This window comes from Pseudoscardovia radai (assembly GCF_002259605.1).
GTDB lineage: Bacteria > Actinomycetota > Actinomycetes > Actinomycetales > Bifidobacteriaceae > Pseudoscardovia > Pseudoscardovia radai.
On sequence record NZ_MWWR01000010.1, the window covers coordinates 1 to 57,671 of the forward strand.

General features: G+C 63.7%; 33 protein-coding genes, 2 tRNA genes and 2 rRNA genes. 18 read left to right on the top strand and 19 right to left on the bottom strand.

Annotated features, from left to right (window positions below; all coding sequences use genetic code 11):
• The 3 genes from PSRA_RS06230 to fucO all read left to right on the top strand — a co-directional run.
• Window positions 1–594 (top strand): 23S ribosomal RNA (locus tag PSRA_RS06230); the annotation flags it as partial.
• A gap of 189 nt (window positions 595–783) precedes the next feature.
• A 5S ribosomal RNA gene (gene rrf, locus PSRA_RS06235) occupies window positions 784–901 on the top strand.
• Between the two features lie 391 nt (window positions 902–1,292).
• Window positions 1,293–2,450, top strand: a complete 1,158-nt coding sequence (gene fucO, locus PSRA_RS06240; RefSeq protein ID WP_094661050.1) for a lactaldehyde reductase — start codon at window positions 1,293–1,295, stop codon at window positions 2,448–2,450.
• A 658-nt stretch (window positions 2,451–3,108) separates the two neighbouring features.
• On the opposite strand, the gene PSRA_RS06245 is transcribed toward fucO, so the two are convergent.
• The 8 genes from PSRA_RS06245 to PSRA_RS06280 form a co-directional block, all read right to left on the bottom strand.
• Window positions 3,109–4,434, bottom strand: coding sequence for a uracil-xanthine permease family protein (locus PSRA_RS06245; RefSeq protein WP_094661051.1), 1,326 nt, complete (start codon window positions 4,432–4,434; stop codon window positions 3,109–3,111).
• 173 nt (window positions 4,435–4,607) lie between these two features.
• Window positions 4,608–5,663: a tetratricopeptide repeat protein gene (locus tag PSRA_RS06250; protein ID WP_094661052.1), complete on the bottom strand. Its 1,056-nt coding sequence runs from the start codon at window positions 5,661–5,663 to the stop codon at window positions 4,608–4,610.
• Window position 5,664: 1 nt separating this feature from the next.
• Complete coding sequence (locus PSRA_RS06255; protein WP_143516365.1) at window positions 5,665–6,213, bottom strand: HIRAN domain-containing protein; 549 nt, start codon at window positions 6,211–6,213, stop codon at window positions 5,665–5,667.
• Window positions 6,206–7,132 (bottom strand): hypothetical protein, encoded by a 927-nt coding sequence (locus tag PSRA_RS06260; protein WP_094661053.1) that lies wholly within the window; start codon window positions 7,130–7,132, stop codon window positions 6,206–6,208. Before PSRA_RS06260 ends, PSRA_RS06255 begins: the two co-directional genes overlap by 8 nt.
• A 253-nt stretch (window positions 7,133–7,385) precedes the next feature.
• Complete coding sequence (locus tag PSRA_RS06265) at window positions 7,386–9,839, bottom strand: Ig-like domain-containing protein (protein ID WP_158216344.1); 2,454 nt, start codon at window positions 9,837–9,839, stop codon at window positions 7,386–7,388.
• 128 nt (window positions 9,840–9,967) lie between these two features.
• A complete protein-coding gene (locus tag PSRA_RS06270) occupies window positions 9,968–13,048 on the bottom strand; it encodes an alpha/beta fold hydrolase (RefSeq protein WP_158216345.1) in 3,081 nt (1,026 codons plus the stop codon).
• A 345-nt stretch (window positions 13,049–13,393) separates the two neighbouring features.
• Window positions 13,394–14,161 carry a metallophosphoesterase family protein gene (locus PSRA_RS06275; RefSeq protein WP_245834931.1) on the bottom strand — a complete coding sequence of 256 codons (768 nt, stop codon included), beginning with the start codon at window positions 14,159–14,161 and terminating at the stop codon, window positions 13,394–13,396.
• A 182-nt stretch (window positions 14,162–14,343) separates the two neighbouring features.
• A complete protein-coding gene (locus PSRA_RS06280) occupies window positions 14,344–14,802 on the bottom strand; it encodes a helix-turn-helix domain-containing protein (protein WP_211280500.1) in 459 nt (152 codons plus the stop codon).
• 164 nt (window positions 14,803–14,966) lie between these two features.
• Here PSRA_RS06280 and PSRA_RS06285 point away from each other — a divergent pair, with 164 nt between their 5' ends.
• From PSRA_RS06285 to PSRA_RS06300, 4 genes are all read left to right on the top strand, one after another.
• The gene (locus PSRA_RS06285) at window positions 14,967–16,244 is read left to right on the top strand and encodes an AIPR family protein (RefSeq protein WP_094661058.1); all 1,278 of its coding nucleotides are present in this window, start codon (window positions 14,967–14,969) and stop codon (window positions 16,242–16,244) included.
• A 421-nt stretch (window positions 16,245–16,665) separates the two neighbouring features.
• A complete protein-coding gene (locus PSRA_RS09675; protein ID WP_094661059.1) occupies window positions 16,666–17,925 on the top strand; it encodes a Fic family protein in 1,260 nt (419 codons plus the stop codon).
• A 238-nt stretch (window positions 17,926–18,163) separates the two neighbouring features.
• Window positions 18,164–22,720 carry an AAA domain-containing protein gene (locus tag PSRA_RS06295; RefSeq protein WP_143516366.1) on the top strand — a complete coding sequence of 1,519 codons (4,557 nt, stop codon included), beginning with the start codon at window positions 18,164–18,166 and terminating at the stop codon, window positions 22,718–22,720.
• Window positions 22,721–23,214: 494 nt separating this feature from the next.
• Window positions 23,215–24,609 (top strand): helix-turn-helix transcriptional regulator, encoded by a 1,395-nt coding sequence (locus PSRA_RS06300; protein WP_094661061.1) that lies wholly within the window; start codon window positions 23,215–23,217, stop codon window positions 24,607–24,609.
• A 142-nt stretch (window positions 24,610–24,751) separates the two neighbouring features.
• Here PSRA_RS06300 and PSRA_RS06305 read toward each other — a convergent pair whose 3' ends face one another.
• The 6 genes from PSRA_RS06305 to PSRA_RS06330 all read right to left on the bottom strand — a co-directional run bounded on the left by PSRA_RS06305 (window position 24,752) and on the right by PSRA_RS06330 (window position 30,974).
• The gene (locus PSRA_RS06305) at window positions 24,752–25,192 is read right to left on the bottom strand and encodes a hypothetical protein (RefSeq protein ID WP_094661062.1); all 441 of its coding nucleotides are present in this window, start codon (window positions 25,190–25,192) and stop codon (window positions 24,752–24,754) included.
• A gap of 145 nt (window positions 25,193–25,337) precedes the next feature.
• Window positions 25,338–26,117, bottom strand: a complete 780-nt coding sequence (locus PSRA_RS06310; RefSeq protein WP_094661063.1) for a hypothetical protein — start codon at window positions 26,115–26,117, stop codon at window positions 25,338–25,340.
• Window positions 26,118–27,323: 1,206 nt separating this feature from the next.
• Window positions 27,324–28,421: a tyrosine-type recombinase/integrase gene (locus tag PSRA_RS06315; RefSeq protein WP_158216346.1), complete on the bottom strand. Its 1,098-nt coding sequence runs from the start codon at window positions 28,419–28,421 to the stop codon at window positions 27,324–27,326.
• A 74-nt stretch (window positions 28,422–28,495) separates the two neighbouring features.
• Window positions 28,496–29,707 carry an AAA family ATPase gene (locus PSRA_RS06320; protein WP_094661065.1) on the bottom strand — a complete coding sequence of 404 codons (1,212 nt, stop codon included), beginning with the start codon at window positions 29,705–29,707 and terminating at the stop codon, window positions 28,496–28,498.
• Window positions 29,708–29,863: 156 nt separating this feature from the next.
• Complete coding sequence (locus PSRA_RS09385; RefSeq protein WP_094661066.1) at window positions 29,864–30,118, bottom strand: helix-turn-helix transcriptional regulator; 255 nt, start codon at window positions 30,116–30,118, stop codon at window positions 29,864–29,866.
• A gap of 103 nt (window positions 30,119–30,221) precedes the next feature.
• Window positions 30,222–30,974: a pentapeptide repeat-containing protein gene (locus PSRA_RS06330; RefSeq protein ID WP_094661067.1), complete on the bottom strand. Its 753-nt coding sequence runs from the start codon at window positions 30,972–30,974 to the stop codon at window positions 30,222–30,224.
• A 267-nt stretch (window positions 30,975–31,241) separates the two neighbouring features.
• On the opposite strand from PSRA_RS06330, the gene PSRA_RS06335 reads away from it, so the two are divergent.
• Window positions 31,242–31,913 carry a helix-turn-helix domain-containing protein gene (locus PSRA_RS06335; RefSeq protein ID WP_143516368.1) on the top strand — a complete coding sequence of 224 codons (672 nt, stop codon included), beginning with the start codon at window positions 31,242–31,244 and terminating at the stop codon, window positions 31,911–31,913.
• A 62-nt stretch (window positions 31,914–31,975) separates the two neighbouring features.
• Here the strand turns inward: PSRA_RS06335 and PSRA_RS06340 are convergent, their stop codons facing one another.
• The gene (locus PSRA_RS06340; protein WP_094661089.1) at window positions 31,976–34,783 is read right to left on the bottom strand and encodes a DNA methyltransferase; all 2,808 of its coding nucleotides are present in this window, start codon (window positions 34,781–34,783) and stop codon (window positions 31,976–31,978) included.
• Between the two features lie 435 nt (window positions 34,784–35,218).
• Between PSRA_RS06340 and mobF the strand changes: the two genes are divergently transcribed.
• The gene (gene mobF, locus PSRA_RS06345) at window positions 35,219–38,488 is read left to right on the top strand and encodes a MobF family relaxase (RefSeq protein WP_158216347.1); all 3,270 of its coding nucleotides are present in this window, start codon (window positions 35,219–35,221) and stop codon (window positions 38,486–38,488) included.
• A 466-nt stretch (window positions 38,489–38,954) separates the two neighbouring features.
• Here mobF and PSRA_RS06350 read toward each other — a convergent pair.
• Window positions 38,955–39,038 (bottom strand) — tRNA-Leu (locus PSRA_RS06350).
• 234 nt (window positions 39,039–39,272) lie between these two features.
• On the opposite strand from PSRA_RS06350, the gene PSRA_RS06355 reads away from it, so the two are divergent.
• Together PSRA_RS06355 and PSRA_RS09505 are read left to right on the top strand one after the other, a co-directional pair.
• The gene (locus tag PSRA_RS06355; protein ID WP_094661070.1) at window positions 39,273–40,805 is read left to right on the top strand and encodes an amidase family protein; all 1,533 of its coding nucleotides are present in this window, start codon (window positions 39,273–39,275) and stop codon (window positions 40,803–40,805) included.
• Between the two features lie 370 nt (window positions 40,806–41,175).
• The gene (locus PSRA_RS09505; RefSeq protein WP_245834933.1) at window positions 41,176–44,058 is read left to right on the top strand and encodes an Ig-like domain-containing protein; all 2,883 of its coding nucleotides are present in this window, start codon (window positions 41,176–41,178) and stop codon (window positions 44,056–44,058) included.
• A 205-nt stretch (window positions 44,059–44,263) separates the two neighbouring features.
• Here the strand turns inward: PSRA_RS09505 and tgt are convergent, their stop codons facing one another.
• The gene (tgt, locus tag PSRA_RS06365) at window positions 44,264–45,667 is read right to left on the bottom strand and encodes a tRNA guanosine(34) transglycosylase Tgt (protein WP_094661071.1); all 1,404 of its coding nucleotides are present in this window, start codon (window positions 45,665–45,667) and stop codon (window positions 44,264–44,266) included.
• A gap of 341 nt (window positions 45,668–46,008) precedes the next feature.
• On the opposite strand from tgt, the gene PSRA_RS06370 reads away from it, so the two are divergent.
• The 7 genes from PSRA_RS06370 to PSRA_RS06400 all read left to right on the top strand — a co-directional run bounded on the left by PSRA_RS06370 (window position 46,009) and on the right by PSRA_RS06400 (window position 55,684).
• Window positions 46,009–47,967, top strand: a complete 1,959-nt coding sequence (locus PSRA_RS06370; protein WP_245834934.1) for a S1C family serine protease — start codon at window positions 46,009–46,011, stop codon at window positions 47,965–47,967.
• 264 nt (window positions 47,968–48,231) lie between these two features.
• Window positions 48,232–49,443: an acyltransferase gene (locus PSRA_RS06375; protein WP_158216348.1), complete on the top strand. Its 1,212-nt coding sequence runs from the start codon at window positions 48,232–48,234 to the stop codon at window positions 49,441–49,443.
• A gap of 503 nt (window positions 49,444–49,946) precedes the next feature.
• Window positions 49,947–51,926: a heavy metal translocating P-type ATPase gene (locus PSRA_RS06380; RefSeq protein ID WP_094661074.1), complete on the top strand. Its 1,980-nt coding sequence runs from the start codon at window positions 49,947–49,949 to the stop codon at window positions 51,924–51,926.
• A gap of 119 nt (window positions 51,927–52,045) precedes the next feature.
• A complete protein-coding gene (locus PSRA_RS06385) occupies window positions 52,046–53,572 on the top strand; it encodes an FAD-dependent oxidoreductase (RefSeq protein ID WP_094661075.1) in 1,527 nt (508 codons plus the stop codon).
• A gap of 224 nt (window positions 53,573–53,796) precedes the next feature.
• The gene (gene htpX, locus PSRA_RS06390) at window positions 53,797–54,774 is read left to right on the top strand and encodes a zinc metalloprotease HtpX (RefSeq protein WP_094661076.1); all 978 of its coding nucleotides are present in this window, start codon (window positions 53,797–53,799) and stop codon (window positions 54,772–54,774) included.
• A gap of 136 nt (window positions 54,775–54,910) precedes the next feature.
• Window positions 54,911–55,480 carry a hypothetical protein gene (locus PSRA_RS06395; RefSeq protein WP_094661077.1) on the top strand — a complete coding sequence of 190 codons (570 nt, stop codon included), beginning with the start codon at window positions 54,911–54,913 and terminating at the stop codon, window positions 55,478–55,480.
• A 133-nt stretch (window positions 55,481–55,613) separates the two neighbouring features.
• Window positions 55,614–55,684 (top strand) — tRNA-Gly (locus tag PSRA_RS06400).
• Between the two features lie 64 nt (window positions 55,685–55,748).
• Here the strand turns inward: PSRA_RS06400 and PSRA_RS06405 are convergent.
• Both PSRA_RS06405 and PSRA_RS06410 read right to left on the bottom strand, forming a co-directional pair.
• Window positions 55,749–56,954, bottom strand: coding sequence for a tyrosine-type recombinase/integrase (locus PSRA_RS06405; protein WP_094661078.1), 1,206 nt, complete (start codon window positions 56,952–56,954; stop codon window positions 55,749–55,751).
• Window positions 56,951–57,451, bottom strand: a complete 501-nt coding sequence (locus PSRA_RS06410) for a hypothetical protein (RefSeq protein ID WP_143516369.1) — start codon at window positions 57,449–57,451, stop codon at window positions 56,951–56,953. Before PSRA_RS06410 ends, PSRA_RS06405 begins: the two co-directional genes overlap by 4 nt.
• Window positions 57,452–57,671 lie beyond the last annotated feature (220 nt).

Below are 57,671 nucleotides of genomic sequence, written 5' to 3' on the forward strand. Positions count from 1 at the left end.
ACCGGGTGTTGAGTGCAATCGCACAAGGGGGCCTGACTGCGAGGACGGCGGTCCGAGCAGGGACGAAAGTCGGTGATAGTGATCCGGTGCCGGCGCACGGGCGCGGCATCGCTCAACGGATAAAAGGTACCCCGGGGATAACAGGCTGATCATTCCCAAGAGTCCATATCGACGGGATGGTTTGGCACCTCGATGTCGGCTCGTCGCATCCTGGGGCTGGAGCAGGTCCCAAGGGTTCGGCCGTTCGCCGATCAAAGCGGCACGCGAGCTGGGTTCAGAACGTCGTGAGACAGTTTGGTCTCTATCCTCTGCGCTCGTTGGAATCCTGGGGAGCCCTGCCCATAGTACGAGGGGACCTGGGTGGACGAACCTCTGGTATGCCGGTTGTCGCGCCAGCGGCACGGCCGGTTGGCTACGTTCGGTTGGGATAACCGCTGAAAGCATCTAAGCGGGAAGCCCCCTCCGAGATTAGGATTCCTTGACGCCCCTGGGGCGTCGTGAGACCCCTTGAAGAACACGAGGTCGATAGGCCGGTGGTGGACACCCCGCGAGGGGCGGAGCCGACCGGTACTAACGGTCGAACGCATACACACATCAACATCTTCATACTCGCACGTTGGCGGACGACCCCCACCGGGGGCTACGGACGGCAAGCAGCATACTGCGCGACACACGACGAGAACGAAGAATCACCTACGCGTCCCTGTCCGGTCCCCAAACCACGGGAACCCCCGGCCGACACCACCCCACGCGGGGCGGGACGGACGGGATAACAGAAGGATTTGCGGCGGCCATGGCCCGGGGGAAACGCCCAGTCTCCATTCCGAACCTGGAAGCTAAGGCCCGGCACGGCGATGGTACTGCACTCGGCAGGGTGTGGGAGAGTAGCACGCCGCCGCTCTATTACTCACAAAAGGGGTGAGCAAGCACAGCTTGCTCACCCCTTTTTCCATATCTGCGCCAATATCGTGTACCCATACCCGGACACGCGCATCCCAGGCACTATAGCCAGACACACAGGCCGTGAAAGCCAGGCTCCCACGGCCTTTTCGTATTCGCTAGGGAAATCGGAACCAACCACGAAAATCGTAGACCGGCGTGTTGCATGGCTACAATGGAAGAGGTTGCGGCAATGTTGCCGCACTGCCTAGACCGATCTGGGTCGATACGGATCTGGACGGATACAGAGCTAGGCGCATGACAGATAGATGGAATGAATGGATTCGCGCTGCGGCGATTCTGCTCGACAGGAATGGCTGCGGACACGAGCCACGTGTTCGAAGGAGAACAACATGGTGTACCGGATGATCCTCAACCAGACTGCGTATTTCGGCCGCGGGGCCATCAAGGAGATTCCCGGCGCGGCGAAGTCGCGCGGCTTCAAGAAGGCCTTCGTCGTCACCGATCCCACGCTTGCCGACCCGGCCGTCGGCACGGCGCAGAAGGTGCTTGACGTGCTCGACGCCGCCGGCCTGCCCTATGAGGTGTTCACGAATGTGAAGCCGAATCCGCCGGTCGAGTGCATCCAGGACGGCGTTGAGAAGTTCAAGGCCTCTGGCGCGGACTTCCTTATCGGCCTCGGCGGCGGTTCGCCGCAGGATACGTGCAAGGGCATCGGAATCGTGGTGGCGAACCCTGAATTCGCTGATGTTCTGAGCCTCGAGGGCGTTGCGGACACCAAGAACCCGTCCGTCCCGATCTTCGGTGTGCCGACCACGGCCGGCACTGCGTCGGAGACCACCATCAACTATGTCATCACCGATACGCCGCGCAAGCGCAAGTTCGTGGCCGTGGATCCGCATGACATCCCCGTCGTCGCCTTCGTCGACCCCGACCTGACCGACGGCATGCCGCGCGGCCTCAAGGTGGCGACCGGCCTCGACGCGCTGACGCACGCCATCGAGGGCTTTGTGACGCCGGGCGCGTGGAGTCTGTCGGATTGCCTGAGCCTGCAGTCCATCCGCATGACGGCGCACAACCTCGCGAAGTCCGTTGCGGGCGATGTGGCGGCCGGTGAGCAGATGGCGTATTCGAGCTACATCACGGGCATGGCGTATTCGAACGTCGGCCTCGGCCTTGTGCACGGCATGGCGCATCCGCTGGGCGGCCGCCTGGGCGCGGCGCATGGCGTGGCGAACGGCATTCTGCTGGCGCCGGTGATGGAGTACAACAAGGATTACACGGGCGAGAAGTACCGCGATATCGCGGATGCGTTCGGCGTGGCCGACGCGTATTCCGGCGATATCGAAACCGTGCGCGAGGAGGCCGTCCAGGCCGTTCATAAGCTCACGGTGGATCTGGGCAATCCGACGAAGATTTCCGAGGTGGGCGCAACCGAGGCCGACCTCAAGCCGCTTGCGCATGACGCCTTCCATGACGTGTGCACGCCCGGCAACCCGCGCCCGGCCACCGAGGAGGATATCCTGCAGATCTACACGTCGCTGATGTAATGCGGCTGTGTAAAGCAGCTGCGTAGGGCAGCCGTGTAAAGCAGCGGGCGGTCCATACTCCCTAAATAACTGAAGATAACAAAAGGGCCTCGCGGAAACGCGAGGCCCTTTTGTTGTTGCGGAGGTTGGAAGAGTTGGGGAGGTGGCGGGGTGGTTGGATGAGCCGGTTGGAAGTGATGGCCCAACGCTATCCACTGACTTTTGCGGCCAGATGGCCGCAAAAGTCTGGGGTTGCGGTGGGTGGTTTGGGTTGAGGTGCGGGGAGTGGGCTACTTTTGCGGCCTTTTGGCCGCAAAAGTAGGGTGATGCGGGGGTGAGGGGAGTGGGGTGTGGTTGGAAGGGTCGGGGGTCTGGTGTGATCGGTTGGCTGTTGGGGTCTGGGGTGGTGCCTTGGTTTGGTGAGACGACGGTGTGGTTGTGGCGGGTGGGTTGGGATGGGATGTCGGTATTGGGTTAGTTTTGCGGTGGTTTGGCCGCAAAAGTGGGGTGATGCGGTGGTTGAGAGAGGACGGGGAGCGGAGGGATTGGGGCGCCGTGTTGGTATTGGGCTACTTTTGCGGCCAGGTGGCCGCAAAAGTAGTGGGTTGCGGGGAGTGAGAAGGAGCGATGGGTGAGGGGAGCGATGGGCTACGGAGAGTGGAGGGCGGCCGGCTTTGTCTTAGGAGGCGTCGGTGTGGTCTGCGGGCGGATGGGGGAGCAGAAGCTGCAGAAGGATCGCGGCGGCGCCTCCCACGGCCACTCCGGACGCGAGGAAGTACTGAAGGAACTGCGGCGCGGCAGCCATCGCATCGGCCGGAAACACCATCGTAGCGACGCCGCACAGCACCGAAATCCCCACAATAAGCGAATCGCGGTCATCGAACGCCGACGACCGGATGATGCGCATGCCCGCGGAGATAAGCGTCACGCACACCATGGCAAACACGCCGTCCACCACCGCCACCGGCAGCGAAATCACCACCGCCATGAGTTTGGGGCAGAATCCCAGCGCCACCAGGATCGCGCCGGCACAGACGAACACGCGGCGCGAGGCGATTTTGGTCAGTGGAATAAGCCCGGCGTTCGAGGAGTATCCGGTCACCGGCGTGGAGCCGAACAGCGCGCTGATGAGGTTGCCCAGGCCGAAGCCAAGGGTGCCGCGGTTGACGCGCTGGTCGGTGAGTTCCTCGCCCGTCACATCCTGGATCACGAACCACGTGCCGGTCGATTCGATGAGCACAAACAGGTAGATTACGGCCATAAGCACGCAGGTGCCGAGGTCGAAGCGCGGAACGCCGAAATGGAACGGCATCGGCAGCGAGAACCACGATGCCTGCGCCACGGCGCTGAAATCCGCGTCGCCCATCGTCCACGCCACCGCGGTGCCCGCTGCCAGCGAGATAATCACCGAAAACAGATGCAGCACGCCCGCCCGCCGCAGCGCGTACTGCAGCACCGTGCACACGAGCATCACGCCGAACGCCACGCATCCGCTGACGGCGTTGATGGTCAGACCGTAGCCGCCGGAGTCGAAGATGCCCGAGATAGCGGTCGGCACCAGCGTGAGGCCCACGATGAGAATGATGATGCCGCCGATCATCGGCGTGATGACGCGCCGTATGAACTTCGAATACAGCTTGCTCGCGCCCAGCGCCACCATAAGGATCGCGCCGGGAATCAGGCTTCCCAGCAGCGTGGCGATGCCCATCGTGGAGCCGATCATGCGCATCGCGCCGAGCGGTACGTACGACGGCCCCTGTACGATCGGCAGCTTCATGAGTGCGCACTGCAGGAGCGTGGCCACGCCGCACGCGAAGAAGCTCATCTGCACGAAATACGTGAGATCCGCGTTGCCCAGGCCGATGGAGGCGCCCAGCACAAGCGGAAGGATATACGAATCCATCGCGAGCACATGCTGGAGGCCCAGCGCTATGGATTGCGGCCACGGCGTCTTGGCGTCGGGTCCGGCGGCGAGTTTCGGCCTTGTGGTTTCTTGCTGCGACATTTCGGTCCTCGGGTTCGTGGGTGTGTGGGTTCGTGGGGTTGTGGTGCGTGCGCGGTCGTGGTGTGCGGGTTGCGTAGGGACGGGTTGTGCCACGGCGGGTCTGCGCGCGGCGACGACGGCGATCGCTTCCCGCGCTTCTCACTGCACATTTTACGGTGGGCGGGAAAATCGTGTTACAGCCCGAGCTCCTGCTCCATGTCGGCGATGCTCGCGCGCGCATGGAACAAAGGCCGCTCGTACCAGGTGTCGCCGGCGTCCACGGCGAGGGTCAGGCCGGTGTCGGCGAGACGGTACCAGCGCAGCGCCTCGGCGAAGTCCACGTCGCAGCCGCGGCCGTCGGCGTAGGCGTCGCCCAGGCGGAGGGCGGCGCTGCCCCAGACGCGCGGTGAATCGTGGCGCGACGATTCGAACGCCTGCCGATACAGGCTGAGTGCCCGCGCGAGGTCGCGCTCGCAGCCGCGGCCGTGCTTGACGAGGTCGCCGAGCTTGTACAGCGCCTCGCCGTTGTGCCGGCGGTGCGTGGCGCGTTCGAGGCACTGGTAGGCGAGGGCGTCCCGGGATTCCTGCGTTTCGCCGCGGTGCAGGTCGAAGGCGCTGTGGCAGTAGGATCCATCGCAGCGGTCGTAGCCGTAGACGTAGCCGAGGTTCATGAAGGCGTCGAGGTTGCCGCGCCCGGCGGCGTGGCGGTACATGATCTCGGCCACGCGGAAGCAGTCGATGCGGTTCTGGTACAGGGCCTGCAGCGACGTTTCGAAGCCCTCGGTGTAGAAATCCGCGCCGATGCGCAGCGCTATGCTGCCGTCGGGGTCCTGCATGTCCTGCGTGTAGGAATCGGTGCTGCTGTTGTATTGACGATATCCCCTGCGCGGCGTCGCGCTGGGCATTGTGGCGTCGTCTGCGCCGTCGTCCGTGTCTCCGAATTCCTCGGGGAACAGGAGGGCCGCGGTGCTCGGGTAGGTGTCGAAGCGGTCGCGCGGCGCGGGTTCGTCCGGGTTCGGCGCGGCGCCGACGGGGTAGGTGAGGAAGAGGCAGGGTACGATTCCGGCGATCGGGTCATCGTATTCGATCCAGTCGCCGGTGAGTTCGAGAATCGGGATATCCGGCGGCGGAACATAGCGATACGATTCGCACGAGCCTCGGGCGTCGCGTGTACCGCTTTCGTCGCGTGCGTCGCCTTCGCCGCCCGGCTCCTCCGGGGCGTTCGATGCGTTCGAGGTCGAGTCGCTCATGCTAGTCCTCCATGCTCACCGACATCGTGACGATCGGCACGTGGCCGGACGTGCGCACGCCCGTGACCGTGCCGTAGACGTTTTTGCCGCCGTCCATCAGTCGCGCCAGGATCTCGTTGATGTCGGCGCGCACGTAGCCGAGCAACGCCCCGTCCGGCGTGTAGACGCGAATGGCCCAGTGGTCCTGGAGATTCGACGATTCGTGTTCGAAACGCAGACGCATGCCGGGCTCCAGCGTGCCCAGTGCGTTCTCGTACCCGGGAATCGACGTGATGCGGGCCACCCGCGTTTTTGTGACGAGTTCGATGACGGTTTCGAAAGGCTTGGGTGTGCTCGGCGTCGCCCGGCTGCCCAGGTCCCGGCCGGTGCCAGTGCCGGTGAGCAGCTGCAGCAGCTCGTGCGCCGATCCCCTGCCGCGCCCCGCGGAGACGAGGGCGTTGTTGTTACCGGAACCATCGCCGGAACCATCGCCGGAGCCGCCATCGGGGACAGCGCCGTGGCCATCATTGGAACCATCGTCGGGCATCGCGTCCGTATCGTCGTCACTCATCGTCGGCCTCGCCATCTCCGGCCTCGCGCTCACCGCGGAGCAGCGCGACCCATTGCGCCTCATAGCGCTCCTCCAGCCGCTTGTCATGCTCGATCCGCTCGCGCAGCGGGGTCACCTGCTCATCCACCCACAGGGCATCGTGCAGATTGCGGCCGAGAATGTAGTCCTCCGACTCCTTGAGCTGCTCCACGCGCTCGCGGGCGGATTGCAGCTGCGATTCGAGCAGTTCGCATTCGTGCAGGAGCTCATCGGTGCTGAGGTTTGCATACGATTCGTCCGCCGCGTCATCCGGCGAGCTCGATCTGCGTGTCGCGGCCTCGAGCGCGGCGAGGCCGCCCAGGTCGAAATCGCGGAAATAATGCTGCGCGAGCAGGTACGTGTCCATGGCGGAGGTGTCGCCGGGGTGAAGGTCGGGATGGAAGCGCCTCGCAAGGATGCGGAAGATCCTGTGCATTTTCGCTGTCTGCGTGGCGGTCGGGCGGTCGGCCCGCACTTGCGCCAGAAGCGTGTCATGCACGATGCCGCGCCTGGCCTCGAGGACGTCCGTCCAGTCGGCGAATTCACGGTCGAGGGCCTGCTCGCAGGCGAGCCTGTCGATGGGCAGGCCCTGGTTGATTTGCGCGCGGCCGAGCGCGAGGCGCCTTTTGGCGCGGCGCATGGCTAGGTTCGCGTCCAGCGCGCGTACCTCCCAGCAGCCGATGGTGGTGGCGTAGAGCGAGTCGACGTTCGGCAGCTTGTGGAAGCGGATGTCATCGTATGTGGTCAGCGCGGTGAGAATGTCGCGCCGGATCCGGTGGATGCGCAGGATGGTGCTTCGCCGCTCGGCGTAATCGGACGTGGGATAGGTGCCCGGGTTTTCGCCATCCGGGTCGGTGTTACCGGTGTTGTTGGTGTTGTCAGTGTTGCCGTTGGTGCTCATATGCCCCTCCTTCCGCCGATGCCGCTCCCGATTGCCGTGCGGTGGCCGTGCCCTCCCTTGGGTCTCCGGCGGCATGCTTTGTGCGATCTGGTGTTGTGACTCCAGTATACGAAAACCCGCGCATATGCGTCTCCGCTGGATGCGGGCGCGTATGCGCGGGTTCGGTTATGCGTTGGCGCGGTGGTGCGGTTGCTTCACGATATGCCCTCGTGGCACGACCGCATTACGATGACGCCGCCTCGGACCGATGGCGTTACTTCGCCGAGCCGTCGGTGGCCGTCGACGAAGCGTCTTTCACGCCGTACCACGCGATGCCTTCGTCGTGCCAGCCCTGGGAGACCAGCTGGTCGCGCTCGGCGGCATCCGTGGTGTAATGGTGGCCGTTCGACGCGGCGTTCGGGTTGTACAGACGGTACACCGGCACGCCGGAGTTGGCGGGGGCGGAGCGCCAGCCGACGCCTTCGAAGCTCCAGCCGATGCCCATCAGCGTGTTCACCTCGTTGGCGTCCATGGTGTAGTGGTGCTCGCTGCCCGAGGGGTTGTAGAGGCGGTAGACCACGTCGCCCGCGGCGGGAGCCGTCCATGCGGTGGACTCGTTGCGCCAGCCCTGAGCCACAAGCTGGCCGAGCTCCTCTGCGTTGCCGGTGAAGAAATGCTCGCCCGTGTTCGGGTTATACAGGCGCTGCATCGTTATCGGCGATTCGTCGGAGGTCTGCTTCTTCTCGGTCACCGTCACCGTGGCGGTGACGGGAATCGTGGCATCGTTCAGCGTGTGGGCGCCGGTCACGACGCCGGACACCGTGAAGGTGCCGACGGTGGCATACGATGCGGGGTTGAGCGGTTTCGCGTTGTTCCAGTACACATGCTGGCTCGTCACGTCGCCGTTGCTCCAGCGCACGTCCACGTTCTGGGGGAGCGCGGGGATGACGCCCGCCTCGGTGGTGACGCGCACATTCGTGGCGGACGAGGCCGTGGCCTGGTTGATGTGGACCGTGGCCGTGGGGTGCACGGTGACGCCCTGCGACGTCAGCGTGCCCGTGACGGTCTGGGTGGTTTCGGAGTCGCGGGAGCCGCGCCACATGGAGGGGTCGGTGTTCCACACAACCGAGGCCTCGCTGACATTGCCGTTATCCCACGTGGCGCGCAGCACGCTCGGGAGGGTGGGGGCGGAGCCTGCATCGATGCGCACGTCGGGGATAGGCGTGGACTTGATGGTGGCGTTCTGTACGATAACCGTTGCCGTCACCGTGACGGAGGAGCCATCGGAATAGGTGACGTCATTCACGGTTCCCGACACGGTGAAAGTGCCCGGGGAGCTGAATTTTGAAGCATCGGAATTGTTCCAGCTTATCGTTTCGGATCCCATTTTGCCGTTTACCGTGACGAATGTCGCCTTGCTGGGCAACTTGACGTATGAATCGCCGACGGAGGCATGGACGGTCGAGCTCAATGGATTCCCGTAGTAGTCCTCGAATCCCGTGACGCGGGAGATGGGCGGCGTCTTGATGGACACGTCTTGGGACACGGAATACTGCCGTCCGTTGACCGTGACATGACCGGTGCAGGTGACACGTCTGTGATTGTCGGCCCAGTCGAAATAATCCGCCGTATGGGAATTCCATGTGATGGGCATCTTCGTCGTGGTGTCGTCGGACCAGCTGACGGTAGCCGTGGTTGGCAGGGTAGGAACCTGACCGGAATCCGTGGTGATGGAAAACTGACCGCCCTGACCGCTCTGACCGCTGTCAACACGCACAGACGTGACGGTAGCCGGGTCTGCGGGCTCGACGGTGACCGTGCGCGATGCGGTGTGTCCGCCGGCCTCGACGGTGATGGTTGCCGTGCCCTCCTTTTTCGGAACGAGGGAAACTCGGGCTGGGTCCCCCCAGTATTCAAAGGACACCACATCTGTGTCCGATGACGACCAGGAGTAGCTGAGGTCGGAGGCCTGGTACGAGGAATCCGTCATCGTCGCCGTGGCGGTGACAGTGGCGGATTTCCCGACGGCAAGGGTTCCGGGATCATCGAAGGACAGCGCCGAAACGGGATAGGAATCGAGAACCCTGACCTGCGCCGTGATGGTGGAGATGGCTGTGCCCTGTGTGTCAACAACCGGCTTGTCCAAGGTTCCCGTCGCGTGGTATGTGCCGGGAACGGATGTCTTCACGGATGATGTGTCCCATGTCACGAAAGCCCAGGTATAGTCATTGGCGGCATAGGGAAGATTAACCTTGACTGGGTTGGGAAGACTGACGTAGCCGCCCTTGACAATCCAAACGGAGACCGGTTCGATCGAAAGCGCCGCCATCTTGGCCACGGTGACCGTGGCCGTCACCTTCATGCCGTTCAACACCTCGTCGCTGGTGACTGTGACGGTTTTCTCATTGTAGTAATCATCGTTGGCGTATGTATACCAATGCAGTGTGGAATAGTCGTTTTCCCACGTCACCGGCTCCTGGCTTGTGCTGCCGTCGCTCCAATGAACGGTGGCGGTGGAGGGGAAAGCGGGCACGGTGTAGGGCTGCGTGGTCAGGGAAATCGGATCGACGGACTGGGGAGTCCTGTCGATCAGCTGCGCGGCGCCGGCCTGCTGGGTTCCCAGCGGGGCTAGGGCGCCTGGGGCGGGGGCGCTGACGAAGCAGGGCGTCAGCGCCAGTGCCACGGCCGTTGCAATGCCTGCGCAGCGGCGGATGAATGTGGATGTCATGATGCTGGTCCTTGAATGATGTGAGGAATGATGCGAATTGGTTCCGTGCGGATACGCGGTGGCCTGGGCGGCCTTGCGGCGCGGCAGGCGATGTTGTGGCAGACGGTGTTGCGACATGTGATGCATCGTCACTCCTTCACGCCGTACCACGCGGTGCCCTCGTCGCGCCAGCCGTTGGCGACCAGCTGGTCGCGTTCCGCGGCGCTCGCGGTGTAGTGGTGGTTGTTCGCCGGGGCGTTCGGGTTATACACGCGGTATACCGCGGAGCCCGAGTCGGACGGGGCGGAATACCAGCCGATTCCCTCGAACCTCCACCCCAGATGCATCAGCGTGTTCGCCTCTCCGGAGTCCGTGGTGTAGTGATGCTCGCCCCTGTTGGGGTTATACAGGCGGTACACGGGGTCTCCGGAGATGGGGGCGGTCCAGGCCGTTCCTTCGTAGCGCCACCCGGCCTTCACAAGGTTGGCGCGTTCTTCGGAGGACGCCGTGAAGAAATGCTCGCTCGAGTTCGGGTTATACACGCGCAGCATGGCGAGCGGCGCATCCGGGGTCGACGGGGCTCCCACCACCGTGACCGCCGCCCAGCCGTAGAGCCAGCCGTTGCTGCGGTAGACCGCGAGCTTGTAGGAGCCGGCCGTGGTGCTGCTGGGAATGGTGCCGGCAATGAAGTAACCGGTGGAATCCTGCAGCGTGCCGCGTGCAGCGCCCAGCGGGGTTCCGGCGGCATCCGAGCCGGCATCGTAGAGATACGGCGTGTAGGTGCATTCGGCGCCGGTCACCGTGCAGTCGGTGGGCATGGAGTTGAGGTAGAGGCGGAAGTCGTCTCCGGGGTGCAGCTGCGTGGCGTCCGATACGGTGCCGTTGGCCGACACGGTTTTCAGCGTCACGCTGGTACCGCGCATCTCGGCGTTGGTTTTGTTCGCCGAGGTGAGGCCGGAGGCGGACGATACGATGGCGCCGTCGCCGCCGGTCTGGCGGAAGGAGACCAGACGGCATTCGCCGTCGGCGATGCTGGTGCGGAAGATATCCTGGGCGCTGCCGTCCGCCGAATCCTTCCACTGCACTTCGTTGGCGAATCCGTTGGAATCCACCTTGGTCATGAAGGCCGAGGGATCGGTGAGGAATTCGTCGGCCACCGACGTGGCGCAGGAAACGCTGCCGTAAGCGCAGTGCGCGTTGTAGCCGACGGCGAGCATCACCGCGTGGAAGGCGCGGGCGTCGACAAAACCGTTCTCATAAGGGGTCGCCGGATCGTAAGTGGAGGAAATGAAAAGGATATTCGGTATGGTGGAGACCTCGAAGGCCTTGGCCAGGGTGCCGGTGCCCGTGAGGTATTCGCCGAGGCCGAGACCCGTCGCCAGGCCGCGCTGATTGCCGTTTTCATCGGTGCCGGGGTCACGATAGGGGGCGACGCGGTAATACTCCTCCATGGCCTTGGTACGCTCGGCATCCGAATGTGCATCTTCTACCGGTGCGTTGACGTCATCGGTGTTGTTGTCGATGCTGGAAATGACATGGAAGGCGGCGTCAGAGAAATCGTATTCACCGAAGTGTGCTCGGCCCTCGTATTGGTCGGCGAGTGCCAGCATGCCCGAAGGGTCTTTATCGTCGGCAAATGACTGGAGGGCCGAATTCAGCGTCGGCCAATAATACGTTGCGTAGAGGGCCTCCGTTGTTCCCTGGACGAAATCGGCGAAGGACAGCACTCGCGGATCGATGGTACCCGCCTTCTTCAGGTACGCACCGCCGAAGTTGAGGCGGGCGAGCCGCTGATACTCGGCGTACGCCGCATCGATCTGGGCGTCGGTGGGGGTTCCGCTCACCTTGTTTCCCAGGGCGCAGGTCTCGACGCTGGAATCGCTGAGACACCAACTGAGGAACTGGCGGAAGGTGTCGCCGAAGGAGGACGCCTGGGCAACCGAAGAAGCCGTTGTGGAACCATTGCCGAACTGCTGATAGCGGGCATCGGCGGCGAGAGCGTCGTTTGTCGAAAGATAGTTCACGTCGCCGTCAAGCACCATGGCCTGCACATTGCCCGGGAACTGCATGGCGTAATGTGTGCCAAGAACCGTGCCGTAGCTGAAACCGCGGTACGTGAGCTTCTCCTCCCCAAGTGCCGAGCGAAGCACATCCATGTCTTTGGCCACGGTGTCGGTGCCGACAGTGGGCAGGAATTCCTGCGATGTAATGCCCGAATAGCCGCGCGTGGTATTCGCATAGCATTCGGAAGCGTTGTATTTGTCGATCTGGTCGAGCTGGGCGTTGGTCAGCGCATCGCTGCCCTCGCGCTGCCAGTCCCTGGCCTGGTTCGACTGGCAGCGGATCTGCGGCAGGGAGGCGCCGACGCCGCGCGGATCGAAGCCAATAACGTCATAATGGCGTGTCAACTCGCTGCGGGTGGACCAGTAGGCATATTCGGCACCGCTTCCGCCGGGGCCACCAGGATTGATGAATATGGTGCCGTATTTCTGATAGCCGGGGCTATGGGGAACTTTCAGCACCGCGATTTTGATGGACTGCCCGGAGGGATTCGAATAATCAAGGGGTACCGAGGCATAGGTGCAGACGGAATTGTCGCGGCGCTCGACCATCTCGGACGGCTCGTCGGGGCCGGACGCGTAGCCGCCGCCGCCGGGGGTAACGGGAATGCCCGCCGTCCAACAGTTCGTCCACGTCAGGCTTTGGGAATAATAGGCCTCGAGCCCCTGGGGAACCGCGCCCTGCGATGCTCCGCCGGCGGTGGGGCCGGTCAGCTTCAGCACCGTGTTGCCGGAGGAATCCGTGGTCTTGTATTGGTCGGCGAGCCTGGGAAGATTGTAGAAGACGTCGTCTTCCTTGATCGAGGCGAAGTCCAGCGGATTGGGAACATCGTCCTTCGTGGCGGCCTCGCCGCCCGAGGAGCCGAGGCTGCTGCTGAAACCGCCGGAGGCTTTCTGCTCGTCCACCTGCGCACTGACATCCTCCAGATGTTGCACGGTGTTGTCAAGAACGGGGTCGCTTGTGGTTCCGATTCCGGCGGTGTCATCGGCAGAGCCATCGGTAGTGCCGTCGCTTACCGTTGCGGCGAGCACGGCGGCATCAGAGGCGCTGATGGTCTGCATCGCCTCGACGTCGCGCGCCGAATCCACGGTCTGCGCCTGCGCCAGGGATGGCGCGAAAAGTCCTATGGCGGTCAGAACCGCCACGGATGCCTTGGTCCATCTTCTCATGTGTTTTTTCTCCTTCATTCACTATTGCGGCGCATCCTGCCCCCGGTCCGCTCCCGCGTCCCTATGATGCGGCCGCCACGGCCCATCCGCGCCGCCCGTGGCATTGTTGTCTGTGACATTGCTGCCCGTGAGACATTGCGGATGTCTGGATGCACCGTCTTTGTGCACTTCCAAGCCTACTCCCGGGAATATCACAGAGAGTCATCATGTGCGGGAATTTCGGGGACTTGGGAAAAATGCGAAAACACCAAAACAGTTCAGAAAACAAACAAAAACGCGCGTGAATCGTTATATAAGTACACGATTCACGCGCGTTAAACGCACAACGCATGGTAAAAGCTGTGTCTAGTTGTTCGTTCTGTTTGCTTCGATCAGCCAGTCGATGACCTCGCGCTCGCTGACGGGCCTGAAGCCCCAGGCATCCTCGCCCACGTTCACGCACAGCGGGTCCGTGCCGTCCGGCGTTTCCTGGTGCGTGTGGCCGTAGATCAGCCAGTCGTCGGTTTCCGGCGCCACGTCGAGGAACTTGTCGCGGTCGTCGGGCCACGTGCCCCGGCCATCGAGCATCGCCGTCGCGCGCGGAAAATGAGACATGCCCGCCATCTGCGGCGCTGTCCGCACCGACCCGTCCTGTGCCAGCGTCACATGGCCGTCGGTCAGCACGGGCAGGTCCAGCTCGATCTCGCGGTAATCGTCGATTGTTTCGAACACGTCTTCGTACAGCTTGTCGTTGGAGCGCAGGCGGAAGTTGCGGTCATGGTTGCCGATGATCATGTGCAGGTGCTTGCAATTGAGGCGGCGCAGGCATTCCAGCGTGTGCGCCACCGTGCAGCGGAACGAGACGTCGCCCAGCAGCCACAGTTCGTCGTCCGCGCCCACGCGCTCGTTGATGCCCGCGATAATCGCCTCGTCATGCGATGCCACGTCCGCCGCCTTCGTGAACGGTATGGATTCCTGCGTGAGCGTCTCGCGGATCCAGGCGTGGGCGGCGTCGCGCCCCTGGGTGTGCCAGACCTCCATGTACTCCGCGCGGATGCGGCCGTTCTTGATATGTCCGCGCAGCACGCTGACCAGCGGGTGGCCGAAATGCGTGTCGGAGGTGAAGTAACGCATGGGGTATGTCCTTTTGGGTTGGGTGCGGGGTGCGGGTTGGTTGTGGGGTGTGCGCGGAATCCCCATATCCCGTACACAAAACGATAAGCGTGCCTTTGACGGCAGATTTTAAGCCTCCACTCTACTCTCGGTGGTCGGCTTGAGAAAACAAGGCCGAAGCGATGCGGTCTGGCGTTTGCGGGTTAGTCCCAATCCTCGTCGTCGGCATCGTCTGCCGCGGAGAAGTCGCTTCCCGGCATGTACTTTTTCATCTCTTCTTTGGCTTTGTCTTTGGGAAGGATGAATGCGGCGGCTGCTGCGCTGAACAGATCTTCCGGGGACATCTGCAATGCGGTGGCGAGACGGTAAAGGGTTGGGAGCGACGGCATATTCTGGCCGTTTTCGATATTGGCGAGGGATTTCTCGCTGATCCAGGCGCGGCTGCCGTCTTCGAAGGTGGTCGTGTCGAGGATGAATCCGGCTCGCGAATGGTGCCCGTGCTCGGCGAGGCCCACGTCGTTGAGGGTCTCGCGGCGATACTTGATGAAGCTTCCCAGCAGATGCATCGCCTGAACCTCTTCGGGGCTCGTGTTTCCCTTGCTCCGGACTGTCATAGTGGCCATCGTATGGAGGAAACCCCGAAAAGTCACAAAAGGAACCATGGTTCCAAAAATAACCCATGGATCAAAAACGCACCTTTGGTTCCATTGGAACTTCTGCCGAAGAGGGATAAATTAAAAATCACTTCCGCAAACGGTGAGAGGTCAAGCAAACCGCCGCGAAAGTGATTTTGAGATTGATTCTGTTGATCTGAAAGGAGATCGCAATGACCAATACTAGCAACTCGTCGGATTCCCTCCAGGAGAATGGCTACGTCTACGACTTCCCGATTTACGCCGTGCGTACGGTGAAGTCCCCCTCCGACCAGACGGTCACGACCCATACCGCGTACGTGAATATGAAGGATCTGCCGGACACCTTCCCCACGGATGTGAATCCGCGTACGGTGAATATGCATACGGCCACCGCCAAGAAGCTGCTTGAGGCGGTGTCGGGTCCGGATCCGTACTTCGACATTCACAACCGCGGCATCGTGCTCATCGCGAAGGAGGCGCATTACTCGTCCGCGAGCATGCTCCATCTCGATCTGGGCAATGACACTTCGCGTTATGGTGTGCTCGACGGTGGCCATACCTATGAGGCCATCAAGGAGCGTCGCGGCGATCTCGGCGACCGCGACAAGTTCGTCAAGCTCGAGATCATCGTCGGCGACGACCTCGACGTGGCTGCGCTGTCTGACGCGAGGAACACGTCCGTCTCCGTGAGCGATATCGCCCTGTACAACCTCGAGAATCGTTTCAATTTCCTGAAGGACGTGCTGAAGGAACTGCCGTACGGCGATGACATCGCGTACAGGGACAACGAGGACAAGCGCATCCCCATCGCGGATATCCTGCGTCTGATGTATGTGTTCAACATCGACAAGTTCCCCGATGATTCCACGGTGCCGACGGCTTCCTATTCTGGCAAGGCCCAGGTGTTCAAGGACTACCGCGAGCAGTGGGAGAAGAACCACGACAAGAACGATTCCGATGATTCCGACGCGGGCCAGCAGAAGAACATCTACTACCGTCTGCGCGGGATGATTCCTGAGCTCGTGAACCTCTACGAGAAGATCGAGCTCGAGCTCCCCACGAAGTACAAGGAGTACCTTGGCAACTCCGGGAGCGGTGCTGCCTTCGGCAAGCTTCGCGGCGTGACGAGCTCGAACGCGAAGGATGCCAAGGGCAAGCGCAGCAATTCCGACCGCTTCGCCACGGAGTTCACCGTGACGCCGATGGACTACGAGATCGCGAGCGGCTACATCATGCCGATCTTCGGCGCGTTCCGTGCGCTTCTCGAGTCCAATGAGAACGGCGTTCTCTCCTGGACCGAGGATCCCGAGGACGTGTGGGATTCCATCGGGACGAAGCTCGTCGAGAACACCTTCGAGGCGGATCACAACCCGCAGATGGTCGGCAAGAACAAGAGCGTGTGGCAGTCCAACTACCGCATCGTCTACACCGAGCACCTGAACCGTCTCGTGAAGAAGCTGACCCGCTAGACGGCTTGACTCGCGCTGGTGTCGGCATCGGCAGCTCGGGGGAGGAGCACTGAGCCGGCACCTATACGGCGATGGGGATGAGCCGCTGACGCGAACCGTGGGAGAGCGGTGATGCGGCGGAAGGCCCGGGCGTGAAGGGGTACCCGGGCCTTTTTCCGTTGGCGGCGATGTGGCGAACGCACCCTGGGCCGCCACTCGCGAAAAGTGATTATCGTCGCGTCCCTTATTATCACTTAGGCTCAAAGTGATAATAAGCAACGATGTTATTATCATTTAAAGGCTAAGTGATAATAACGAGAGCGGATTCATCGCGAAACCGCTCGAAGCCCATCGTGGAAACCGAACGGACGGCGAAACCGAACGAATGCCCACGATGGCGGCATCGTGAATAAGCCGGAACCGCGAACGAGAAGGAATATATATGTACAGCGCAGACGCGGCCGCCTCCGCCGCGGCACGGAAACCGGAGCCGTGCGCCGTGCCGGCGGCGGAACTCGAGGAGCATTACTGGACGCCGTCGGACGACGGCTACTACTCGCGCACCGCACGTCGTAAGGCATCGGGGAACTATTGCTCCACGCTGCCCGCCAGCATCGCGCGCATCTCCCTCACAATCCCCGCCGATCTCGCCGCAGACCTTGACGAGGCGACACAGCAGCTCGTCGCCTTCGACGCCCGCGCCGCCGAACGCTTCACCGCGGGCGGACGCACGCTGGGGCCGCTGTCCGCCGTACTCCTGCGCACCGAATCCACGTCATCGTCGCGCATCGAAAACCTCACCGTCGGCGCGCGACGCCTGGCACGCGAATCCCTCGACGGATCGCAGGGCGGTAACGCCGCGCTTGTTGTCGGCAACGTGCGCGCCATGGAAGCCGCACTCGAATTCGCCGAAAACCTCAGCGAGGAGAACATCCTCGCCATGCATGCCGCGCTGCTGGGCGACTCCGAGCAATGGAAGGGGCGCGCCGGCCGGTACCGCGATCAGCTCGTGTGGGTGGGCGTCAGCTCCGCCGGCCCGCGCGGCGCCTCGCATGTGGCCCCGCAACCCGAGCAGGTGCCCGGATGCATGGCCGACCTCATCGAGTTCATCAACCGTGACGACTTGCCCATTCTCGCGCAATGCGCCATCGCCCACGCGCAATTCGAGACCATCCATCCGTTCATCGACGGCAACGGCCGCGTGGGGCGGGCGCTGATTCACGCCATGCTGCGCGGCAAGGGCCTGACGCCGACCATGACGCCGCCCGTCTCCGCCGGAATCCTGCACGACACCGCGCGTTATTTCGACGCGCTCACCGCCTTCCGCGAGGGCGACGCGCGCCCCATTCTGGAATGCTTCTCGTCGGCGGCACGGTACGCCGCGCGCACCGGCATGGAACTCATAGACACGCTGAGCGGCATCCTCGACGATGACGCCGCCCGCCTCCACGCCCTGCCGCTGCGTCGCAACGCCCTGGGGTGGGCGCTGCTGCCGCATGTGGTGGAGCAGCCGGTGGTCAATGCGCCGTATGCGGCGCGGGTCCTCGGCGCGACGCCGGCGTCGGCGACGCGCGCCATCGCTCAGCTCGAACGCGCGGGCGTGCTGGTGAAGATATCCGGCGGTCGGCGCGGGCGCGTATGGGAGGAGCGGCGCGTCCTCGAGGCGCTTGATGATTATGCGGAGATGATCCGGCGGGGGTGAGCGGCTGGGGTTGGCCGGGTGTTGGGTGTGGGACGTTGATGGTGAGGATGTTTCGCCGTGAGGGTTCTTTTTGACGATTTTCCCCGGGCTGGCTGGGAAAATCGTGGTTCGTGGTGAGGATTCTTCGCCATGAGATCCGTTATTCCTCGCCAGACCCGCACCTATGGCACGGAACGGCGCTAATCTGGGTGGAGAGCAGCGCGGCCCAGCGAGGGACTTGGACGAAGGAGAGGTTCGTATGAGCGAACACATGGATGCGCCGGACTATTCGGCCGGGGATTCCGTCGCGGATCCGCAGACCGCAGGCCCGCAGACCACGGATCCGCAGGCCGCGGGTCCGCAGGCGCCGGATCCGCAAGGGCAGGCGCCCAGTGCCGCGCCCAATGCCGCGGACGAGGAACTGACGAGGCGCGGCATGGAGTTCCTGCAGTATCTGTCGTCCGTGGCGCGGAACCTGCAGGGGAAAATCGTGCGGGACGTCCACTCGCCGGACGCCCAGGGGCTGCTGTCCATCGATGCATCGTGGAACAACCCCTACGTCCGCATCGGCTCCACCGACGCGGATGACGCATGGCTTGTGGTGCAGAAGGTCGCCAGGCCGGTGCCGCCCGCCCTTCCCGACGAACTCGCGAGCCTGGTGGACGAGGGCTCCCTTACGGCGGACAGCTCCGCGCCCCGCCTTTCCGACATCGCCGTGGCGCAGCTGCTCGGTGACTCCCTCGAGCAGGCGGAGCAGCAGCTCGAGCTGTGGACGGAATCGACATGGAAGCCGTGGCGACGGCAGTCGCGTCCCGCAATCCAGGCGTACAAGCTCTACACCGACCTCTATGCCATGCGCCTGGCGATGGAGGGGAACGAGGAGACGAAGGAAATCGTGTGGGGGAACGCCTTCTTCCACTACGATGCGCCGGACGGCGAACACGTCGACTACCCCCTCGTCACCACGACCATGAGCATCGACATGTCCAGGAAGGACGGGTCGATCCGCGTCGAGGCCGACGGGAGCCCCGAGCTGTCGTTCGCGCCCCTCGAGAACCTTGGGATTCCGGGGATGAACGACCTCGTGGGTCTGCAGCGCGCCTACGCCTCCGCGCAGAACCCCGCGCAGAACCCCGCGCAGGAGGACGACGACGCCACCGCCATCCCCGTCTGGGACGACGGCCTGCGCCAAAAGTTCGAGGAGCGCATCGTGGCGCCTCTCGGTCTCGACGCGAAGGCGCAGAAGCGTTTCGACTCCCGTGGCACCACCGCGCACCCGGTGGTGAGCGACGAGACGATGCTGTTCATCCGGCCGATCCCCCGGCTCGAGGAGCAGTTCTATGACAATCTGAGCGACCTCATCGGCGAGGGCGGCATCTTCCCCGCCGCGCTGGATTCCATCGTGGTGAACCAGGACACGGTGGCGTCGTCGTCCCAGTACGGGCGCTATCGTGACGCGATCTCGGCCCAGACCATCGGCGACGGCAAGCTGCGCGTGCTCATGCCCCTGCCGTCGAACGACGAGCAGCAGCGCATTGCCGAGCAGCTCGAGAAAAGCATCGGCGTGGCGGTGCAGGGGCCTCCCGGAACCGGCAAGACCCACACCATCGCCAACCTCGTCTCCCACCTGCTTGCGCAAGGCAAGCGCGTGCTCGTCACGGCGGAGAAGGAGCAGGCGCTCACCGTGCTTCAGGAGAAGATTCCCGAAAGCATTCGCGACCTGACGATTTCCGTGGGCACGTCGGTGGAATCGATGGCGAAGCTGAGCGAATCGGTGCAGCATATGCAGGACACGATTTCCGACATCGACGTGGAGGACGAGAAACAGCGCATCACGGCGCTCGAGCAGCAGCTCGATTCGCTCGAATCGGATATGCGGCTTACCGAAGCCCGGCTCGACCAGGCGCTGATGTCGGAGACGCGGGAATTCACGATTCCCGATGCAACGGGCGACAAGTCGCGGCCCGCGGGGCAAGTGGCCAAATGGATCAGGGCGAACGCCGGCATCGACGTCATCGCCGACGCAGTCCAGCCCGACGTGCGCTTCCCGCTGACCGCGGAGGACTACGCGCACTTCGTTGCGCTTTGCCAATCCATCACGCCGCAGGAGGCTGCGGAGAGCCTGTTCGACACAGCCGTGGCGCAGCAGCTTCCCGACGCCGCCAGCATCGATTCGGCGTTCCGCGAGCTCGATGCCATCGGCGCGAAAATCGGGGCCCTGCAAAGCAGCGGCCTGCGCGTGGACGCGCTCGAAACCCTTCCCGAAGGCGGCCTCGAAAGCCTGGTCCAGACCATGGAGGACGGGGCGGCGCGCGTCGGGGCCATCGAAACGAGGCCCGATGACGCCGCGCTGTACAACGCGCTGTTCGCATCCGGGCGCTACACGGCCGACAACGTGGCCTGGCTGCGCGCGCAGAACCGCGAGCTGTGGAACAAGGCCGCGGTGGCGCGCCAGCACGAGGACCGTCTCCTCGGGCACGCCGTGTCCGTTCCCGCGGGGCCGAAGGAAAGCCAGCTGCAGCTGCTCTCCGAATGGAGCACCAGGATGAAGCCGGGCGGCAAGCTCGGCATGTTCGCGCCCAAGGAGCTCAAGGACTTCGCCGGCGCCGTGCGGGTGGACGGCTTCGCCGTCGCGAATGCGGAGCAGCTCGGGCTCGTGCGCGACCAGATCATCGTCAACGACGAATGGACGTTCATCGTGCGCATGGAGCAGCAGGTGTACGGACGCTTCGGATTCGATGCCGGCGTCAGCGCCGGTCGGCCGGATTTCGCCACGATTGCGAACTTCGCGCAGCGCATCGAGGACATGTGCGGCTGGGGGCTCGAAGGCATGCCCGCCCTTGGCGAGACGCTGCGCACGTATGTGGCCGGCGCCGGCGCCGAGCCCATGCCCGACAGCGCCACGCTGCGGCACATCGCCGACCTTCTCAAGGATTTCGGCATCAGCCAGCGCGCCGGACAGCTGGAGGCGTGGCTCACGAGCATCATGGGCGTGCTCGACGCCGCGGCCGCTGCACAGCCCGCGGTGACGCTGTGGAACGATTTCCGCTCGGCGCTCGCGACGCGGGACGCCGCCGCATGGGCCGCCGCCTGCCAGCGCATGGGCGAGCTCGCCCGCGTGCGGGAGGATTGCACGCGACGCGAGGCGCTGGGCGAGCGGATCGCGTCCGCCGGCGCCCCCATGTGGCGCGATGCCATGGAACGCGGGGAGGCCACGGCCCTTCTTGCGCCGGCCGATGCGCCCGTCGCCTGGCGGGTCGCACAGGCTCACACGTGGCTCGGCTCGCTGTACCAGGGGCCGAGCGTGGAATCGTTGATGGAAGACATGAGCCGCAAGGAGGCCGAGCGCAAGGACGTGACGCTCCGGCTCATCCATTCGCTGGCCTATACGCATCTCAAGGAGAACCGCCCCGATTCCGCGCGTCGCCATCTTGCGGACTGGCTCGAGGCGATCAAGAAAATCGGAAAGGGCACGGGCAAGAAGGCCCCGCGGTATATCGCGACGGCGCGCGCCATGCTGCCGCAGGCGATGGGTGCGGTGCCGGTGTGGATCATGCCGCTGCATCGTGTGTTCCAGAACTTCGTACCGGGGCAGTCCGAGCCCTTCGACGTGGTGATCGTGGACGAATCGTCGCAATGCGACCTGCTGTCCGTGGGCGTCCTGGCCCTGGCACGCCAGGCGGTGATCGTGGGCGACGACAAGCAGACATCCCCCAACCGCGTGGGCATCGACGAAAGCATGTTCGGGGAGCTGCAGAACCGGTATATCGGCGATTTCGGCGACCGGGCGCTGTACGGGCCGAACGAGTCACTGTATTCGCTCGCCACCCGCGCGTTCGGCAGCGTGATCCAGCTGCGCGAGCACTACCGGTGCGTTCCGGAGATCATCGAATACTCGAATCGTTACTACGACGGGAATATCCAGCCGCTGCGCGAACGCACGCATCCGCAGATCGGCGATCCGCTCCATGCCGTGTATTGCGAGGACTGCGTCTCCCGGAAGGCCGGCAACTTCCGCGTGAACGAGGGCGAGGCGCGGCGAATCGTGGACACGCTCGTCGAATGCCTGCAAAAGCCCGAGTACGCCGACCTGAGCTTCGGCATCGTGACGTTCATGAGCGGCGACCAGAAGAAGCTCATCCAGAACGAGCTGCTGGAACGCGTAAGCGTGCAGGATATCGAGAAACACCGCATCCGCGTGGGATATCCGCCGGATTTCCAAGGCGATGAGCGCGACGTCGTGTTCATCTCCATGGTGACGCATATCTCCGCCTCGACGGAAGGGGCGCACGTGTACGCGGCGACCAGCACCATGTACCAGCAGTGGGCGAATGTGGCGGTTTCGCGCGCTCGCGACCAGCTCTGGGTGTTCTATTCGATGGATTACCGCGCCCTGAATCCCAACGATGTGCGGCGAGGGATCATCGAGTACGTGGCCGGGTACCGCGAGGAGACCCGCGCGGAAGACAAGTTCGCGCTTGTGGAATCCGATTTCGAACGCGATGTGCTGCGCGATATCCTGCGGCATGGCTATGACGTGCAGCCGCAGTATCAGGTGGGGCGCTACCGCATCGACTTCGTGGTGACGCTGGCGCCCGGATACCGCCTCGCCATCGAGTGCGACGGGGATTCCTACCACGGGCTCGACCGCCAGGATTCCGATCTGCGCAGGCAGCGGGTGCTGGAGCGGCAGGGGTGGAATTTCTGGCGCATCCGCGCGTCGGAGTACTACCTCGATCCCGGTGCGTCCATGATGCCGTTGTGGAGCCGGCTGGAGGATCTGCGGCAGCGCGCCGAGGATTCGCGCGGCGCGTGATGCGGTGATGGGCTGATGAGGTGATGCGGTGATGGTGCGGGAAGCCGGGCCTCGTGGCGAGGATTGTTCGCCATGGGGCCCGGTTTTGGGTCTGGCGTGTGGTTTGGTTGGGGAAATCGTGTTTCGTGGCGAGGATTCTTCGCCATGAAGGGCGGTTTCGACGATTTTTCCGGTGTCGTTTGGCGGATATGGCGTTCGTGGTGAAGGGGGTTCGCCATGAAGGTCGTTCTTCGGCGGTTTTCGCGCTTTTGCTGGCTGATGAGGTGTTCGAGGCGAGGACAGTGCGCCATGAAGGGTGTTTTCGGTCCGATGGGCGTGGATGGTTGGGGAAATCGTGTTTCGTGGTGAGGATGTTTCGCCATGAAGGTTCTTATTGACGATTTTCCCTGCGTGGCGCGGGGCGGCGTCGCAATCGTAATGGTGTCATGGCATACTGAAAGGGCATCATCGACGATGATGGATTGCTATCGATTGCGACCCTGGGGAGGACTGCAATGACAACACATGACGATTCACACGCGAACCCTTCCGTGGATGCTTCCGCGGACCATTCCATGGTTCCGGCGCATCTGGCGGATTCCACGAGTGCGGTTGACCTGCGCTCGGCGATGGAGGCGCGCAGTACACGCACCTCGAGGCCGCTGATGGACGTGTTCACGGCGCTGTGGAACCACAGCAGCGACGACCACCCGCTGACGCCCGATGAGATCATCTGGTTCCTGGCGCATGACAACCGCCAGAACTCGTTCTACAGGACGCCGTCGCGCGAAGCCGTGGTCAACGAGCTGCGATACCTCGAGTACACGCGATTCCTCGGGCGCGAGGTGCGCCGAGTGGATGACGACGCGGATGGCGACGCGGATGGCAAAGGCAAAGGCGCCGGCAACGGGCGGGACGCGGGCGGCCGCTGGTATATGGCGCCCGTGCTCTCCTCCTCCGAAGTGCGTCTGCTCGAGGACGGCCTGATGCTTTCGCGTATCGATCCGGAGGAGCTGCGCGGCGTCATCTCGGGGCTGCGCCAGCTCGCCGGCGGCAACGCGCCCTCCGATGAGCTGCCGGATATACCAATCGCCGGCTACGAGCATATCAACGGCGAGTTCCTCGCCACCGTCGAGAACATCACCCAGGCCATCAGCGACGGCATGGCCGTTGTGTTCTCCTACTGCGACTACGACGAGCACGGCGACCTCGTCCGGCGCATGAAGCGCCTCGATGATGGGACGCGTGGCGATACGCCGCGCAAGTACGTGCTCGACCCGTACAACATGGTGTACAAGAAGGGCAGGTACTACCTGCTCGGGCATTTCCATGACAATCCCGTGCCCGAAAGCGTTGACCAGGACGAGAAGCACACCAACCTGACGTGCTTTGCCGTCAACCGCATCCGCGACCTGCGGATCAGCACCATGCGGATCGCTGCGCCGGCCGGCACCTGGGACGAGAACGGCCTGCCCCGGGCGCTGACCGGTGCGCCTCGGTTTGACGCGGTCGCCTTCGCCAGGCAGCGCCCCCATCTGACGATGGGTACGCTGATCGACGTGGTGATGAGCGTCGGGCCGGGCATGCTCACCAACGTGTATGAGTGGTTCGACGATCCCAAGGTCGAGCGCGTCGACGGGCCGTTCGAGGCGGGCGCGGGTGCTGTGGGCGGTGCCGGTGCTGGCGCGGGTGCTGCGGGCGCGGGCGGTGCGGGCGGAGCTGGTGCGGCCGGGGCCGCAGAGCGCGGCGCGGCGTACCACTATCGCGTCACGGTGCGCAGCCCCCAGCTGAGCATCGTGTGGTGGGCGCTTCAGTATGCGCTCTCCGAGGTGCGAATCGAATCCCCGCAGGCGGTTCGCGATGAACTGCACCGCGCCGGCGCGCTGCTGACGCAGCGCTACGGCGAGTAAACGCATCGCTGACGCCGCAGGGCCGCGCAGCGCCGTCCCCCATGCGGCGTGGGCCGTGCGCCGTCCCCATGCGGCACATCCCCGACCCATGCCTCCCGTGCGGCGCCGTCCCCAATCGGCACCGCACAGAAGGCACGAATCGTCAGATCGCCACTGGGCCGAAGGCATCGATATGCGCGAGCGTGACCACGCGATTGGCCTCGCACGGCTCGTCGTGCTCGTATGCCTCGCATTCGCGCAGGTGCTGGAGCTTCAGCGCCAGCTTCAGGGCGTAATGGCGGTCGCAGTAATACTGGATGTGATCCGACTCGCATTCGGGGTCGCCGCACAGGCAGTGGGTGTAATGCGTGGCGGTATCGTCGCACATCGATTCCTCCCAATCGCATGTGTGGTGACCGCCGCCGCCATCTCCGAAATCGGGAAAGTCCGGACCGGCGGGCTGCAGGCTGGGCGTGTCGTCGTCCTCCTGCGCCACCGCGACATGCGTCGCCGCCTGCCCGGCGTGCGCGTCATGCGCCGTCGGCGTGTTCTGGGTCTCCAACATCGTCGGAGCTTCCTGAGTGATCATGGTCTGAGTGGTCATGATGTCTCCTTTCGGTAGTGCTTTCCGGTAGTGCTTTTCAGTAGTGCTTTCCGGTGCCGCGGCCGCCGCCGGGCTGGTGGTGGCCGTTTTGCAATGGGTGCGTGGCTTCCCGCGGCGCCGCTCCCCAGGCGGAGCCGAGGCGCCGCTAGTCGCCCAAGGCGATCCTCGGGTTCGCGCCGGTGTCGATGAGCATGCGCAGCTGCTTTTCGTAGAGCGTGATGCTCTCTTGGATCAGCGGCAGGTCCTTGTCATCGTTGCGGTAGAACATCGCATACTTGCTGTGCCTGTCGCGCCAGTCGCTTCCCGACAGGATGTCGATGCAGTTCCAGTCGCCGCTGCCGTAGATACGGAACCGGATGATGGAGTCATCGGTGAACGGCAGGGCGATGTTGAACGGCTCGATGATCAGGGCGAACAGGCCGGGCGTCGCCGAGTCGGGGACGTGGGACAGCAGCCGGGCCGCCCCGAGCCAGTCCGCGCGGAGCAGACCGTCGCCGAAGCTCGCCTTCCGGTCCATGTCCCACTCGCCGGCATCGGCGGAATCGCCGTCGCCGTCCCCTGCGTCGGGATCGCGGAATTTCACGCCGGCCCGCAACGTCTCGTTGTGTTCGATGCTCGCGGCGAATTTGGGAGACCATATGTACTCCGGCTTAGACGTGCCCTTGCGGAGCGTGAACGCAGGCTGGCGACTGTCCTCCGCGAGACCCTCCTGGATGGCATACACCTCCATCGTCAGGTGGAAATCGCTGCAGCCGCTCAGATGCTCGCGGATGGCGTTGCGCACATCCTCGAGGGACATGCCCTTGTGCAGGGTGACGAAATCCTCGGCGGCCCATTCGAGGTCCCAGGAGTCCTCGCCATCGGACGCGCCGTCGGCGGGCGTGCCGTTGTTGGTGTTGTTCATGTTGTTGGCGTCGTTGCTCATGATGCTCACCTTTCTGTGTGGTTTGGTTGACGTGTTGTTCGGTTGATGCGTGGTTGGTTGTGTGTGGGCCGGCCGACGCTTGGCCGGCTGGCGTGTGGCTGTGGTTACGGTGCGAGGTTTCCCTGTCCCGGCATCTCGCTGGATCCCCCGTTGCGCGGTGCCTGTATCTATTACACCACCGCGACACGCCGAGGAAAAAAGTTCGAAGAATTTTTCGGAGCGCGTCGAATGGCGCTGTGCCGGAGCGGGGGAGGCCGGGGGAATCGTGTTTCGTGGGGAGGATTTTTCGCCATGAGGGGTGGTTTCGACGATTTTCGCGGTGTTGTTTGGCGGGTGTGGCGTTCGTGGTGAAAGGGGTTCGCCATGAAGGTCGTTTTCCGACGATTCCCGCGCCCTCGTTGGCGGGCGGGATGTTCATGGTGAGGACGGTGCGCCATGAAGGGTGGTTTTCGGTCCGGCGGGTGGGGAGGCCGGGGAAATCGTGTTTCGTGGCGAGGATTTTTCGCCATGAAGGGATGCGTCGGCCGGGCCGCTTCGACCGGCTGGGGAAAATCGTGCTTCAGTGTGAGTGATTGTGTGCAGTGAAGGCCGTTGACCTGTTTCGGAAGGCGTTTCGGTGGGGTCGGGGCCGTTCGGTGTGAGCGATTGTGCACGGTGAAGGCCCTTGACCCCTGTGCAACCCGGTCTGGGCGGGGGGCAGGGCCGTTCGGTGTGAGTGATTGTGTGCAGTGAAGGCCGTTGACCTGCCTTGGAAGGCGATTCTGCGGGGTCAAAGGCGTTTAGTGTGAGCGAATGTGTGCGGTGAGCGTTCTCGAGGGCGTTTTTGGGCGCTGCCCTGGACGGCTCTGGTTATATTTTTGTCACATTTTGCGCGTTATGACGATGCTTGGAAACAGAAAACCTCAGGAATCATGCCGATTCCTGAGGTTTCTATATCGTGCGCGCGGGGGGAGTTGAAAGCTCACGGCCTTCTATCTGTAGCATGTAATCGGCGAGATAATGGGTCGTTGCGTGTTTGCGTTCTATCTCCAAGATTTCCGTGCTGGACGATGTTTGGATTGGCGGTGCACCAAAAGTGCACCGCGGTTTGCACCACGCGGTTGGGCGTGTCTTTCATCCAGCTTCTGTCGATTCTCCGGATCTACAGATGGGTGTCCCTTGACATCTAGACAGGCTGCGTTCGTGAGCGTTACAATTCCCATCCATTCAACCATTCAATCCATTCGCTCTCTCAGGAGGAGTCGAATCAACGCGCTGCGTGAGCGCTGCCCGAGCGTTCGCCTCATCGATCCCGTCGTCCATGCTGTCACGCAGCCGATTGAAGCTCTCCGGCGTAGCCGTGGCATACACGTCGGTTGTCATCTTCGCGCTAGCGTGTCCCATTGCCTTCTGGACGGCTTTCAAATCGCCAGAAGCTTGCAGGGCGAGAGTGGCGAAGGTGCTCCGTAGCGCCTTCGGCGGGTAGAGTGGCGCTCCTGCTGCTATCAGCGATTTTTTGTACCATCCGTCGTGGCGGTCCGCAATGCTTTGCTGCACGGGATATGGATAGTTCCCGTCGCCGGAGAAGACGCGGGACCCTGGGAGCCTTCCGTCAATCAGACTGGCGAGTGCGCTTTTTACGATTTCAGGCATTGGAACGATGCGGTTTCGGTTTGTTTTGGTTCCTTTCTCGTCCCATGTTCGCCCGCTTTGTGTGGCACTCTTCGTGACATGAATCTGGTTGTGGTCAAGATCCACGTCATCCACGGTTAGTGCTATCGCCTCTCCCCAACGCAGACCGCAGAATCCTAATACCAAGATGAGGACACGGTATTTTACGTCGATTTCTCCGGCACATTCCGCAATTCTTATCACTTCATCGAATGTGAAGGCCTTTGCCTCAGCTTTTCTGCGTTTCGGCAAATCTATGTCGGAGCAGGGGTTCGCGCCTCTTGGAAGAATATGGTCCTTTATGGCTAGATTCATGATTTCGTTTAGGATCGTGAATGCCTTCTCGACGCTCGATGGCGATTGCGACTTGGACAATTCGGCGACCCATGCCTGGACCTCCGAGTAACGGATGGCGTTGATCTTGCGATGACCCCAGCGAGGCTTGACGTGGTTACGCCATACGGCGTCCTCTCGTCGCAGGGTGCTGTCGGCATGGATGCCGCCACTGTGGCCCTCTCGCAGTTCTCGGTACTCCTCTTCGACGGTGATGCGCAGCTTGTCCTTGGTGATGTATGTCCCGGTGCTCATCTCCACAGTCTTCTCATCGAGAAAGCTTTGGGCGTCATCCCTTGATTCGAAACCACGCTTATGCACTCTTTCCTTCTGGCAGGTATAGAACACCTCCCATCGTTTCCCGTGCTTCGTTTTATACGATTTCACTGTCCCTCTCATCTTGTTCCGCCCCAATTCCTCATGACTTCTTCGATAACTTTCGCTCTGTCCATGCCTGACAAGTACCAGACGCCGCGTGGTCCGCGTTCCTGAAGATGAAGAAAAAGAAGCTGCCCTTGCTTTTTTGCCGCCCTTTGTACGCCATGGACGACGGTCAATCCCTGTACGCCGTATTTCGTGCTCTCCTTGGTGCAGAGCGCGAGAATCTCCGAAAAGAGACGCCAGCCTCCATTCGTTTCAAGATATGGCTTGACCGTTTTCCTCCAAAGATCTCCATAGAGGGAGCGGTCTTCTTCTGTTTCCTTTTCTCGGTCGAACCTGGCGTCCCATGCGGCATTGAACCGCATGTTTCCTTCTTCCTGGTCTTTGATTTTCTCGATGTCGCCATTCACTATGTATTCTCGGCCGTTGTGCTTCACGTGCTTAGCGTCAAGTCTCATTTCGAATGTGAGTCCCGTGGGGCTGTCATTGCTTTTTTCGACTCTTGCGAGGAGCATTTTGGCGTTTCTCCCTTTCGAGTCAGTGCGTTCTTCCGCTACAACTGATACTGCGTACCTGCACTTCGCAATAATCGTGTGTGATCCTGAATACGCCATGTTGGAGTCGCTTCTTTTTTTGTTGGTGTGGTGAACCAGTGCGATGGTTATGTGGTGTTCATGTGCGAGTTGGAGGAGAGGAGCCAGCCAGTTGTCGACATCCGTATCCTTGTTCAGATTCCCCTTGAGCCACTGCGACAGAGGATCGATAACGATGAGCTTTACATTCAGGTCTTCCATCGTCTTGATGTTTTCTTTCCGCGTTAGGGTGGTCACAAGGTTCTCGTTTTTTTTAAGAGTTGGAAGCGGGGGATTGATGGTTGCGCACTCGCAGCCGTTCTCGCGCAACGATATCACCTGCTTCTGCCTGCGATCTTCCTCTGTGAAGAAATACACCCGCGGGGTCCGTGTCCTCTCCTCTATGGGCAGCCACGAATTGTGCGGATCGGCGGGGGCGAAATGGGCTGCGATGTTGCGCATCAGTGTGCTTTTTCCGATTCCGGAATCCCCATAGTAGACGTTGAGTTCGTCCTGCATGATGATTCCGTCCCCAAGCAGGATGCTCGAATCGTCGTAGTCATACAGGAGGTCGTTGGTCTCCGGTGTTCTCCGTCGCAAGGCATCTTGGTTGGCCGATGCCGGGGATTCGTGGTTTTTCTGAGATGGTGTCATGCTGGTGCCTCTTTCGTGCGACACCGCTAGATGCTATAATGCATAGCGGAGTGGTTGTTATATCAATTCCTCGGAATCGCGACTTTCCGTCGGTGCGCGATTCGATTGAGCCGCAGCAATGCGGCTTTTTCTTTCGGCTCGGACCGTGGCTTTCCCTTACTTTTCATCCTTTCCTTTTTCGTATTCGCTGGTCGATGTGTGTGCGCATGCGTCGATCCAGTCCCTTACATCGCCGAGGCGGTACACGATGTGACGTGGTGCCAGCCTCCTGTAGATGGGGCCATCGCCGTGTTTGCGCATCTGAGCGGCACGGTTTTCCGAGAAGCCGGTTATGGCGCAGAATTCCTTCACGCTGATGAGTCGGTCTCCATCATCATTGCCGAAGTTGATTGTGGGTTCGAGCAGAGTCATGATTGTCTCCTTTGGCGGTTTCGGGTGGGGTGTGTGTTTGCAGTCTGGTATTGGGTTGCCTGCAGGTTGGTGCTGGTGTGTTGTCTTGCTCCTTTCCTGTGCGTCAAATGCTGATGCCTGGTTGCTCTGAGCCGGGCGATTCCGACGATGTGTCATTCGCGGGCGGAGCGTCGTGAAGAGCGACGGACGCAACATCGACTTCCTCGTCGGCGAGGATGCCGAACATGTCGGCGCCGCACGTATCGATGCCGGTCAGGTCGGCGCCGCGAAGATCGACGTCCTCCATCCATGCATTCCCGAAGGAGACGCGTACGAGGCGGGCGTTTCGCAGGAGCGTGCCTATCATCCATGCGCCGGTCATATCCGCATCCGCCAGACTCGCGTCGGAGAGATCCGTCGATTCCAGACTCGCGAAGCGCATGTCGGCCGCGTCCATCAGGACACCGGCCAGAAGGGAATCGTCAAGCTCTGCATGGGTGAGGCGCCCACGGAGGATGTTCGCGCCGCTCAGGTCGCAAAGATCGAGCCCTGTGTTCGTCAGATTGGCACCGGCCAGGCATGCGGAGCGAAGGCTTGAGGTGCCGAGGCGGGCGCCGGACAGGTCGGCACCGGTGAGGTTCGCCATGTCGAGGTTCGAATTGAGGAGGGAGGCCCCTCCGAGCTGTGCGCCGCTGAGGTCGGCTCCGGCCAGATCGGCATGGAAGAGACTGGCTCCGCGCAGTTGCGCGCCCCTGAGATCGGCGCCTGGCAGCACGGCCCAGTCGAGCCGGTCCTTGTTCTCCTCTGCAAGCTGACGCAGGTTCTTCGACTCGTCCGCCGCAAGGATCCTGCCGAGGACATCCCTGATGACGACCATGCTGCCTCCATTTCAGTCGCAGTCCGGTATTTCGCTGCGCGGCTGTTGGGCTGCGCCGGATTAGAGAGACCGGACGCCTGTGGTGCGAGGCGTTTCTCGTTTAGTTCGGAACATTCTTCCGCAGTACGTCCGTCTTGAAATCCAACATTACCACGAAAAACACCTTGTCAGTTTATAAAACCAACAAGAATGGCAAAATGTGATTTCTGCTTGGCCGTTGATGCCCTAATGTGCGCCGCTATTCTCGTCATCCGCTAGATTGGGGGTATGAACTCGAAGGATAAGGAACTCGGCCTGCAGCTTCTCAGAGCGCGAGAGGCAAGGCAGATGTCTCGGGATGCTCTTGCGGATGCCATGCGACGGAGAGGCAATGACTGGACGCGTTCAACGGTGTGGAGCATCGAACGCGGAGAGCGAAGCATCAAGCTGAGGGAGGCGGAAGACCTGCACAATATCCTTGACATGACCTTCGGATCTGCCGTCTCCGGGGAGAAGGACGAGAATTACGAGGACTATGCCAAGCGGAAGTGGGAACTGGAAGTCACGCTGGCGTTGGATCGTTTGAAAAACGAGTATTGGAATGTTCATGATCTCGCGGCAACGCTGAAGATGGAAGGATTCAAGGCCAGCGATGTCGAGGGGTTCAAGGGCCTCGGGCTTCATCTGTCGGTTCTCGGGCAGGCGATGGATGATTTGTTCCTAAGCGCTCCGCAGGTAGCTCGGGATATGAGCACGGAAACGTTTCTGAAGACTCTCGAGAAGTCAGGAACGTGCATCACGCCCGAAGACGAGGAGACTTTCAGCAAAGTGCTGGCGCGTAGGCAGCAGTTGCATAATATCGAGGTACGCCATATGGAGGAGAAACGCCGAAAAGAGTCTGAGAAAAAAGCCAGTGGCGAGACGGATCCGGGAGAGGGGGAGCTCTCCGATGGCGAGTGATGCTTCCCGTGATTGAGCATGTTGGGGTCTGACTGCACAATGTAGTCAGACCCCAACGTCGTTTATTGCTCTGCGGTCAGTTTGACGTAGTCGTCGAAGAGGATCTGGAGACGGGCGTCGTTGTCGTTGCGGAGCCATGCGTGGGCGCCGAAGGCGGTGTCGACGATTTTGTCGAGGTCCTGGTGGGCGCGGCGCAGGTCGGCGGGCATGAAGGTTGGGTCGTACAGGTCGGCCAGCGAGGAGCCGGGGTGGTTCGCCCGTGCCTCAAGGACGGCCTTGCCCGCGGCGATGATCGCGGAGCGCGTGGCGTCGTCGACGGGCGGAAGCGGCAGGGTGTTCCACACGAGGGTGTTGGAGAAGCGGCAGTCCGACTTCAGGCGTCCGCCGATTCCCTTCTGCCATGCCATGAACATCGCGGATTCGATGATGGCGAAGTTGAAACCATCCGGATCAACGCAGGTAAAGTTCGCATTTCCGGTTATTATTTCCGGCGGCAGCCAAGCGCAGGTGATACAAGTCCTCGTGCCCGAGAAATGGGCCGGGATACAAATGTAATTATCTTGAGGCTGCAAATTGTCTCGGAATAGCCAGGGCGTTTCGCGGTTCTTGTACGCATCTCCTGACTTGGTCGAGTGCTCCCTGAATTCCTTGCATGCGGTGATGCGTTCCTTGAGGAAACTAGATGCTCTCATGTCTCTTGAATCGGCATCAACGAGCCAGAGGCACCATCGGTCTTTTCCGTTGATGAGCTCTTCTGCGCCTTTGAATTGGCGGACGTATTTGGCGGCAATGGGGTCGGCCATCGCCTCGTCATATGCCTCTCTGGTGTTGAGAAGTAGATTGTTGCCGTCGACTGGTTTGGAACCGTACCTGCAGAGGTTGAGCCCGCTGCCCAGCGGCCCGGTTTTCTGGCTGCGTTTCTCCACGTACACGTCGGGTCCGTCGAGGAGGTATCCGTTGATGTGCCGGGGGTGCGTGGGCTCGGGCTCGCCGTCCAGCTTCCGGTAGGTGTAGAGGGTGGGCGGCGTGGTCGCGTCATCGGACTTGTCCATGCCGATGATGACGACGTGGACGTGCGCCATGTCGGTGGACTGGGCGTCCCAGCCGAAGGTGCGGTGCGCGAACCGTATACGCCAGCCGTCGTTGACGATCGGCCTGAACAGGGAGGGAACGGGCACTCCCTGGGTGATGCTGTTCGTGGAGACGAGCGCGAACTGCGCGGTCGGCTTGGTGAGGTATTGGCTGGCCTTGCGGTACCATCCGGTGGCGTAGTCGAGGTATCCGTCGTAGTCCTTGCCCCAGACGATACGCATGTCCTCGGTCTGGTCCTGGCCCTTCAGGTACTGTCCGATGAAGGGCGGGTTGCCCATGACGTAGTCGCACCGGCCGCCGGGCAGGAGTTCGTTCCAGTCGTAGCGCAGGGCGTTGGCGCAGACGATGTTGCCGGAGTCGTGCAGGGGCAGGCGGGGCTGGTCGCCCACGATGGTCGCGGTCTGGTCGAGGGCCTGCTGTTCGGCGATCCACAGGGCCGTCCTGGCGACGGACACGGCGAAGTCGTTGATCTCGATGCCGTGGAACTGGTCGATGCTCACCTTGATGGGGTTCAGGTCGTCGCCCAGGTCGAGCATTCCCTGGTCCTTGTACAGGCCGGACAGGACGCGGTCCTCGAGGCGGCGCAGGCACAGGTACGTCTCGGTCAGGAAGTTGCCGGAGCCGCACGCGGGGTCGATGAACTGCAGGCCCGCGAGGCGGTCCTGGTAGTCCTTGAGGTGCTTCCGGTGGGTGCGGTCGGTGACGGTCTCGTGCTCGATTCGGTCGAGTTCGGCGGTCAGGTCGTCGAGGAAGAGGGGGTCTATGACGCGGTGGATGTTCTTGACGGTGGTGTAGTGCATGCCGCCCATGCGCCGCTGGTCGTGGCTGAGGGTCTCCTCCATGAGGCTGCCGAAGATGACGGGGCTGATGCCGCTCCAGTCGAATCCGCGGGATGCGTCGAGGAGCGCGTCGCGGATGGGGTCGGTGAACTGGGGGATCTCGATCTGCTCCGCGTACAGGCCGCCGTTGACGTAGGGGAATCCGGCGAGCTCGGGGTCGAGGTAGGGGTCGCGCTCCCCGTCGGGCTTGTTGAGGGTGTCGAACAGGTCGATCAGGCGGCCGCGCAGGTGCGGGGCGTCCTCGGCCTCCACGAGGCGGCTGAACGAGTCGGCCTTGAACAGTCCGGCGTCCTCCGCGTACATGGCGAACACGAGGCGCACGGTGAGCACGGCGAGGTCGTGGTGCATCTTGGGTGTTTCCTCGCGCCCGCCCTCGGTGTAGCGCTTCATGAGCGCGTTGTGGAGCCGGGCGACGCGGATTCCCGCGTCCACGGACAGCTTCTGCTGGATCATGAGGCGGGAGTTCTTCTCGTCGAAGATGCCGTCGAGGGTGTTCACGTTGTCGGCGAGGTCCTCGAGGCGGAACTCCACATCCGGCCCGTGGTCGGCGCGCGGGTGCCTGTCGAGGTCGTAGATGCGGAAGGTGCCGAAGTTGCATGTGCCGAGCACGCTCGGCTTGTCGCGGGCGGGCATGTTGTCGCTGTAGCCTAGCGCCTGCTGGATCGGCGTGACCATGCGGCCCTGGCGCTTCTCGGGCTCGTCCAGGTCGACGTCCCCGGACTTCTGCTCGACGAGGAAGCGGGCGTCGGGGAACAGCACGTCGATGTACCCGCCGTTGGCGGTGCGGCGCTCGAACTCCACTTTGGAGGTGGGGTTGGGGATGTCCAGCACGTTCGCCATCAGGTCGATCCAGAACTTGGATGTTTCCTGTTTCTCGTCGCCGTGACCCTTCCACCGGTCGATGAATTGCGCGATGCGCTGCTTGCGCGACGGCCTCATGCCCTGCGCCAGCATCGATCCGGACGCGCGTTGCAGGACGCTGTCCTGCGGCGCCGCGTCGTCCCCCGCCTTGCTGCCGATACGGTCCGTCATTGGTACCCCTCTCGTCGTCGTTACGGGTCCATGATAGGCGATTCGCCGGTCCGTCGCGCGCGCCCGCGCGCGGGCGCCCCGTTCCCACGCGGCGCCCAGGCAACGGGGAACGGGAGGAAACGGTAACCGCATCGGGAAACGCGAATGCGGCCGAGGGGAAGCCCGCAGGAGGCAAGAGGGAAGGCGTCGGTGACATACCTGGGGAACTCGCCGGGGAGTTTCAAAAAGGGGGAATCGGAGATGGAGCAGGGAGTAGAATCGAGGAAAGCACACTTGTAGTCCACGCTGCCGCGTGGACCGTCGGACGCCGGAGGGAGGTGCGGGATGCGGGGAAGGATCGTCATGGGGGCGAAGCCGGCGGACAACGCGGGCGCCGGATCGATGAACTCGACGGATGGGTACGCGGCGTACCTGGCGCGCCACGAAGGCGGCACGGCGGCCAAGGCGGTGAGGGGCATGGCCGAGTACTACGGGCAGGCGCATATCGTGTCCGTATCCCCGGGCGCTGCGCCGGTCGACCTCGGGCAGGCGGACGCCAAGGCGATCCGGTCCATCCTGGAGTGGAACGATCCGGAGACCGGCGAGAGTCGCGGGCGGATCGGAAGGAACGGACGGCCGTTCTACGAGATTACGACGAACTGGCCGAAGGACTTCGATGTGGCGAGCCTGGTCAACCCGGATCTCGCGTCCGAGTACGCGCGGCTGCACAACGAGGGCAACCGGAACGTGCTCGGCTATCTGTCCGGGCGCATGTACTCGCAGGTCTGGAAGGACGGCGCGATCCACTCGTGCGGGGCGGGGCGGTTCGATGCGGTCTGCACGACGCACGGTACGAGCCGCGACGGCGACCCGGAGCTGCACACGCACATCGCCATACCGAACCGCGTGTGGTGCGAGGGCAAGTGGCGCAGCATCGACAGCTCCCGCCTGATCGCCCTGAACTGGGCGCTCCAGGCGATGCACGACGCGAAGGGCGTGTGCGACCCGTCCTGGCGGCGCGTGCTGGCCTCCCATGGCCTGACGGTCCGCGTGGACGAGAACGGCGTCGCGAGCATCCCCGAGCTCGAGAGGGCGGCGGACTTCATGAGCAAGCGCCGCAAGGCCATCAAGGAGGAAGAGGAGAGACTCACCCGGCGGTGGTGCAAGGAACATCCCGGGCAGGAACCGGACTACGCGATGCGCCGCACCCTCAACCAGATGGCCTGGGCGCGCACGCGCAAAGCCAAAGACAAGACCGGGGAAAAGGCTGCGCCCGACCGCGACAGGTGGTGGCGGGAACTGAACGACGCCGGCATCGACCTCAGCGGATTCGTGCAGCCGCGCGACGTGCCTGGCGACGCGGTGCGAGACATCGCCGAACGGCCCGCGACCGATGAGGAGAAGGCCGTGATCGTGGCGCGTGCCGTGCGCGCCCTCCAATCGGAGCGCTCCGCATGGAGCGAATGGGACGTCGACCGCCAGCTGTGGATCGAGATCTCGCGAAGCGGCCTGTGCGGCGACTCCGGGCACCTGTACTCCCTGCACGCGCAGGCGAAACGCGTCGCCATGCGGTCCATGGTCAGGCTGTCCGACCAGGCGAAGGCCGCCGCCCCGTGGGTCAGGTCGGTCACCACCCGGCACGTCATCGACACGGAAACGGAACTGACCGGCATCCTCGCCGTCAGGGGAGCCGGCGAAAACACACCCGAAGCCATGGGCGAATCCGTGGAGGGGCTCGATCCCGGCCAGGCCGAGGCCGCCGCGCAGATCTGTGGCACGGCGGCCCTGACCGTGGTACAGGGCGCCGCGGGAGCCGGCAAGACCACCATGCTCGCAGCATGCCGCCGGGAACTCGACGCCAGGGGACGCAGGCTCCTGATACTCACCCCGAGCGGCAAGGCCGCGAAGGTCGCCGCCAGGGAGACCGGGGCGGAGGCATGGACCGTGCACAAGCTGCTCGCCGCGCACGGCCTGACATGCGACGACCTGGGGACATGGACGGACGGCGACCTGCACGAACCGCGTCCGGGAAGCATGTATGCGCTGAGCGTCGACGACGTGATCGTCGTCGACGAGGCCGGCATGCTCGACCAGGAGACCGCCCTGCGCCTGCTGCGCCTCGCGGACAGGTACGGGTGCAAGGTCGCCCTTGTCGGAGACGAAAGGCAACTGTCCGCCGTCGGACGCGGCGGAGTGCTCGGCATCGCCGCCCGCCACGCCCGGTCCGTCGTCGAAATGACCCAGATCCACCGCTTCCACGACCCCGAATGGGCGCGCGTCACCCTCGGCATCCGCGACTGCAAGGACCCCGCGGCCATGGCATCCCGGCTCACTGGCGGCAAAGACGTGGCGGACGCCGCCGGCGGGCACGCCGTCTGGCTCGGCGAGGACGGCGAGGTCGTCGACTACCTCGCCCGCGCATGGGCCGACGATCCCGGCCTGCTGATCACCTGCACCACCAACCGCCAGGCCGACCTCGTGAACGAGACCATCCAGCGGGAACGGATGGAGGCCGGAAGCCTCGGCGCCGATTGGATCGGATGCGCGGGCGACGGCGCAGTGCACGCCGGGGACCGCATCCAGACACGTCTGAACGATGCCTCGCTGGGCGTCGCAAACCGCGAGACCTGGACCGTGACGGACGTCCGCGCCGACGGCATCACCGCCACGGGCGACGACGGACGATCGGTTCGCCTGCCCGCCGGATACGTCAGCGAATGGGTCCGGCTCGCCTACGCGGTCACGACATACGGCGCCCAGGGCGCGACCGCGAACGCATCGATTCACTGGGCCGACGGATCTCGCGCCGACGCGGCCGACGTCTACGTCGGACTGACCAGAGGACGGGCCGACAACCGGCTCGTCCTGACGGCGGCCGACCAAGCCCAGGCGCGTGACACGCTCCGGCAGATACTCTCCCAATCCCGCGCCGACCTCGGCGTCGCCCACGCCAGTCGCGAACTGGAGGAAAGCCTGCCGTCCCTGCCCGAATACGACCTCCCGTGCATCCTCGGCACGGACGGAGAGATCCTCGTCGAGGGCAAGCCGGGACAGAGCCTGCGCCAGCTCGTCGAAGAGAACAAGATGGGCCTGGCGAGGGCGTCCCTGTGCGGATGCGACCTCAGCGGCATGGATCTCAGTGGCGCCGACCTGCGCGAGGCCGACCTGTCGGAATCGAATCTGTATCAGGCTGATCTTAAATGGGCGGTACTCGATGGCGCGACCATGCGGGGCGCGGATCTTGGAGACTCCAGGCTCGAACGGGCGCACTTGTGCGAGGCCGATCTCGGGGATGCGACCATGCGGGGCGCGGATATGCGCGGCGTGTGCCTCGATCGCGCCGACATGTCCGATGCCGACATGAGCGATGCGGATCTCTCCGGTGCCAGTCTCAGGGGCTCGGCTCTCGATGGCGCGACCATGCGGGGCGTGGATGTCACGGACGCGGACTTCCTGCGGGCGAGGATGTCCGGGACGGATCTGACCGGCGCATGCCTCTGGGTCCAGGGGCATCGTTATCCGGTGGAGGCAAGCGACTTTGACCGTGCATATGCCGACGAGGCGATTCTCGGTGAAAAGTTCGACACCCCGGCCATGGAACAGGGCCAGCAGATCGAAACTCCGGGTATCTGACTCGCCCGGTTCTCGCGCCGAACAAATCCGGAACGTATCCGCCCATGCGTCGCCGTGCCAGCCCATGACATCGTCCCATGCGGATTCCCGCCAGCGTTCCGAGCCTGTTCTTCTAGATCCAGGGCGCGTTAGCCCTGGATCTTCGAGGGTGGTTCGGAGGGGCTCGGCCCCTCCGGCATGGTCGATCGCCATCGACCATGCATCTCCAGAGAGGATTTATTCTAAGGATCGATTGAATAGTTAGGCGGTTACTGGGTTTGGAGCTGAATCAATTACGTATCAATCGAACCAATAGGCATTCTCGGATCTTTGGAGATTGCCATATCCATGCTCGTTCGTGGTTCTTCGAACCTTAAACGGCTCCGTGGGGGGAAGAGGATTTCCGCCGTGCACCAAAAATGCACCGCGGGCGGCCCTGGATATGCAAAAACCCTTGGAACCATCGTGATTCCAAGGGTTTGAATCGTGCGCGCGGGGGGAGTTGAACCCCCACGGCCTTAACGGCCACTGGCACCTGAAGCCAGCGCGTCTACCATTCCGCCACGCGCGCAAACATATGGAAGAATAGCACCGCTTGCGCAGGAATGCAATTTCTCGACGATTTTCCCGTCGTCGGCGTGTCGTGTCGGCGTGTCGTATCGGCGTGTCGCGGTGTCTCCTTGGGTTTGTGGCGGGTGAATTTCCGACGGTCTGGCGTTCTTGGAGCGATCGCGGACCTTCTGAGCGAACGTTTTGCCTGATACTCTGGCGCCAGACGTGGATGCACCGATGAAAGCGGGGAACGATGAGCGAGAACCGTGCCGAAGAACAGCGTGTCGATTGTGCCGACGGCGTCAATCGTGCGGATTGCGGCAAGCTTGCCGAGGCGACCTCCGCGCAACTGGCCTTCGCGCAACAGGCTCCCATTCGCACCCCGCAGTGGCGCGCGGCCGACTCCGCACGCACTGACCGCGCCGCCGCCCCCGCCGCCGCCACATCCACCCCCGCCTTCGACACCACCATCTGGCGCGTCGTCGGCAACCCGCTCGCCGCTCCGACCGGGCACGGCGCTCTTGATGGCCTTGGCGTGGCGGTCAAGGATCTTTTCGCGGTCAAAGGCTTCGCCATCGGCGCGGGCAATCCGCGGTACCTGGCCGATTCGGCGCCGCAGTCCGAGAGTGCGCCGGCAGTCCGCCGCCTTCTCGACGCCGGCGCGCATGTGGTCGGCATTGCGCAAACCGATGAATTCGCGTATTCCCTGGCCGGCGCGAATGTGCATTACGGCACGCCGCCGAATCCGCAGGCGCCCGGCCGCATCAGTGGCGGCTCCTCGTCGGGGCCGGCCGCGGCCGTGGCAACGGGGCAGGCCGACATCGGGCTTGGCACGGACACGGCCGGGTCGCTGCGCATCCCGGGGTCCTACGAGGGCCTGTGGGCCATTCGCACGACGCATAACCGGGTGCCGCGAACCGGCGTGCATCCGCTGTCCGACTCCTTTGACACCGTGGGCGTGCTCGCACGCGACGGCGCTGTGTTCACACGCGCTGTGGATGCGCTGATGCCGGAGCCTGACTCCATATCCGCGTTCGATGTGCTCGCCGACGGAGGGCTTGCCGTGGCGCCGGCGCTTGATGCCGATGTACAGCCGGATGTGGCCGAAGTGCTCGAGGCGTTCCGCGATGCCGTGCGGCGATATACCGGCGGCGGGCGCGACGCGAATGGCAGTGCGAGCGATGACGCGAGTGACGTCGCGAGTTCACCGATGGGCGGCGCGAGGCAGGAGTGCGGCCACACTATAAAAGAGCCGTCCGCTTCGCCCCGCATTGCCATCTCGAAAATCTCCGGCATGGACGTCGACGAGTCGGATCTTGACGAATGGGAATCCATTTTCCAAGTGGTGCGCGGCTATGAGGCGTGGCAGGGCAACGGCGCATGGGTGCGCGGCCATATGGATGCCTTGGCTCCTGAGATCGCTGCGCGCTTCGAGCGCGATTCGCATATTGTGGAGCGCGACTACATTGCTGGTCTCGAGCGCTTGGAAACGGCGCGCGCGGAACTGCGGGGGAGCTTGGGGAATCGTGTGCTGCTGATCCCCACCGCCTCCTCCGTTGCGCCTCCGGCAGATGCCGCACCGGAGGCGAGGGCGCAGATCGCGAAGGCGCGTGCCGATACGATTCGCCTGACGTCTCTTGCAGGCGTTGGCGGGCTTCCGGCGCTGACGATTCCGCTGCTGACGCACGATGGCTTGCCGTGCGGCGTGTGCCTTGTGGGTCCTGCGGGTTGTGACCGCACTCTATCTCGGGCGGCGGTGGAGCTGCTACGGGAGCTTGTGCGCTGACGCGCGCCGCGGCGTGATGGCATGGGGCCCGGGGTGGTGGTTTCGCCGGAGGTGGGTGCGGCTATATGGAGTGTGGCCACACGACACGCCGAACCGCCGCATGGTTCGAGGCGTGTCGTTTCTGCCGCCGGCAGGAGTTTGGCAAAGCTGACGTCGACGATTTATAGTAAAGACAAACCTCGGGTGACGATGCTCGGGGCACGGAGATGACGATAGGGCGATTTGTGGAGAGGGAACCCTGAACGTAGACGGCAACCCTGCCAGGTCTCAGGATATGAATCTTCGCGCGATCGGTCGGATGAGTGGTCGTCCGGGCGCTTGTGTGTGCTTCCCGTTGCGTCTCCCGAGAACTAAGGAAAAGGAGACAAGGATGGGAACATCAGGTCATCCCGGGCGGACGCGCTCATCGGCATCGTATGTGCTGTCGGCGCTGGTCGCCATGGTGTGCACGCTGGCCATGCTGGCCGGTGCGCTGACCGTCGTGCGTCCTGCGCAGGCCGCGCAGGACGGCAATCTGCGCATCGAAATCGACAACCCGGCCGTCGGAAACTGGAACGTGTCGCAGGAAGGCCAGAGCGTCAACATAGCCGTCGGCCAGAAGGTCAGCTTCAGCCTGTGGAATTTAAATGGTTCCGGTGTGGGGGTCGCGGCCAATACGGCGCTCTGGTATGTCAACGACAATCCGATTGCGCTGTGCAAGTCCGTTGGCGACAGCGGCAACTGCCAGCAGAACAACGAACGTGAGGACGATTTCGGCGCGGCCGTGGGTGTGCCGTTCGATGCGAATGCGAAATCCGTGAATTTCATCGGCCTTCGTGAAGGCACGGCGCAGATCAAGGCCGTGGCGAGCGACGGATCGACGACGGAAACCGCCACGACCACCATCACCGTGCATCCGGCCAAGCTCAAGATCGTGCGTACCAAGGACTCCCGCGAGCTGACCGATGCCGACACCACCGAGCTCACCGCCGGCGAGGACGTCTCCCTGCAGTATTACGTCACCTTCGACGGGGACGGCGAGAACACCCAGAACAAGTGCTACAGCTACCAGTTCACGAGCTCACAGTGGAACAATCCGCCATACTGGGACGAGGAGGTCACCGGCGCCGATGGCAAAACGCGGACGGTGAGGCATTCCGCCGACGGCTGGGGAATCTCCAACGGGGCCGTCATGGACTTCAACGGCCAGACCGGCACGCAGGGCACCAGCGTCAAGGTCCGCACGCTTGTGCCCGGCACATCGGCCGTCTCCCTGAACACATTCTTCGCGTACAGGCATAAGGTCGCCAGCACGAACGCCGACGGCAAGACCACGTACAAGACCGTGTCCGATTTGTACGGCAACATCAGCGCCTCCACGAATTTCGACGTGCTCCCGCCGACCATCTCGGTGCAGTACGGCGATGCCAGCAGCCCTGTCACCGTGGATAACGGCGGTCAGGTGGATCTGTCGGTCGGCGAGATGCTGCAGTTCTCCTATGGCATCTCGCCGCTGCACCCCGATTATGCCGATCAGCACCCCGCGCACTGGGACTCCAGCAACAAGCAGGTGGCCACGATCGACTCCGACAGCGGCAAGAAGCTCACGGCCATCGACACCGGCTCCACGTCGGTGACGGTGTCGATCGGCGGCGAGACCTTCGACCTCGGCGTGGCCGTGGCCGAGCCGACGCTGACGCTGAGCTACCAGGGCGGCCTGCCCGAGCCCGTGGACGTGACGGACGGCACGATGGAACTCACGGCCGGCGAACAGGCCGACCTGACCCTCGGTTTCGCCGAACGCCATGATTACGCCTCGCTGAACTCCATGAAGTGGAAGTCGTCCGACACGAGCATCGTCACGGTGAACGGCTCGTCGGCGTCCAGCAGGTACGGCTCGAGCCCGAAAACCACCGTGACCGCCAAGAAGCCCGGCGACGTCACCGTCACCGGCACCCTTGCCGGCCGCAACGTGACGGCCACCGTGCATGTGGTGGAAGCCACGCTCGATCTGACGCGCAAGTCCGGTCTGTCCACCCGCACGGGGGATGACGATTCCAAGGTCTATGTGACGAACCAGAGCCTGGATGTCACGCCCGGCGAATCCGTCGTGATCACCTCCGAGATCTCGCCCGTGCACGGCTACGCGAAGTTCCTCGGCAGTGCCACGAGCACCAAGTGGACCGAAGATTCCCGCGGCAAGACCATCTCCATGAGGACCGGCTCCACGCAGACCACCGTCACCGCCGTCAGCGCACAGGGCGCGGATTCCACGCCTGCGGTGCTGACCGCTACGGCGGGCGGCAAGTCCGTGACCCTCACCTTCAACGTGGTCAAGCCCCAGGTGGCGATTACGCAGGCCAACGGCAAGGAGACCGCCGATGTGACGGGTCAGACGCTGAACGTCCAGCGCAACACCAGGCTCTCGCTCGGGTCCTCCGTCACCCCGCTGCATCCCGATTACGCCACCTTCGACAGGAACGCCGTCAAGTGGGCGTCGAGCGCGCCGACCATCGCCACGGTCCAGTCCGAGACGAACGGCACCGTGACCGGCAGGGCGGAGGGCGAGGCTACGATCACCGCCGTGCTTGACGGTGTCGGCGCCACCGCGAACGTGAACGTCACCGTGCCGATCACGGCGGTCGAGAACCCGGCCGACGTGACCACCGACGCGGGCACCGCGCCGAACCTTCCCGTGAGCGTCAAGGCCACGTGGGAGAACGGCAAGCAGACCGAGGAGAAGGTCACGTGGAATGCCGTGCCCGAGTCCAGCTACGCCCGCCCCGGTAGCTTCACCGTGACCGGCAAGGTGGAGGGATACAACGGCGTCGTGCGCGTCAAGGTGGTCGTGAACGCCAGCACGCAGGAGATGTACCGCCTGTACAATCCGAACTCCGGCGAGCATTTCTACACGGCCGCATCCAACGAGCGCGACAGCCTCAAGAGCCACGGCTGGAAGGACGAGGGCGTGGGCTGGATCGCGCCGATCAAGAGCGCCTCGCCCGTGTACCGCCTGTACAATCCGAATTCCGGCGACCATCACTACACGATGGACAGCGGCGAGCGCAACGGCCTGCTGAGCCAGGGCTGGCGCGACGAGGGAATCGGCTGGTACTCCGCGGAGGGCGACAAGCGCATCCCGCTGTATCGCCAGTACAACCCGAATGCCCAGACCGGTTCGCATAACTACACGCTGAACACCGGCGAGCGTGACACCCTGGTGAAGCAGGGCTGGCACGACGAGGGCATCAGCTGGTACGCCGTGTCGCAGTGACGTGCGGCCGCGCGCCGCTGCGGTGTCGCTGAGGTGTCACCGCGGCGGCGCTGAAGCGTGGCGGCCGACACCAATAGCCGACATCAATAACGCAGGGGCGGGTGTGCATATGCGCACCCGCCCCTTGTGCATCCGCTGCCGGAACCGCATCCGCGGATCCGGCAGCGCTATCGTGAATCCGTCCCGGAATCGTGAAGCCGCTCCGCTACCGCGAATCCGCCGCGCCGGAATTCGCGTGCGTGCCCGGCGCCACGCGGTCAGCGCCGCCGTAGAAACGCGCCAGGGTCTCGTCGCGGAACTCGGGGAAGTACCCGCCGTCGATCGCGTCGCGGATATCCCCCAGCAGCTTCACGAAGAAGCGTTCGTTATGGATCGTCGCCAGCGTGCTCGCGGTCATCTCGCGCGTATGCACCAGGTGATTCAGATAGGCGCGCGTGTAGTGCGTACAGGTGTAGCAGTCGCAGGTGGGATCAAGCGGTCGGAAATCGTGTTTCAACGCCGCGCGCTTGATGTTCCAGCGTCCCGTGCGCGTGTAGATCGCGCCGTTGCGCGCCTCTCGCGCCGGCGCCACGCAGTCGAAGGTGTCGCCGCCGTTCTCCACCGCGGCGAAGATATCGTCGATTGCCGCGATTCCCAGCACGTGGCGCGGCTTGTTCTCCGGCAGCTCGTCGCAGATCCAGCGGCAGGTGTCTCCGAGGATGCGCTTCTCGATGGCGCCGCCGATGCCGAAGCCGTCGAAGTCGAGCGAGGCGATTTCACGCGCGGCCAGATGGCGCAGGTCCTCGTAGTTCGCGCCCTGCACCACGCCGAACAGCGCCTGATAAGGCTTGCCGGGGCGCGCTTGGGTGAGGCGCTCGTGCTCGGCCACGCAGCGCTTGGCCCAGCGGAACGTGCGCTCCACCGACTTCTCCTGGTACTTGCGCGTGTTCATAAGGGTGGTCAGCTCATCGAACGCGAACATGATGTCGGCGCCGATTTTGTGCTGGATGCTCATCGAAATCTCGGCGGAGAAGCGCTTCTTGGCACCGTTGAGCGGCGATTTGAACGTGACGCCGTCTTCGTCCACGAACGCGAGGCGCTCCTTGCCCTTGGCGATCACGTCGTCGGATTTCATGCCCTGCACGTCCATCGCCAGCGTTTTCTTGAATCCCGCGCCGAGCGAAAGCACCTGGAAGCCGCCGGAATCCGTGTATGTGGGGCCGTCCCAGTTCATGAAACGCGCAAGTCCGCCGGCCTCGTCGAGCACGTCCTCGCCGGGGCGCTCGAACAGGTGGAAGGCGTTCGCCAGCAGGCACTGGGCGCCGAGCTCGCGCATCTGCTCGGGCAGCACGCCTTTCATCGTGGCCTGCGTGGCGACCGGCACGAATGCGGGCGTGTTGATGTCTCCGTGCGGCGTGTGGATGACGCCGGTGCGACCGTGGCGGTCGGGGATGCGCGTGTGGATGTCGAAGCCGAAGGCGCCGCGGTCGCCGGGTTTGCCGGGTTCGGCGCCGAGCGGCGTGCGGAAATGCGCGAAGACGGACGATTGCGCCGCGGTGCTGTCGGTGTTCGCGGCGGTGTTTGCCGCGGTGCTGGCGGTGGTGGGTTCATTGTTCTCGGCTGTGCTCATGCCCTCCAGCCTACAGGCGCGGCGGTATGGGGCGGCGCGTGCAACGGCGGACGATGGCGCCGGCGGGGGAGTGCACACGATGGCGTCGTCGATGCGGGGCGGGGAAAATCGTGGATGGCGCATTGGCGCCGCTGCAACCTTGCCGCACGTCCGTGCGGCGCGCCTCGCAGTGCAAGCCGCGCAAACCGCGCGAATTCTACATTTCCGCGTTATCATGCAATGCCTTTTCAACTGGTGGCTGACTTTCATCTGACGTTTAGGCGACTTTCAGGATTCTGGCCTTTACTATGTCTCAGCCAACGAAGCGCGGCCTCAATCCGCGCATGAAGGAGCATGAAGCTATGAGCAACACCAATCCCCAGCCGGGCTGGGGCGCTTCGAACCAGCCGGATGCACACGCCGGCGACACGAATCTTTCCCATACCGAGTCCACCGAACAGGCGCAGAACGCCGCGAACGCCGCGAACGCCGGCGCTGCGCAGACCTCTGCGCAGACTGCCGCAGCCGCGCAGGACGCAACGGCCACCCAGCCGCTGAGCGCCGCCGCAACCCAGCCGCTGAACGCCGCACCAACGCAGAACATCCCCGACATGCAGCCGGATTATCGTGCGGCATCGAACCGTCCGGCCGAAAGCACGGGATACCGCGCGGCCGCCGGCTACGGCGCGAACGCCTCGAACAGCGCCTCGGTGAACGCGGCAAACGACGCGAACCGCGGCTACGACACCGCCAATCGTGGCTATGACGCCTCGAACCGCGGTTATGCCTATGGCTACACCCCGGCCCCGGGCTACGGCGCGAACCCGAACCCCGGCTTCAGCACGAATCCGGACCCCGGCTTCGGCGCGAACGGTTCGAACAGCACGAACGGTTCGAACGACTCGAATGGCTCGGAATATCGCGGTGGCTATGGCTCGGGCTACGGCGCGAATGACGCCAACCCCACCGCCGGCAACGGCACCGGCTGGAACGGCGGCCCCTCCGACGGCGGCCCGGATCCCCACGGTACCGAGCCGAACGGCGGAAACGAACTCAACGGCGCCTCCACCAAGACGAAGCGCCATGCGTCCACGGTGGCCACGGCCGTCATCGCCGCCCTTGTCGCGGTCGCGCTGTCGCTCGGCATCGGATTCGCGGCGCTGCAGAACGGCTGGATCACGGTGCGTTCCGCCTCCGGCACCACCACGACCCTCAAGAGCTCCACCGGCAGCGACACCGGCTCCTCCACGCAGGTGGCCGACGGCTCCGACTGGGTGACGGTCGCCAAAAGCGTGAACAACTCCGTCGTGTCCATCCTCGTCACCGAAAGCGGCGGCAGCGCCCGCGGCTCCGGCGCCATCCTCGACACGAGCGGCCACGTCGTGACCAACAACCATGTGGTCAGCGGCGCGCAGAGCATCTACGTCACGCTGTCCGACGGCTCGATGTACCAGGCGAGCGTCGTCGGCACCGACCCGACCACCGACCTCGCGGTGCTGCAGATGCAGAACGCCCCGAGCGACCTGACGCCGATCACCTTCGCCGATTCCGATTCGCTCGCCGTCGGTGAATCCGTCATGGCCATCGGCAACCCGCTCGGCCTGTCGAACACCACCACCACCGGCATCATCTCCGCGCTCAACCGCCCGGTGTCGACGTACAGTGACGACTCCTCGTCGCCATCCTCGTCCTCGTCCGTCGTCGTGACGAACGCCATCCAGATCGATGCGGCCATCAACCCCGGTAATTCGGGCGGCCCGACCTTCAACTCCGCCGGCCAGGTAATCGGCATCAACTCCTCGATCGCCACCACGAGCTCCTCGACCGGCTCCAGCTCCTCCTCCGGCTCGATCGGCATCGGCTTCGCCATCCCGTCGAACCTCGTGAAGAGCGTGTGCGATCAGATCATCAGCTCCGGCTCCGTCACGCACGTGCAGCTCGGCGTCTCGATCAGCACGCAGTACGTGGAGTACAACAACGGCTACCGTGCCGGCGCCGAGGTCGAGAGCGTGACGAGCGGCTCGCCCGCCGAGAAGGCCGGTCTGCAGAAGGGCGACCTCATCATCGCCTACAACGGCAACCTCGTGAACAGCTCCTCGTCGGTGCTCGGCTACGTGAGGGCCACGAAGCAGGGTGACACCGTGACGCTGACCGTCATCAGAAACGGCCAGACGCAGGACATCCAGGTGACGATGGACCAGGCCGAGAGCGCGAGCGGCTCGTCGTCCAGCGGCGGCAGCTCCTCGAACGGCAGCGGCAATGGCGGCGACGGCGGCGGTCTCTACGATCCGTTCGGCCTCTTCGGCAACGGTGATAACTGATCGGTTGCCTGATCCCGACCGCGAACCATAACCCAGCGCCTGTCCGCAACCCGTCACATTGTTATCAATTCAGGAACAATGTGATGGGTTGCGGACATTTTTGGGTGGTTTTGGCCCCGAAATCGTGGATTTGTGTCCGAAAGCCATCACATTGTTATGGAGCGGGCGCGCAAGGGGAACGGGCGCGGGCGGCGTAGTATGACCTGAGGAATGCCGCGCGGGCTGTCAACCGCCCGGCGGGTTATACGGAGCGAAGGGTGGCCTATGCTGTTTCGACATCGGACGGACGCGCGTCCCAAGCACGGCGCGCCCGCGGAGGAGCTGTCCGCGCCGGATGCCGCAATGGTCCACGATGACGCCATTGTGGAAACTTCCGCGCCGGTCCCCACTGAGCAGACGGTGTCGCCCGCCGCAACCCCCGCCCCGCCAACAGTCCCAACCCCCGCCCCGCGTCCCGCGCGCACGGGCCGCGTGTTCTACATGTCGGTGCTGAACATCGTCGCCGCGCTCGCGGTGGTGTTCCTGCACGCGAACGGCGTATACCATCTGCGCCCGGGCGGGCATACGTGGATCTCGGCGTGCTTCATCGAATCGTTCTTCTACCCGGCGGTCCCCGTGTTCTTCATGCTGTCGGGCGCCACGCTGCTGAACTTCACGGAGCGCTACTCGGTCGCCGAGTTCTTCCGCAAACGCGCCACGCGCGTGCTCATCCCGTTCCTGGCATGGACGGCCATCGCCATCGCGTACTGCAGCTACAAGGGCACGGCCGGCAGCCTGGCGCCGGCCCATGTGATCGACGGGATCCTGCATTACAGCTACGCGGGAAACTACTGGTTCTTCATCCCGCTGTTCTCCATGTATATGTCGCTGCCGCTGGTCACGGGCGTGGCGAAGTCGCGCAGCCTGCTGCGGTACGCCATCGTCATGGGCGTGCTGTTCAACGCCGTCATCCCGTTCGCGTGCGGCCGCGCCGGCATCGCCTTCGACGGCACGCTTTCGCCTGCGGTGGTGGCCGGCCCGCTGATGTACGCATTCATGGGCTACTACATCAACACCTACGAGCTGACGCGCGCGGAGCGCTGGGGCGCGTATCTGCTCGGCGTGTTCGGCTTCCTCTCGCAGTTCCTCGGCACCATGTACGCGACGGGCGATTCGAGCACCATCAACTCGCTGTTCAAGGGCTACTACAACTTCCCCGCGGTGTTCCAGGCGCTCGCGGTGTTCGTGTTCTTCCGCAGCCTGCCATACGACCGCTTCGTGCCGGCGTCCGTGCAGCGTGTGGGCAACAACCTGGCGAAATACACCTTCGGCGTGTACCTCATGCAGGCGTATTTCATCGAGTGGCTGCCGAAAATCCTGAACGTGAGCATTTTCTCGCTGAAGTGGCGGCTTCTCGCGCCGATTCCGATCTTCCTGATGGCGATCGGCGTCACGTGGGTGTTCAAGCGCCTGCCCGTGCTGCGTCGCATTGTGTGAGGCGCGAGGCGTGCTGCAGGGCTGCGGTTGGCGTGATGTGCGCTATTGTGCGCTTTTGGTAGACGATAGTCCTTTGTTGTGCGTAAAAGCACAATCGGTGTGCGAATAATATCGACGATTGCGCGAATCGTGCTGCAAAATCGTGTGAAATCTGTTCGCACATGTTTGTATACCGCACATAAACCTATCCAACCGCACACACGCGCACAACATCTCACATATCCACCCATAAACGCACGCCTCCGAACAAACATCGCTCAAAAACGCACGCCACGCCGATGCTTCCCCCGCGCATCGTATTTTCCGCATGTTTCCACACCCTGCCGCAACCGCACCCCGGCATTGGCCGTTTTCCCGCCCCGCGCCACGTATGATGGACACACTGCGGGCCGAATGCGGCAGAGGCGTTCGACGCGCAGGTGCGTGAATAATACGAGAGACGAGGCGGGAGGGAAACCGCGACACCTTGTCACTCACCTGGTTCGCAACCTAGGGAGGAACAGATGAAGCCGGTTTGGAATATCTGCAAACAGGTGCCGATGCTGCCTGTTGTCATATTGAGCGCAATCCCCATCGCGCTGTGCTGGACGCCGTATCCGCGCGTCAGCCATCTCATCGTCATCGCCATCGTGGCGATCTGCCTGACCGAAACCGTCATCGGCATGGTCCGCGACATCCGCGAGGGCCACGTCGGGCTCGACGTCCTCGCGGTCATCGCCCTCATCTCCACGCTCGCCGTGCGCGAATACTGGGCGGCGTGGGTGGTGGTGCTCATGGTGTACTCGGGCGAGGCCATCGAGAACTACGCGCAGAACAAGGCGCAGTCCAACCTCAGCAAGCTCATGGAGGCGGCGCCGACCATCGCGCATATCGCCAGCGACGACGCCGGCCATGACTGGGTCGACAAAAGCGTGGACGAGGTCAAGATCGGCGACCTGCTCGTCGTGCGCCCCGGCGAAACCGTGCCCGTCGACGGCATGCTGATCGACGGCGAGGCCACGCTCGACATGTCTCAGGTCAACGGCGAACCGGTGCCGCGCACCGTGTACTCCGGCCAGAAGGTGCTGTCGGGCTCCATCAACGGTGACGCCATGTTCCGCCTGCGCGCCACCGAGGAAGCGCGCGACTCGCAGTACCAGCGCATCATCGAGATGGTGATGAGCGCCCAGAGCTCACGCCCGGCGGTTGTGAAGACGGCCGACCTGCTCGCCGTGCCGTTCACCGTCATCTCGCTGATCATCGCGGGCGTTGCGTGGTTCGTGGCGCAGACCCCGGTGCGTTTCGCGCAGGTGCTCGTGCTTGCCACGCCGTGCCCGCTGCTTATCGCCGCGCCGGTGGCGTATCTGGCCGGCACCGGCCGCCTTGCGCGCACCGGCATCCTCATCAAGTCGCAGGAGGTGCTCGAAACCCTCGGCCGCGTCTCGCATGTGTTCTTCGACAAAACCGGAACGCTGACGAGCAAGCAGCCGCAGGTCATCCGTCTCGACCGCCCCGACCGTTCGCGCATCCTCGACAAGCTCGATATGTCGGACTCCGCCATCACCGTCGTGGCAGGCCTGATCGAGAACTATTCCGTGCATATCCTGGCGCCGGGCATCGTGGCGGCCGGCGAGAAGGAATTCCGCAAGCACCCCGACATCCGCCGCGATGTGGAGGACGTGCACGAGGCGTCCGGCAAGGGCATCGAGGGCATCGTGTCCGGGCACCGCGTGCGCGTGGGCCGCTTCCCCTACGTGATGGAGGTCGTGGACGACGACGTGCTGGTCGGCAAGGTGCGCCCGACGGACCCCGGCGAGCTGTTCGAGCCGCTTCCCGACGATTGCATGGGCACCTTCATCGCCATCGACGGGCAGATCGCCGCGCGCATCGTGCTGCGCGACCTGCCGCGCCCGAATTCCGCGAAGGCGCTCAACGAGCTGCGTTCGATCGGCGTCAAGCGCCTGACGATGCTGACCGGCGACAAGCCGGTGGCTGCGAAAACCGTGGCCAAGCAGGTGGGCATCGACGATGTGCGCTACGAGCTGCTGCCGCAGGAGAAGGCCGACGCCGTCAAGCAGGCGCGCGACGAGATGCCGAACAAGCAACCGTGGTGGGACCGCCTCATGATGAAGTACGTCGGCGAGTCCATGACGCGCACCGTCACGATGATGGTCGGCGACGGCGTGAACGACGCCCCGGTGCTGGCCTCCGCCGACATCGGCATGGCCATGACCGGCGGCACGAGCACGGCCGCGTCGCAATCCGCGCAGGTTGTCATCATGAACGACAACATCGAGATGGTGCCGCGCGCAATCATCATCGCACGCCAGACCAAGCGCGTCATGCTGCAGGCCGTGTGCATCGGCCTGGGCCTGGCCATCATCGGCATGATCTGCGCGGCGTGCAATCTCATCCCCGCCGTCATCGGCGCCATCCTGCAGGAGGCGATCGACGTCATCTCCATCGTGTGGGCGCTGACCGCGCTCGCCGACCGCAAGAAGTAATCGTTCCCCAACCCACACCGCGAGCGGCCCTGCGAGGCCCCGCGCGGACGGCGCGCACAGTGCATGCGCCGCCCGCCGGGGCTACCGCACGGCCGCTCGTGCTATTAGTATCGGTTCCTATGACTGACAACACCCAGAACACTGCGGATACCGCCGCTGTGGATACCGCGAACCGCGAAGGCGCCGAGGCGCGCCCGCTTCGCGTCGCCGTCGTCGGCGCGGGTCCCGCCGGCGTGTACACCTCCGACATCCTCCTGCGCCAGCTGGCGCAGCGCGGCGAGGCGCTCGGCCTCGGCATCGACGCCACCATCGACCTGTACGAGAAGCTGCCGGTGCCGTTTGGCCTCGTGCGCTACGGCGTGGCCCCGGACCACCCGTCCATCAAGTTCATCCAGGGCGCGCTCGCCCGCACGCTCGACAATCCGAAGATCCGCCTGTTCTGCGACGTCGAGGTGGGCAAGGACGTCTCCCTCGACGAGTTGCGCGAACGCTATGACGCCGTCGTGTTCGCCACCGGCGCCGTCGACGACAGGCCTCTGCGCATTCCCGGGCACGACCTCAAGCACGTGTACGGCGCCGCGCATTTCGTGGAATGGTACGACGGATACCCCACCGGTCCGCGCACCTGGCCGCTGACCGACGAGACCGTGGCCGTGATCGGCGGCGGCAACGTGGCCATGGACGTGGCGCGCGAGCTCGTGCGCAACGCCGACGACCTGCTTGGCACCGACATTCCGCAGAACGTGTACGACGGCATCAAGGCGAACGCCTGCCGCGAACTGCATCTGTTCGTGCGCCGTGACGTGGCGCATGCCAAGTTCTCCGTGCAGGAGCTGCGCGAGCTCGAGAAGCTGCCGGGCGTGCAGCTCGTGGTGAACGAGGACGACTTCGACCTGTCCGACGCTACGCTCGAGGTGGCGGCCGACGACAAGCTCACGCGCCAGATGGTGGAAGAGCTGTTCGTGATCCGCGATATGGCCGAGGACATGGAATACGACGGCGGCACCGACTTCAACGGCCAGCCGGCCACGAAGAAGTACGTGCTGCATTTCAACTCGAACCCCGTCGAGGTGCTCGGCGACGCCGACGGCGCGGTGCGCGGCATCCGCGTGGAGCGCACCGAGACCTCGCCCGAAGGCTCCATGACCGGAACCGGCGAGACCTACGATGTTCCCGTGCAGGCCGTGTACCATGCGATCGGCTACAGGCCGGCCGCCGTGAACGGCGTGGCGTATGACGAGAAGGGCACGCGCCTGCTCAACGAGTCGGGCCGTATCGAGGCCGAGCCGGAAACCGACGGCGCTCCGCTGGTCACCGTGCCGTATGTGTACGCGACGGGCTGGGCCAAGCGCGGCCCCGTGGGCCTGATCGGCTCCACCAAGTCCGATGCGCTCGAGACCGTGAACAACATTCTCGACGATTGGGCGGCCAGCGGAAAGAACGGCCGCGTGGCGCCGAAGGCCGGCGACGAGGCCGAGACGATCGCCTACCTGCAGGGCAAGGGCCTGCAGCCGATCGGACGCGAGGGCTGGGACCGCGTGGTGGCCTACGAGCATGCGCAGGGCGAGAAGGTGGGCCGCGATCATATCAAGCTCGTGGAGCCCGACCAGATCCGCCGCGTCGCCCGCGGGGAGGAAACCGCCTGAGCGGAATGGAGCGTGATGTCGGCTGGTTGCACCATGTGCGGCGACACCATGCGATTGTGATCATGCGATTGTGATTGATGCGCGGCACGCCTGATATATGAGGCGTGCCGCGCTTTGTCGTTCTCGGTGCTGACGCGCATCCAGAGCCGCGGAATCGTGGGAGCCGGCGGAAGTTATCGCACAGCGAAACGGGCGCCGGCTCCGTCGTTTTGTATCCTTGGAGTATGGGAAACGAAACGGTGCATGTGCACGGCCATTTCAACGGCCTCAAGACAACGATGCTCTTCGCCCTCATGTGGGCCGTCGTCATGCTGATCTGGTGGCTGACCGGTGCCTCGCGCAGCACCCTCGCCATCTATATCGCCGTCGGCCTGGCAACGAATTTCTTCAGCTACTTCTTTTCCGACAAACTCGCCATCGCCTCGATGCACGCCCGTGAGGTCAACGAGCAGGAGGCCCCCGAGCTCTACCGGATCGTGCGCGAGCTGTCGACGAAGGCCGGCAAGCCCATGCCGCGCATCTGCATCGCGCCGACCATGAGCCCCAACGCCTTCGCAACGGGGCGCAACGAACGCCATGCGGCCGTGTGCTGCACCGAGGGAATCCTGCGCCTGTGCTCGTGGCGCGAAATCCGAGGCGTGCTCGGGCACGAGCTCATGCATGTGTACAACCATGACATCCTCACCGGCGCCATTGCGTCCTCCATGGCGTCCGTCATCACCTCCCTTGGCTACGCGCTGATGTATTTCGGCGGCGGGCGCGACGATGACGATCGCGGTGTCAATCCGATCGGCGCCCTGCTTGCGTATATCCTCGCCCCGATCGGCGCGGCGATGATCCAGATGGCCATCTCGCGCACCCGCGAATACGATGCCGACGAGGACGGCGCGCGCCTCACCGGCGATCCGGCGGCGCTCGCCTCGGCGCTGCAGCGAATCGAGGGCTCCGTGGCGAGCGGCAACACGATGCCCGTGACGTCGGGCACGCAGAGCACCGCGGCCGTGATGATCGAAAGCCCGTTCCGCGAGGTAGGCCTCCAACGGCTGTTCTCCACGCACCCGCCGACACCGGACCGCATCAACCGCCTCATGCAGATGGACCGCGAGATGCACGGCGCGGCGGGCGTGGGCGGTGCGAATGGCGCGCCCCAGGAGATGCCGGCGTACCGACAGTACGCGGACATCAGCGCGGACATCAGGTGACGGCATGCGGCTCCTGCGGACCGGGGCAGCCCGCGTTTCCCAGTGTTTCCCAAGACCCGTGCGATAAGATTCTAGGGACCGGACGGCGTGCCCAGAGGTGCGCCCGACGGGGAAATCACAATCCGGAAAGGACATCATGAACACGTCACGTCTTTCCCGCGCCGTGGCGGTCGCGGGAACCATTGCGATTCTCGGAAGCGGCCTGGCTGCCTGCGGCTCGTCGTCGAGCAGTGCGGAATCGTCGTCAAGCTCGGCCGAGGTCACCACCTCCACCACGCCGGGCACGGACGCCTGTGCCAGCATCCCGGAGAACTACATCGAGGAGCCGAACAAGGCCTATACCGCGCAGCTGGCCGACGACTGCTCCGTGACCTTCCATACGCCGGGCGAATCGTATTACAATTCCATGATTTACAAGAACGACTCGCTGAAGAGGCTTGACGGCGGCGCCTTCTCGTGGTCCACCGACTCCAGCGGGAACTTCACGTATATTCCGGCCGGGCAACTGACGAAGGACGCCTACCCCGACGCGTACAACGCGGCCATCTCCGCCAGCTTCACCGACGACGACCTGCCGCAGTACGCGTGGGTCTGGTACCAGACCGACGGCTCCGACACCGGCGAGCTGTTCCGCGAGCACACCGACATGGAGGCCTCCGAGTCGGCCGCCGCCTCCGCAAGCGACACCACCAGCTCCGGTCAGTGATTCTGTGATGCCCCGCGGTTGTGCGTGCGTATGCGTGTGCGGCGTGCGCGTGTGCGGCGTGCGACGTGCGACCGCGGGGCAGCCGTGGTACACTCTCATCTGTGTGTTCCCGCTTCGGCGGGGCATTGCGCTCGCGGGCGTAGTTCATCGGTAGAATGGAAGCTTCCCAAGCTTCAGAGGCGGGTTCGACTCCCGTCGCCCGCTCTCTTGCCGTTCCGTTCGGATTCTTCGGAATGCCTGAGTTTTCAACGTTTCCCGTATGTTCTTTTCAATGCTTTTCGGTCATTGAAAAACTGTCCGATTCCGTCCGGTCGCTCACACTTTGCTCACACGACGGGCGTTCGGCCAGAACGTCGGATATCCGCCGGTCGATGTCGGCGGCGACTTCATCAAGATCGTTCGAAAAAAGGTCGGCGTACGTGTCCAACGTCATGCTTGCGTTCTTATGCCCTAGCATTCGTTGGACGGCCTTCACGTTCGCGTGCGAACTGATCGCGATGGACGCGGCCGTGTGCCTCAGGTCGTGGACTGTGAGCGACGGCACGCCGGCCGCGGCTATCGCCTTGCCGAACCAACCGCCGGAACGTTTCGGCTCGGCAAGCGGCTTGCCGTCCGGCTCGGTGAAAACGAGGTCGCCGGCCGCCTTGCCCTGGCATTCGGACACTATGGCGCGCATGACGTGCGCGGGAACGGGTACGGTACGGCGCTCCCACGTCTTCGGCTCCGTTTCCTTCCAGCCGTTCGCGCGGCTCATGCTCTTTTCGATGGCCAGGCGTCCCGCCTCCGCGTCGACGTTCCGCACTCTCAGTGCGCGCGCCTCCCCGATCCTCAGGCCGCAGAACCCTAGTGTGAGAATCAGCGCCCGGTAACGGCCTGACGCGTCGGCCAGGGCAATCACCTGGCGTGGCGTCAGGTACGTTCGTGGCTTGCGCGTCTTGCGTGGCAACGCGCACCTGTCGCACGGGTTGCGCGCCGTCATTCCGTCGCGCACGGCGGCGTCGAAAATGGATTTAAGCACGCCGAACGCGCGCAACGTGACGCTGGCACTCTCATGCCGTCCCCTGGCCGTCTCCGCGGTGCCGTCAACGAGCGAATTAACCCATGCCTGTACTTGCGTATGCGTCACGTCTCCGAGGCGCATAGAACCCCATTTCGGGGCGACGTGGACGCGCCACGCGCTTTCTATGTCCCTGGCGTGCGATGGCTTGCCGGTTCCGGCCGCGATTTCCACGACGCGCGCCCCGTAGTCGTCTATGCGTGCGCGGGATTTCACGGGATCGACCCACACGCCGCGCCGCGCGTCGGTTTTCTGTGCGTCGCGGAACCTTTCGGCGTCGAGAATCCGGCGGAATCCTGATTTAGAGTGCTGGCGCCTGTCGGCTCCCCTGTAATAGACGATGTAGCGCACGCCGCCGGCCGTGTCGTACCTCGATATTCCGGCCCGCCTGGTTGGCCGTTCGTTCTTGCGGCTCATTCGTCGGAGGCCGCCCCGTGTGCCGTGCCGATTATGAACGCCGTGGAAGCGTCGGCCGCGTAGGCCAGTTCGGGGGAAACCGAGTACAGCCAGCGCACGAACTCCGTTTCGATGTGGCGGCCCGCCAGGTTCACGACATATTGCCCCGTCACGTTTTCATCGATCCATTTGGCGACGCCTGGCGCGGCGGCGTCGGGGTCTTCATACTCCAAACTGTCCAAATCATCGCGGGTTTGCGTTATTGCGTCCGCGGCGGTTTGCAAGTCTTGCAATTGTGCGTGGACGCCGCGCACTTCCGACCGAATGAATTCGGCTCCCCCGTCGCCGCTCATATCCGCCGCCGTGCCGAGTAGGCGCGTTCCTAGTATCGCGTCAAGCGCGGCGCCTTCGGTCAGTTTTATCTGCCGTTTGCCCAGTTCAACCGAACGGACTGTCGAACGGTTCCATGTCGTGTGCCCGCGTTCGGCCATCTTCCCGGCCACGTCGTCGCGTGACATGTGCCGGCGCTCCCTGGCGTGGAGGACTTGCCGGCCTAGTTCGGATTCGGCCGCGGCCGCTATGTCATGCCTGTGGGGGTTGGCGTTCTCTGCCGTCTCCCCGTTGTCTTCAATGCTTTCCATGTGTTTAATAATCACCCAAAATGTAAAAACGACACGCCGATGACTGAAAAGTACACATGTGTAGTATTCTGACGGTCAAGGCGGATAAAAACCGCTC

What these genes read in the sequence shown, in the direction of transcription:
- fucO (WP_094661050.1), top strand. Translation starts at nt 1,293, where the DNA reads ATGGTGTACCGGATGATCCTCAACCAGACTGCGTATTTCGGCCGCGGG.
- PSRA_RS06245 (WP_094661051.1), bottom strand. Translation starts at nt 4,434, where the DNA reads ATGTCGCAGCAAGAAACCACAAGGCCGAAACTCGCCGCCGGACCCGAC.
- PSRA_RS06250 (WP_094661052.1), bottom strand. Translation starts at nt 5,663, where the DNA reads ATGAGCGACTCGACCTCGAACGCATCGAACGCCCCGGAGGAGCCGGGC.
- PSRA_RS06255 (WP_143516365.1), bottom strand. Translation starts at nt 6,213, where the DNA reads ATGAGTGACGACGATACGGACGCGATGCCCGACGATGGTTCCAATGAT.
- PSRA_RS06260 (WP_094661053.1), bottom strand. Translation starts at nt 7,132, where the DNA reads ATGAGCACCAACGGCAACACTGACAACACCAACAACACCGGTAACACC.
- PSRA_RS06265 (WP_158216344.1), bottom strand. Translation starts at nt 9,839, where the DNA reads ATGACATCCACATTCATCCGCCGCTGCGCAGGCATTGCAACGGCCGTG.
- PSRA_RS06270 (WP_158216345.1), bottom strand. Translation starts at nt 13,048, where the DNA reads ATGAGAAGATGGACCAAGGCATCCGTGGCGGTTCTGACCGCCATAGGA.
- PSRA_RS06275 (WP_245834931.1), bottom strand. Translation starts at nt 14,161, where the DNA reads ATGCGTTACTTCACCTCCGACACGCATTTCGGCCACCCGCTGGTCAGC.
- PSRA_RS06280 (WP_211280500.1), bottom strand. Translation starts at nt 14,802, where the DNA reads ATGGTTCCTTTTGTGACTTTTCGGGGTTTCCTCCATACGATGGCCACT.
- PSRA_RS06285 (WP_094661058.1), top strand. Translation starts at nt 14,967, where the DNA reads ATGACCAATACTAGCAACTCGTCGGATTCCCTCCAGGAGAATGGCTAC.
- PSRA_RS09675 (WP_094661059.1), top strand. Translation starts at nt 16,666, where the DNA reads ATGTACAGCGCAGACGCGGCCGCCTCCGCCGCGGCACGGAAACCGGAG.
- PSRA_RS06295 (WP_143516366.1), top strand. Translation starts at nt 18,164, where the DNA reads ATGAGCGAACACATGGATGCGCCGGACTATTCGGCCGGGGATTCCGTC.
- PSRA_RS06300 (WP_094661061.1), top strand. Translation starts at nt 23,215, where the DNA reads ATGACAACACATGACGATTCACACGCGAACCCTTCCGTGGATGCTTCC.
- PSRA_RS06305 (WP_094661062.1), bottom strand. Translation starts at nt 25,192, where the DNA reads ATGACCACTCAGACCATGATCACTCAGGAAGCTCCGACGATGTTGGAG.
- PSRA_RS06310 (WP_094661063.1), bottom strand. Translation starts at nt 26,117, where the DNA reads ATGAGCAACGACGCCAACAACATGAACAACACCAACAACGGCACGCCC.
- PSRA_RS06320 (WP_094661065.1), bottom strand. Translation starts at nt 29,707, where the DNA reads ATGACACCATCTCAGAAAAACCACGAATCCCCGGCATCGGCCAACCAA.
- PSRA_RS09385 (WP_094661066.1), bottom strand. Translation starts at nt 30,118, where the DNA reads ATGACTCTGCTCGAACCCACAATCAACTTCGGCAATGATGATGGAGAC.
- PSRA_RS06330 (WP_094661067.1), bottom strand. Translation starts at nt 30,974, where the DNA reads ATGGTCGTCATCAGGGATGTCCTCGGCAGGATCCTTGCGGCGGACGAG.
- PSRA_RS06335 (WP_143516368.1), top strand. Translation starts at nt 31,242, where the DNA reads ATGAACTCGAAGGATAAGGAACTCGGCCTGCAGCTTCTCAGAGCGCGA.
- PSRA_RS06340 (WP_094661089.1), bottom strand. Translation starts at nt 34,783, where the DNA reads ATGAGGCCGTCGCGCAAGCAGCGCATCGCGCAATTCATCGACCGGTGG.
- mobF (WP_158216347.1), top strand. Translation starts at nt 35,219, where the DNA reads ATGGGGGCGAAGCCGGCGGACAACGCGGGCGCCGGATCGATGAACTCG.
- PSRA_RS06355 (WP_094661070.1), top strand. Translation starts at nt 39,273, where the DNA reads ATGAGCGAGAACCGTGCCGAAGAACAGCGTGTCGATTGTGCCGACGGC.
- PSRA_RS09505 (WP_245834933.1), top strand. Translation starts at nt 41,176, where the DNA reads ATGGGAACATCAGGTCATCCCGGGCGGACGCGCTCATCGGCATCGTAT.
- tgt (WP_094661071.1), bottom strand. Translation starts at nt 45,667, where the DNA reads ATGAGCACAGCCGAGAACAATGAACCCACCACCGCCAGCACCGCGGCA.
- PSRA_RS06370 (WP_245834934.1), top strand. Translation starts at nt 46,009, where the DNA reads ATGAGCAACACCAATCCCCAGCCGGGCTGGGGCGCTTCGAACCAGCCG.
- PSRA_RS06375 (WP_158216348.1), top strand. Translation starts at nt 48,232, where the DNA reads ATGCTGTTTCGACATCGGACGGACGCGCGTCCCAAGCACGGCGCGCCC.
- PSRA_RS06380 (WP_094661074.1), top strand. Translation starts at nt 49,947, where the DNA reads ATGAAGCCGGTTTGGAATATCTGCAAACAGGTGCCGATGCTGCCTGTT.
- PSRA_RS06385 (WP_094661075.1), top strand. Translation starts at nt 52,046, where the DNA reads ATGACTGACAACACCCAGAACACTGCGGATACCGCCGCTGTGGATACC.
- htpX (WP_094661076.1), top strand. Translation starts at nt 53,797, where the DNA reads ATGGGAAACGAAACGGTGCATGTGCACGGCCATTTCAACGGCCTCAAG.
- PSRA_RS06395 (WP_094661077.1), top strand. Translation starts at nt 54,911, where the DNA reads ATGAACACGTCACGTCTTTCCCGCGCCGTGGCGGTCGCGGGAACCATT.
- PSRA_RS06405 (WP_094661078.1), bottom strand. Translation starts at nt 56,954, where the DNA reads ATGAGCCGCAAGAACGAACGGCCAACCAGGCGGGCCGGAATATCGAGG.
- PSRA_RS06410 (WP_143516369.1), bottom strand. Translation starts at nt 57,451, where the DNA reads ATGTCACGCGACGACGTGGCCGGGAAGATGGCCGAACGCGGGCACACG.